General features: G+C 63.1%; 55 protein-coding genes and 1 tRNA gene (2 of these 56 only partly in view). 30 read left to right on the top strand and 26 right to left on the bottom strand.

Annotated features, from left to right (window positions below):
• Positions 1-245: the 3' portion of a hypothetical protein gene (locus ACWTU9_RS04550; RefSeq protein WP_455857278.1), read on the top strand. Its footprint begins 136 nt before the window's first position; only the last 245 of its 381 coding nucleotides appear in the window; its start codon lies off the left edge, out of view; the stop codon is at positions 243-245.
• 236 nt (positions 246-481) lie between these two features.
• Here the strand turns inward: ACWTU9_RS04550 and ACWTU9_RS04545 are convergent, their stop codons facing one another.
• On the bottom strand, positions 482-2,569 hold the full coding sequence (locus ACWTU9_RS04545) for an ATP-binding protein (RefSeq protein WP_455857277.1): 2,088 nt from the start codon (positions 2,567-2,569) through the stop codon (positions 482-484).
• A gap of 35 nt (positions 2,570-2,604) precedes the next feature.
• Positions 2,605-3,381, bottom strand: a complete 777-nt coding sequence (locus ACWTU9_RS04540) for a response regulator transcription factor (protein WP_455857276.1) — start codon at positions 3,379-3,381, stop codon at positions 2,605-2,607.
• A 45-nt stretch (positions 3,382-3,426) separates the two neighbouring features.
• On the opposite strand from ACWTU9_RS04540, the gene ACWTU9_RS04535 reads away from it, so the two are divergent.
• Positions 3,427-4,131: a winged helix-turn-helix domain-containing protein gene (locus ACWTU9_RS04535; RefSeq protein ID WP_454586263.1), complete on the top strand. Its 705-nt coding sequence runs from the start codon at positions 3,427-3,429 to the stop codon at positions 4,129-4,131.
• 71 nt (positions 4,132-4,202) lie between these two features.
• Here the strand turns inward: ACWTU9_RS04535 and ACWTU9_RS04530 are convergent, their stop codons facing one another.
• Together ACWTU9_RS04530 and ACWTU9_RS04525 are read right to left on the bottom strand one after the other, a co-directional pair.
• Positions 4,203-4,373 (bottom strand): hypothetical protein, encoded by a 171-nt coding sequence (locus ACWTU9_RS04530; protein WP_455857275.1) that lies wholly within the window; start codon positions 4,371-4,373, stop codon positions 4,203-4,205.
• A gap of 33 nt (positions 4,374-4,406) precedes the next feature.
• Complete coding sequence (locus ACWTU9_RS04525) at positions 4,407-4,739, bottom strand: hypothetical protein (RefSeq protein ID WP_455857274.1); 333 nt, start codon at positions 4,737-4,739, stop codon at positions 4,407-4,409.
• Between the two features lie 346 nt (positions 4,740-5,085).
• On the opposite strand from ACWTU9_RS04525, the gene ACWTU9_RS04520 reads away from it, so the two are divergent.
• Positions 5,086-5,547, top strand: coding sequence for a L,D-transpeptidase (locus ACWTU9_RS04520; RefSeq protein ID WP_455857273.1), 462 nt, complete (start codon positions 5,086-5,088; stop codon positions 5,545-5,547).
• A 166-nt stretch (positions 5,548-5,713) separates the two neighbouring features.
• On the opposite strand, the gene ACWTU9_RS04515 is transcribed toward ACWTU9_RS04520, so the two are convergent.
• Positions 5,714-8,797 carry an efflux RND transporter permease subunit gene (locus ACWTU9_RS04515; protein ID WP_455857272.1) on the bottom strand — a complete coding sequence of 1,028 codons (3,084 nt, stop codon included), beginning with the start codon at positions 8,795-8,797 and terminating at the stop codon, positions 5,714-5,716.
• Complete coding sequence (locus ACWTU9_RS04510; RefSeq protein WP_455857271.1) at positions 8,794-10,110, bottom strand: efflux RND transporter periplasmic adaptor subunit; 1,317 nt, start codon at positions 10,108-10,110, stop codon at positions 8,794-8,796. The genes ACWTU9_RS04515 and ACWTU9_RS04510 overlap by 4 nt, the downstream gene beginning before the upstream one ends.
• Before the next feature lie 145 nt (positions 10,111-10,255).
• Here ACWTU9_RS04510 and ACWTU9_RS04505 point away from each other — a divergent pair, with 145 nt between their 5' ends.
• Positions 10,256-10,792 (top strand): TetR family transcriptional regulator, encoded by a 537-nt coding sequence (locus tag ACWTU9_RS04505; RefSeq protein WP_455857270.1) that lies wholly within the window; start codon positions 10,256-10,258, stop codon positions 10,790-10,792.
• A 154-nt stretch (positions 10,793-10,946) separates the two neighbouring features.
• Complete coding sequence (locus ACWTU9_RS04500) at positions 10,947-12,548, top strand: inorganic phosphate transporter (RefSeq protein ID WP_455857269.1); 1,602 nt, start codon at positions 10,947-10,949, stop codon at positions 12,546-12,548.
• A 124-nt stretch (positions 12,549-12,672) separates the two neighbouring features.
• Here the strand turns inward: ACWTU9_RS04500 and ACWTU9_RS04495 are convergent, their stop codons facing one another.
• Together ACWTU9_RS04495 and ACWTU9_RS04490 are read right to left on the bottom strand one after the other, a co-directional pair.
• Positions 12,673-13,833: a patatin-like phospholipase family protein gene (locus tag ACWTU9_RS04495; RefSeq protein ID WP_455857268.1), complete on the bottom strand. Its 1,161-nt coding sequence runs from the start codon at positions 13,831-13,833 to the stop codon at positions 12,673-12,675.
• A complete protein-coding gene (locus ACWTU9_RS04490) occupies positions 13,826-14,614 on the bottom strand; it encodes an acetoacetate decarboxylase (protein WP_455857267.1) in 789 nt (262 codons plus the stop codon). Before ACWTU9_RS04490 ends, ACWTU9_RS04495 begins: the two co-directional genes overlap by 8 nt.
• 222 nt (positions 14,615-14,836) lie before the next feature.
• Between ACWTU9_RS04490 and ACWTU9_RS04485 the strand changes: the two genes are divergently transcribed.
• Genes ACWTU9_RS04485 through ACWTU9_RS04470 form a run of 4 tightly spaced genes read left to right on the top strand, consistent with a single transcriptional unit; the run spans position 14,837 to position 17,724 of the window.
• Entirely contained in the window at positions 14,837-15,625 is a 789-nt protein-coding gene (locus ACWTU9_RS04485; protein ID WP_455857266.1) for a 3-hydroxybutyrate dehydrogenase, read from the top strand.
• 42 nt (positions 15,626-15,667) lie between these two features.
• Complete coding sequence (locus tag ACWTU9_RS04480; RefSeq protein ID WP_455857265.1) at positions 15,668-15,934, top strand: metal-sensing transcriptional repressor; 267 nt, start codon at positions 15,668-15,670, stop codon at positions 15,932-15,934.
• On the top strand, positions 15,931-16,971 hold the full coding sequence (locus tag ACWTU9_RS04475) for a cation diffusion facilitator family transporter (protein WP_455857264.1): 1,041 nt from the start codon (positions 15,931-15,933) through the stop codon (positions 16,969-16,971). The genes ACWTU9_RS04480 and ACWTU9_RS04475 overlap by 4 nt, the downstream gene beginning before the upstream one ends.
• 39 nt (positions 16,972-17,010) lie before the next feature.
• A complete protein-coding gene (locus ACWTU9_RS04470) occupies positions 17,011-17,724 on the top strand; it encodes a HoxN/HupN/NixA family nickel/cobalt transporter (RefSeq protein ID WP_455857263.1) in 714 nt (237 codons plus the stop codon).
• Positions 17,725-17,826: 102 nt separating this feature from the next.
• Here the strand turns inward: ACWTU9_RS04470 and ACWTU9_RS04465 are convergent, their stop codons facing one another.
• Positions 17,827-18,003, bottom strand: a complete 177-nt coding sequence (locus ACWTU9_RS04465; protein ID WP_455857262.1) for a hypothetical protein — start codon at positions 18,001-18,003, stop codon at positions 17,827-17,829.
• Between the two features lie 320 nt (positions 18,004-18,323).
• Here ACWTU9_RS04465 and ACWTU9_RS04460 point away from each other — a divergent pair, with 320 nt between their 5' ends.
• The 3 genes from ACWTU9_RS04460 to ACWTU9_RS04450 all read left to right on the top strand — a co-directional run bounded on the left by ACWTU9_RS04460 (position 18,324) and on the right by ACWTU9_RS04450 (position 21,843).
• Positions 18,324-19,142, top strand: coding sequence for a chromate resistance protein ChrB domain-containing protein (locus tag ACWTU9_RS04460; RefSeq protein WP_455857261.1), 819 nt, complete (start codon positions 18,324-18,326; stop codon positions 19,140-19,142).
• Entirely contained in the window at positions 19,139-20,533 is a 1,395-nt protein-coding gene (gene chrA / locus ACWTU9_RS04455) for a chromate efflux transporter (protein WP_455857260.1), read from the top strand. Before ACWTU9_RS04460 ends, chrA begins: the two co-directional genes overlap by 4 nt.
• 323 nt (positions 20,534-20,856) lie before the next feature.
• Positions 20,857-21,843, top strand: coding sequence for a methyltransferase (locus ACWTU9_RS04450; protein WP_455857259.1), 987 nt, complete (start codon positions 20,857-20,859; stop codon positions 21,841-21,843).
• Between the two features lie 34 nt (positions 21,844-21,877).
• On the opposite strand, the gene ACWTU9_RS04445 is transcribed toward ACWTU9_RS04450, so the two are convergent.
• Positions 21,878-22,657 (bottom strand): class I SAM-dependent methyltransferase, encoded by a 780-nt coding sequence (locus ACWTU9_RS04445; RefSeq protein ID WP_455857258.1) that lies wholly within the window; start codon positions 22,655-22,657, stop codon positions 21,878-21,880.
• Positions 22,658-22,854: 197 nt separating this feature from the next.
• Between ACWTU9_RS04445 and ACWTU9_RS04440 the strand changes: the two genes are divergently transcribed.
• From ACWTU9_RS04440 to ACWTU9_RS04430, 3 genes are read left to right on the top strand one after another with little or no spacing between them, the layout of a single operon-like run.
• Positions 22,855-24,108 (top strand): DUF7305 domain-containing protein, encoded by a 1,254-nt coding sequence (locus tag ACWTU9_RS04440; protein ID WP_455857257.1) that lies wholly within the window; start codon positions 22,855-22,857, stop codon positions 24,106-24,108.
• 55 nt (positions 24,109-24,163) lie between these two features.
• Complete coding sequence (locus tag ACWTU9_RS04435) at positions 24,164-24,553, top strand: TadE/TadG family type IV pilus assembly protein (protein ID WP_455857256.1); 390 nt, start codon at positions 24,164-24,166, stop codon at positions 24,551-24,553.
• Positions 24,543-24,953, top strand: coding sequence for a TadE/TadG family type IV pilus assembly protein (locus ACWTU9_RS04430; RefSeq protein ID WP_455857255.1), 411 nt, complete (start codon positions 24,543-24,545; stop codon positions 24,951-24,953). The genes ACWTU9_RS04435 and ACWTU9_RS04430 overlap by 11 nt, the downstream gene beginning before the upstream one ends.
• A 284-nt stretch (positions 24,954-25,237) precedes the next feature.
• Here the strand turns inward: ACWTU9_RS04430 and ACWTU9_RS04425 are convergent.
• Positions 25,238-25,314 (bottom strand) — tRNA-Arg (locus ACWTU9_RS04425).
• Positions 25,315-25,420: 106 nt separating this feature from the next.
• Entirely contained in the window at positions 25,421-26,584 is a 1,164-nt protein-coding gene (locus ACWTU9_RS04420; protein ID WP_455857254.1) for a M20 aminoacylase family protein, read from the bottom strand.
• A 218-nt stretch (positions 26,585-26,802) separates the two neighbouring features.
• Between ACWTU9_RS04420 and ACWTU9_RS04415 the strand changes: the two genes are divergently transcribed.
• Together ACWTU9_RS04415 and ACWTU9_RS04410 are read left to right on the top strand one after the other, a co-directional pair.
• On the top strand, positions 26,803-27,984 hold the full coding sequence (locus ACWTU9_RS04415) for a D-alanyl-D-alanine carboxypeptidase family protein (RefSeq protein ID WP_455857541.1): 1,182 nt from the start codon (positions 26,803-26,805) through the stop codon (positions 27,982-27,984).
• Between the two features lie 4 nt (positions 27,985-27,988).
• Positions 27,989-29,095 carry a CobW family GTP-binding protein gene (locus tag ACWTU9_RS04410; protein WP_455857253.1) on the top strand — a complete coding sequence of 369 codons (1,107 nt, stop codon included), beginning with the start codon at positions 27,989-27,991 and terminating at the stop codon, positions 29,093-29,095.
• Positions 29,096-29,170: 75 nt separating this feature from the next.
• On the opposite strand, the gene ACWTU9_RS04405 is transcribed toward ACWTU9_RS04410, so the two are convergent.
• The 5 genes from ACWTU9_RS04405 to ACWTU9_RS04385 all read right to left on the bottom strand — a co-directional run bounded on the left by ACWTU9_RS04405 (position 29,171) and on the right by ACWTU9_RS04385 (position 33,079).
• The gene (locus tag ACWTU9_RS04405; protein ID WP_454586242.1) at positions 29,171-29,404 is read right to left on the bottom strand and encodes a sulfurtransferase TusA family protein; all 234 of its coding nucleotides are present in this window, start codon (positions 29,402-29,404) and stop codon (positions 29,171-29,173) included.
• 4 nt (positions 29,405-29,408) lie between these two features.
• Entirely contained in the window at positions 29,409-30,704 is a 1,296-nt protein-coding gene (locus tag ACWTU9_RS04400; protein ID WP_455857252.1) for a L,D-transpeptidase family protein, read from the bottom strand.
• A gap of 236 nt (positions 30,705-30,940) precedes the next feature.
• On the bottom strand, positions 30,941-31,891 hold the full coding sequence (locus ACWTU9_RS04395) for an acetyl-CoA carboxylase carboxyltransferase subunit alpha (RefSeq protein ID WP_455857251.1): 951 nt from the start codon (positions 31,889-31,891) through the stop codon (positions 30,941-30,943).
• A 99-nt stretch (positions 31,892-31,990) separates the two neighbouring features.
• Complete coding sequence (locus ACWTU9_RS04390) at positions 31,991-32,902, bottom strand: site-specific tyrosine recombinase XerD (protein WP_455857250.1); 912 nt, start codon at positions 32,900-32,902, stop codon at positions 31,991-31,993.
• Between the two features lie 24 nt (positions 32,903-32,926).
• Positions 32,927-33,079, bottom strand: a complete 153-nt coding sequence (locus ACWTU9_RS04385; RefSeq protein WP_023670666.1) for a hypothetical protein — start codon at positions 33,077-33,079, stop codon at positions 32,927-32,929.
• Between the two features lie 215 nt (positions 33,080-33,294).
• On the opposite strand from ACWTU9_RS04385, the gene ACWTU9_RS04380 reads away from it, so the two are divergent.
• Genes ACWTU9_RS04380 through ACWTU9_RS04370 form a run of 3 tightly spaced genes read left to right on the top strand, consistent with a single transcriptional unit; the run spans position 33,295 to position 35,925 of the window.
• Positions 33,295-33,906: a shikimate kinase gene (locus ACWTU9_RS04380; protein ID WP_455857249.1), complete on the top strand. Its 612-nt coding sequence runs from the start codon at positions 33,295-33,297 to the stop codon at positions 33,904-33,906.
• Entirely contained in the window at positions 33,903-35,033 is a 1,131-nt protein-coding gene (gene aroB / locus ACWTU9_RS04375; protein WP_455857248.1) for a 3-dehydroquinate synthase, read from the top strand. The genes ACWTU9_RS04380 and aroB overlap by 4 nt, the downstream gene beginning before the upstream one ends.
• Position 35,034: 1 nt before the next feature.
• Positions 35,035-35,925 carry an HlyC/CorC family transporter gene (locus tag ACWTU9_RS04370; protein WP_455857247.1) on the top strand — a complete coding sequence of 297 codons (891 nt, stop codon included), beginning with the start codon at positions 35,035-35,037 and terminating at the stop codon, positions 35,923-35,925.
• A 111-nt stretch (positions 35,926-36,036) separates the two neighbouring features.
• On the opposite strand, the gene ACWTU9_RS04365 is transcribed toward ACWTU9_RS04370, so the two are convergent.
• Genes ACWTU9_RS04365 through ACWTU9_RS04355 form a run of 3 tightly spaced genes read right to left on the bottom strand, consistent with a single transcriptional unit; the run spans position 36,037 to position 40,874 of the window.
• Positions 36,037-37,581 carry a SpoVR family protein gene (locus ACWTU9_RS04365; protein WP_455857246.1) on the bottom strand — a complete coding sequence of 515 codons (1,545 nt, stop codon included), beginning with the start codon at positions 37,579-37,581 and terminating at the stop codon, positions 36,037-36,039.
• Between the two features lie 11 nt (positions 37,582-37,592).
• Positions 37,593-38,906 (bottom strand): YeaH/YhbH family protein, encoded by a 1,314-nt coding sequence (locus ACWTU9_RS04360; protein ID WP_455857245.1) that lies wholly within the window; start codon positions 38,904-38,906, stop codon positions 37,593-37,595.
• Positions 38,907-38,924: 18 nt separating this feature from the next.
• A complete protein-coding gene (locus ACWTU9_RS04355; protein WP_455857244.1) occupies positions 38,925-40,874 on the bottom strand; it encodes a PrkA family serine protein kinase in 1,950 nt (649 codons plus the stop codon).
• Between the two features lie 292 nt (positions 40,875-41,166).
• Between ACWTU9_RS04355 and ACWTU9_RS04350 the strand changes: the two genes are divergently transcribed.
• Both ACWTU9_RS04350 and ACWTU9_RS04345 read left to right on the top strand, forming a co-directional pair.
• On the top strand, positions 41,167-41,973 hold the full coding sequence (locus tag ACWTU9_RS04350) for an alpha/beta hydrolase (RefSeq protein WP_455857243.1): 807 nt from the start codon (positions 41,167-41,169) through the stop codon (positions 41,971-41,973).
• A 121-nt stretch (positions 41,974-42,094) separates the two neighbouring features.
• Complete coding sequence (locus ACWTU9_RS04345; RefSeq protein ID WP_455857242.1) at positions 42,095-43,648, top strand: acetolactate synthase large subunit; 1,554 nt, start codon at positions 42,095-42,097, stop codon at positions 43,646-43,648.
• A 5-nt stretch (positions 43,649-43,653) separates the two neighbouring features.
• Here ACWTU9_RS04345 and ACWTU9_RS04340 read toward each other — a convergent pair whose 3' ends face one another.
• The gene (locus ACWTU9_RS04340) at positions 43,654-43,956 is read right to left on the bottom strand and encodes a BolA family protein (RefSeq protein ID WP_192258319.1); all 303 of its coding nucleotides are present in this window, start codon (positions 43,954-43,956) and stop codon (positions 43,654-43,656) included.
• A gap of 168 nt (positions 43,957-44,124) precedes the next feature.
• Here ACWTU9_RS04340 and ACWTU9_RS04335 point away from each other — a divergent pair, with 168 nt between their 5' ends.
• From ACWTU9_RS04335 to ACWTU9_RS04320, 4 genes are all read left to right on the top strand, one after another.
• Complete coding sequence (locus ACWTU9_RS04335) at positions 44,125-44,754, top strand: J domain-containing protein (RefSeq protein ID WP_142866468.1); 630 nt, start codon at positions 44,125-44,127, stop codon at positions 44,752-44,754.
• A 123-nt stretch (positions 44,755-44,877) separates the two neighbouring features.
• Positions 44,878-45,864 carry a cobaltochelatase subunit CobS gene (gene cobS / locus ACWTU9_RS04330; RefSeq protein WP_181058211.1) on the top strand — a complete coding sequence of 329 codons (987 nt, stop codon included), beginning with the start codon at positions 44,878-44,880 and terminating at the stop codon, positions 45,862-45,864.
• 11 nt (positions 45,865-45,875) lie between these two features.
• Positions 45,876-47,774: a cobaltochelatase subunit CobT gene (gene cobT / locus ACWTU9_RS04325; protein WP_455857241.1), complete on the top strand. Its 1,899-nt coding sequence runs from the start codon at positions 45,876-45,878 to the stop codon at positions 47,772-47,774.
• Complete coding sequence (locus tag ACWTU9_RS04320; protein ID WP_455857240.1) at positions 47,771-48,796, top strand: esterase-like activity of phytase family protein; 1,026 nt, start codon at positions 47,771-47,773, stop codon at positions 48,794-48,796. The genes cobT and ACWTU9_RS04320 overlap by 4 nt, the downstream gene beginning before the upstream one ends.
• Before the next feature lie 9 nt (positions 48,797-48,805).
• Here ACWTU9_RS04320 and ACWTU9_RS04315 read toward each other — a convergent pair whose 3' ends face one another.
• From ACWTU9_RS04315 to rpmB, 3 genes are all read right to left on the bottom strand, one after another.
• The gene (locus ACWTU9_RS04315; protein ID WP_455857239.1) at positions 48,806-49,480 is read right to left on the bottom strand and encodes a hypothetical protein; all 675 of its coding nucleotides are present in this window, start codon (positions 49,478-49,480) and stop codon (positions 48,806-48,808) included.
• A 3-nt stretch (positions 49,481-49,483) separates the two neighbouring features.
• A complete protein-coding gene (locus ACWTU9_RS04310; protein WP_455857238.1) occupies positions 49,484-50,164 on the bottom strand; it encodes a queuosine precursor transporter in 681 nt (226 codons plus the stop codon).
• A gap of 119 nt (positions 50,165-50,283) precedes the next feature.
• On the bottom strand, positions 50,284-50,580 hold the full coding sequence (gene rpmB, locus ACWTU9_RS04305) for a 50S ribosomal protein L28 (RefSeq protein WP_454573202.1): 297 nt from the start codon (positions 50,578-50,580) through the stop codon (positions 50,284-50,286).
• Between the two features lie 262 nt (positions 50,581-50,842).
• On the opposite strand from rpmB, the gene ACWTU9_RS04300 reads away from it, so the two are divergent.
• From ACWTU9_RS04300 to ACWTU9_RS04290, 3 genes are read left to right on the top strand one after another with little or no spacing between them, the layout of a single operon-like run.
• Positions 50,843-51,643: a DUF3108 domain-containing protein gene (locus ACWTU9_RS04300; protein WP_455857237.1), complete on the top strand. Its 801-nt coding sequence runs from the start codon at positions 50,843-50,845 to the stop codon at positions 51,641-51,643.
• A gap of 29 nt (positions 51,644-51,672) precedes the next feature.
• Complete coding sequence (gene yddG, locus ACWTU9_RS04295) at positions 51,673-52,608, top strand: aromatic amino acid exporter YddG (protein ID WP_455857236.1); 936 nt, start codon at positions 51,673-51,675, stop codon at positions 52,606-52,608.
• Positions 52,605-53,279 (top strand): lysoplasmalogenase, encoded by a 675-nt coding sequence (locus ACWTU9_RS04290; protein ID WP_455857235.1) that lies wholly within the window; start codon positions 52,605-52,607, stop codon positions 53,277-53,279. The genes yddG and ACWTU9_RS04290 overlap by 4 nt, the downstream gene beginning before the upstream one ends.
• Here ACWTU9_RS04290 and ACWTU9_RS04285 read toward each other — a convergent pair.
• Together ACWTU9_RS04285 and gloB are read right to left on the bottom strand one after the other, a co-directional pair.
• The gene (locus ACWTU9_RS04285; protein WP_455857234.1) at positions 53,254-53,694 is read right to left on the bottom strand and encodes a cupin domain-containing protein; all 441 of its coding nucleotides are present in this window, start codon (positions 53,692-53,694) and stop codon (positions 53,254-53,256) included. The genes ACWTU9_RS04290 and ACWTU9_RS04285 overlap by 26 nt on opposite strands.
• 25 nt (positions 53,695-53,719) lie before the next feature.
• Complete coding sequence (gene gloB / locus ACWTU9_RS04280) at positions 53,720-54,487, bottom strand: hydroxyacylglutathione hydrolase (protein ID WP_455857233.1); 768 nt, start codon at positions 54,485-54,487, stop codon at positions 53,720-53,722.
• A gap of 99 nt (positions 54,488-54,586) precedes the next feature.
• Here gloB and ACWTU9_RS04275 point away from each other — a divergent pair, with 99 nt between their 5' ends.
• Positions 54,587-55,063, top strand: the 5' portion of a protein-coding gene (locus tag ACWTU9_RS04275; RefSeq protein ID WP_454586224.1) for a class I SAM-dependent methyltransferase. 306 nt of this gene lie beyond the right edge of the window; the window shows 477 of its 783 coding nt (coding positions 1-477); the start codon lies at positions 54,587-54,589; the stop codon falls past the right edge of the window.

Below are 55,063 nucleotides of genomic sequence, written 5' to 3'. Positions count from 1 at the left end.
CATCCGGTCCGGCCTTTGCTTCGCTCAACCCGCCGGCCAATGTCGTCGAGGGTGCGCCGACCACCATCAAAACCGCCCGACTGCCTGAGCCGGAGATCGATTTTGCCTGCCAGGGCCAGGCTTGGGGCGCCGAGAGCGCGGACTGCCTGCGCGTCATCGCCGCCCAGTCCGGCGTGCACAGGGCGCGCGCCATCCGCATGATCGCCAACGCCGCGCCGCTGACCACGACACCCAACGTTTTCTAGAACCTCCCGAGCGCTTCCTCCCGCGCTCCTTCCTGGCTCCCGCCGTCCTGCCGGTCGGGAGCCTCTTTTTTCCGGGTTAGGCGATATTCAGGTGAGGCCGGCCTGCGGATGGCGGCCTTCTGCGCTTCCGGTGCTCACGTACTTAAGTACGCTCCGCTCCGGTTCTCGAAAGCCACCATCCTCGACTCTGCCTGACCTGAATCTCGCCTAACCCTCGGACCAGCTTCGGGAAGAGTTCAGCCGGCGGCAGCAACCTGGTCGGCGATGGCCGAGAGCACGCCGCGGACGTCGAGCGTCGAGAACGGCTTTTCCAGGATCTGCGGCCGCTGCTGCGCCGGCAAGGCTTCGATCTCGGCCTTGGCGCCGATCAGGTCGCCGGTGACCAGCACGAAGCGTTTGGCGAGCGCCAATTGCTCGGCCAACAACTCGCGGTAGATGGCTATGCCGCTGATGCCGGGCATGCGCAGGTCGGAAAAGACGATGTCGGGTGGCATGTGGCCGGTCAGGGTTGCAGCCGCGGACGTCCAGGCCGGTACGATTCGCGACTTGATGCCCATCAATTCCAGAATGTCGGAGAGCGAACCGGCGACGTCGGGTTCGTCGTCGATGATCAGCGCGTGGCGCAAGCCGCTGGAGCGGGCCGGGCTGTCGCCGACCATGGCCACGCCGCTGGTGATCGCCGGCAGCTGGACGACGAAGCGTGCGCCGCGCGGCAGCACCTCTTCGAACCAGACATTGCCATTGTGCCGTTCGATGATCGACTTCGAGATCGACAGGCCGATGCCGGTGCCGACACCAACCGGCTTGGTGGTGAAATAGGATTCGAAGATGCGGCCGCGGATCGCCTCCGGCACGCCCGGTCCATTGTCCTCGACCGAAAAGCCGGGATTGCCGTGATCGCTGCGGAACGTCCGCACCTTGATCAGGCGATCACCGCCAATGCCGGCCAGAGCGTGCTGGCTGTTAATGAGAAAATTGGCGGCCACCTGCGTCACGTGGTCGGCATCGGCCAGCGCCAGCAGCGGGCCGGGCGCGAAATCGGTGTCGATGATGATGCCGCTTGAGCGCGCGCCATAGGCGGTCACCTCGAGCGCGGCGCGGATGACCTGGTTGAGATCGGTCTCGGCTTGGGTCGCGGGGTGCAGGCGCACCATCGACAGGAAGCTCTTGACGATGCGGCCGCAGCGCTCGGCAGCGGCGCGCACTTTCTCGGCGCGCACCTTGGTCTGCGGGTCGGTGGCGAATTCATGCAGCAGCGTCGACTGCGCGACGACCACGGCGAGCGGGTTGTTGAGCTCGTGCGAAACGCCGGCCAGCAGCGAACCCATCGCCGCCATCTTCTCGTTCTGGTGCAGTTTCTCGCGCTGGCGGTTGATCTCTTCCTCGGCGCGCAGCTTGTCACGCAGATCACGGATCCAACCGAAGATGAGGCGGCGGTCGGCGACCTGCATCTCGGTCGCCGTCAGTTCGATGGGGAACACCTCGCCGGCCGCATTCTGGGTCACGGTCTCCAGCCGCTGGCCGACCATCGGCGCGCCGCGCCCCGACATGTACTCGGCGCCCGAGGCATAGCCCTTGCGATAGTAATCCGGCACCACCGTATCGAGCAGGTCCTTGCCAAGGATGTCGCTGCGCTGGAAGCCGAACATCTTTTCGGCGGCCGGATTGAATTCGATGATCGACCCGGTCTCGTCGATGACGATGATGGCGTCGAGGGAGGCTTGCAGCATGGTGCGGCGGATGACCTCGCTGGCATGGGCCTCGGATGGCGAGTGTTCGATGGCATCGCCGATGGCGAGCGCGATGATGTGCAGCGCCGCTTCTTCCTCCTCGGTCCATTCGCGCTCATTGACGCAGTCATTGACCGCAAGCGTGCCCCACAGATGGCCGTGGGCGAACACCGACACCGACAGGAACGATTTGATGTGTTGCTTTTCGAAATCGGTTCTGAGGAAGCCGTCGAGGTTGCGCGTGTGGCCGGCGAAGATCTTGCCTTGCCGTTCGTCCTCCGCAACCCGCTCCAGCAGCGGGTCGTTATCGACGATCGATTGCATGATCACCGTCGGTGAGGCCAGCTCGCCGCCGAAGCGCGGGTCGATCCAGTAGGCAGCGACCGACTGGGCAAAACCCTGGCCGGGCAATTCGCGCAGCCTGAACAGAATGCCGCGCTGGCAGCGCATGGCGACGCACAGCGTCTCCAGGATGGTGTCCATCTCGCGCTGCCAGTCGCCGGCTTCGCGCAGCCGGCGCACGACACGCACGGCCGCCATCGCGGCGCCCTGGCGAACGCCCTTCAGGTCCATGCGTGCTGGGTCAGCGGTCATGTCAGCCATCTATACAGGGCCGTGGGTGATGGTGCTCAGTGCCCATCGCCGGTCGGCAGCGAGAAGATATAGCCTTCGCCGCGCACCGTGCGCAAAAATTTCGGATTGGCCGGGTCGGCCTCGATCTTCTTGCGCAGCCGCATGATACGGATGTCGACCGCGCGCGACGATTCAGGATCCTCGACGAAGCCGATGGCCTCGGAGATCGCCGCCCGCGTCAACAGCCGGTTGGCGCGGGTCAGGAAAACCTCCAGCACGTCGAACTCGCTCTTGGCCATGTCGATGACGGCGCCATTGGCGCCGGTGACAAGCCTGCCGTCGAGATCGGCCTGGAACTGACCGAAGCTCAGCCGGCGGCCGCCATCGGCTTGCGCCTTCGCGGCCTGCGGCGCGCTCGGCTGCGGAACCCGGCGCAGCACGGAGCGGACCCTTGCCAGCACCTCACGCAACTCATAGGGCTTGACGATGTAATCGTCGGCGCCAAGCTCCAGCCCAACAATGCGGTCAAGCGCGGTGCCGGCTGCCGTGGCATAGATGATGCCGATCGGCATTTTCGAGCGCAGCCAGCGGCCGAGCGACAGGCCGTCCTCACCGGGCATGGCGATGTCGAGGATGGCCAGGTTGAATGATTCGGTCTCTAGCAAGGTGCGCGCCTCGGCGGCGCTTCCGGCCTGGGTCACATCGTAGCCATTGGCGCCGAGATACTCGGCGACCGCGTCCCTGAGATCGGGCTCGTCCTCGACGATGACAATTCGTGCCCGCACTATGGCCTCGCTCCCGCTTTCAGCAGAAAGTAGATTGGGTATAAACATGATGTCCAGCACTCATATCCGGTTGCGGGGGCAGGGGAAGAAAATATGGCTGCACGATCCGTCATCGCGCTGGTTTCCGTCGCCGATGTGGTGGCCGGCGATCTCGCCGACCATCTCGACCGGCGTGGCCATGACGTGCGCGAGGCGCGGCAGCCCTGGGAAGCTGAATCCCTGCTCTCGGCCGGAGGAATAGATGTCGTCATCGTCGGCGACAGCGTCAGCCAGGCGGACGGGCGGGATCTGCTCAGGCGTTATGGCGGCGGCCAGAGCGTGGACGGGAAGGCCGGGCCGGATTTCATCCTGATCTGCCGGCCGGCCGATCTGGTCGACAAGGTGCTGGCGCTCGAGCTTGGCGCCGCCGACGTCATCGAAAGTCCGCTCAATGTCCGGGAGCTTGCAGCGCGCATTGGCGGCCTGCTGACGCGGCGCGGCAGGTCTGCCCAGGAACTTATCGTGCTGGAAAATGCCACCGTCGATTTGCGGTCGGCCATCGTCATGCATCGCTCGGGTGCGGAAGAGCAACTGTCGCCAGGCCAGGTGGCGCTGCTCAGGCTGTTTCTGGCCAGCCCGCGCAAGGTGCTGACGCGCGACGACATCATTGCCGCGGCACCGGCCGAAAATGCCGATGCCTTCGATCGCTCGATCGATTCGCGCATCGTGCGGCTGCGCCGCAAGCTCGACACCGAAACCATTATCACCATACGCGGCGCCGGCTACCGATTCGACCCGCCGACGCAGCGCGCCGACTGAGAGCAATGAGGCTGGATTGTTTCGCGGATCGCCCAAAACCGCTGCGCAATTCTGGGCGGCATGCATAGGCTTTAGCGTACCACCAGAAGCGAGGGTCCCCGCGGCAATTCGCTGGCGACTACCATTTCGCTGGAGGCATGCGCGCGGCTCTTCAGGAGAACCGTGGCGAGACCGGCAAAGCCCAACAGGCCTTGTGCGAAGAGCAGTGCCGAAAGCACCGAGGCAGCAGATTTCGTCTTCATCGGTAATCCCTCAAAATCAGAACCGCGGGTGCTTCAGGATAAACCCGAAGTGCCCGCGCCGCCCACGGAGCCCCCCGCTGCGGCGCGGGCCTTCGGTCCTCTCGGCAGCAAGTTGCCGGAGGGGCCGCGCATCCACTTCAAACCAAGGCCGACCCGCCAGAAGGCCTTGAGACGGTTGATGCGCAGACTGGAGACAATCCAGACCAAGGCTATGAACAGCGCGGCATGCAGCGTCGAAACCTCACCCGAATTCATGACCGCCAGTTTCGTCGTCGGGGTGCCGGCTACTGTGCCGATGCCGCCGATGACAAGTGCGGCGATGCTTATCCTGAAGAGCCAGGACAGGGTGGTCGATCTGATGCTCATTTTCGTTTGGCGCCGGCTGTTCTCGTTGGGGATGACTGTGCCGTTGGCCTGTAACCAGATCATGCCGCCCGGTCCGCGCTTTGTTGCAAGTCGGTTTCGAGGGTAGCTAACCTCTTTTCATATAAGGATATTCGCACTTTCGTTTGGTGGCGGGGGTCATGATCGAGAGTGAGCCGGGCAGACAGGAACGCACCCCTCGGCTCCTCCCTTGGCCGACCTTGCTTGTTAACCAGAGGAAACAGATTCGAAACACAAACGAGCATCAATCGAAGTCAGCCTGAAACATGACGTTGGGATAAGGCGGCCATCGAATTGACGCCGGCCGGGCCGGCAAAGGGGAGCCATCATGTACAAAGCCATTTCCGCCAAACTCATCAACGTCACTGCCGCCGCTGCCGGCGCCACGCTCCTGCTTGGCGCCGCCAACAGCACGACCCACGCCGCGGCAAACCAGATCGTGGCGCGTGTCTCGCTGTCGCAACAGACCATGGAAGTGCTGGTCGACGGCCGGCCGACCTTCACCTGGAAGGTCTCGACCGGCGACAGGGCGCATGTCACGCCGACCGGCTCGTTCAAGCCTACCCGCATGCACGAGATGTGGTACTCGAAGAAATACGACAACGCGCCGATGCCGCATTCGGTGTTCTTCAGCGGTGGCTACGCGGTGCATGCGACCAACGCCATCAAGCGGCTGGGACAGCCGGCCTCGCATGGCTGCGTGCGGCTGCATCCCGACAATGCCGCCGACTTCTACCAGCTGGTCGAAACCTTCGGGCCGACCAACACCAGCATCGTCATCGTCAAGTAGCAGACTGCGGTTGGAGCGGTCGTGCAGCTCGGCCAGGCAGGTCGTCCCGCACCGCAAGCTCCCGCCTGAGGCTCCATCAGGGCCTCGCGGTAAATCAATCCAGTCAAAAAAGAGGCCGGAAGTTTCCGGCCTCTTTTTCTTTGCACTTTGCAGTTCTGCGGAGCGCTCAGTCGGCGTGCACCGGCATCAGCTTCGGGTCGGGCTTTTCGGCGTGGTGCGGCAGGTCCTTGCTGGCGATGAAAGTGTAGAACATCGGCACCACGAACAGGGTGAACATGGTTCCGACCAGGATGCCGGTGAAGATCACCAGGCCCATCGAATAGCGCGCCGCCGCACCCGCGCCGCTGGACACGATCAGCGGTACGACGCCGAGCGCCATCGCCGCGGTGGTCATCAGGATCGGCCGCAACCGCACCTTGGCCGAGGCGACGATCGCATCGCGTCGCCGCATGTCGTGCACCTCGCGCTGCTGGTTGGCGAACTCGACCAAAAGAATACCGTGCTTGGTGATCAGGCCGATCAGTGTGATCAGCCCGACCTGCGTGTAGATGTTGAGCGTTCCAAGCCCCAGATTGAGCGGCACTATGGCGCCGAAGATCGATAGCGGCACAGCCATCATGATGATCAGCGGGTCGCGGAAGCTCTCGAACTGCGCCGCCAGCACCAGGTAGATGACGATGACGGCGGCCGCAAAAGCGATCAGGATCGTGTTGCCCTGTTCCTTCTCCTGCCGGGACTGGCCGGAATAGTCGATGAAGAAGGTGTCGGGCAGGCTCTCCTTGGCAAGGTTCTCCAGGGTCTGCAGCCCGTCGCCCGTGGTGACGCCGGGAAGCGGCAGTGCTGATATCGTCGCCGAGTTCAGCTGGTTGAACTGCTCGATCGCTGCCGGCGAGGCGTTGGTCGAGATCTTCACCACCGCCGAAAGCGGCACCATCTCACCGGTCACGCTGCGCACGAAATACTCGCCGAGCTTCTCGGGGTTGTCGCGGAATTCCTGCGGCACCTGCGGGATGATGTCGTAGCTGTTGGAGTCGCGGTCGAACTGCGCCACTTCGGCGCCGCCGACCAGCAGCGTCAGCGTCTGACCGATGTCGGCGATCGGCAGGTTTAGGGCCGCGGCGCGGTCGCGATCGATGGTCACCGTCACCTGCGGCGCGTCGTAGGACATCGAATTCTGCACGACGATGAAGCGGCCCGAAGCCTGCGCCTTGTTCTTGATCTGCTCGGCCGCCTCGTAGACCTCGGCAGAACCGCCGGTCGAGCGCACCACCATGGAGATCGGCAGGCCCCCGCCGGAGCCGGGCAGCGTCGGCGGCGCGAAGACGAAGGCCTCGACGCCGGCGACCTTGCCGAGGCGTCCCTGGATGTCGGCCTGAAGCTCCTTCGAACCGCGCTGGCGCTCGGCCCAATCCTTGAAGGCGAAGCCGACAAAAGCGCCGTTGGTCGCGCCGCCAAAGGCAACGGCGGAGAATTGCGCCCTGGTTTCGGGAATGTCCTTCACCAGGCCGAGGATCTGGTTGACGTAGGTCTCGGTGTAGTCCGAGGTCGCATAGCGCGGTGCGGTTACGATCGACAGCAGGAAGCCCTGATCCTCTTCCGGCGCCAGTTCGCTCGAGGTCTTGGTGAACATGAAGCCGGTGAGGGCAACCAGCGCCACGACCATCAGCAGTGTCACCGGCCGATTTCTCAAGGAGGCGGTGACCGCACGCTCATAGACATGCTCGACACGGCTGAAGGTGCCGTCGACGATGCGCTGGAAGCGGCTGTGCGTTCCCGCTTTGAGGAGACGCGCCGCCATCATCGGCGTGATGGTGACGGCTATGAGGCCGGACAACACCACCGAGCCGGCGAGTGTCACCGCGAACTCGCGGAAGAGCGCGCCGGTCAGGCCGCCGGTGAAGGCCAGCGGCGCGAACACGGCGGCGAGCGTGATGGTCATGGCCACGATGGCGGAGAAAATCTCGCGCATGCCGTTGAAGGCCGCCTGCATCGGCGACATGTGGTCTTCCTCCATGTGGCGATGGATATTCTCCACCACCACGATGGCGTCGTCGACGACAAGGCCGATCGCCAGCACCATGGCCAGCAACGACAGAAGGTTGATCGAATATCCCACAGCAAACAAAAGGAAGCAGACGCCGATCAGCGACAGCGGGATGGTCACGATCGGCATCATCACCGAGCGAAACGAGCCGAGGAACAACAGGATGACCACGATGACGATGGCGACCGCCTCGCCGATGGTCTTGAACACTTCATAGATCGAGGCGCTGATCTGTTCGGTGGAATCGTAGACGATCTCGATCGTCATGCCTTTCGGCAGCGTGTCCTGGATCAGCGGCACGATCTTGTGGATCGCCGCCGCGGTGGTCAGCGGGTTTGCCGCCGGCGTCGGGAAGATGGCGAGAAAGGTGCCGGGTTTGCCGTTGAAGCTCACCCTGGTGTCGGTGCTCGCAGCGCCGAGCTCAACGCGCGCCACGTCGCGCAACCGCACCACCTGGCCGTCGGTCGATCGCAGTGGAAGCTCGGCGAAGGCCTCCGGCGTCTGCAGCGTCGAACGAACGGTGATCGAGGAAACGACATATTCGTTCTCGGTGTTGCCGGGCGCCGACAGGAAGTTGGAGTTGTTGATCGCGGTCAGCACTTCGGCCGCAGTCACGCCGCGCGCGGCAAGCTTGACCGGGTCGATCCAGACGCGCATCGAATACTCTTCGGCGCCGAAGATCTGTACGTCGGCGACGCCTTCCACCGTCGACATGCGCGGCCGTACGACCCGCTCGATATATTCGGTGAGCTGCTCCTTCGTCATGTTCGGATTCTGCATTGAGATGTACATCATCGCGAACTCTTGACCGGTGCCCTTGACGATGACCGGGTCCTTCGAGGCGTCAGGCAAGGTGCCGCGCACGCCCTGCACCTTCGACAGCACCTCGGTCAGCGCGACATCGGGGTTCGATCCGAGCTTCATCTGGACGACCACGGTGCTCGAAGACGGCCGGCTGGACGAGGTGACGTAGTCGATGTTCTCGGTCGATGCGACGGCACGCGCGATCGGGGCGGAGATGAAGCCCTGGATGAGGTCGGCGCTGGCGCCGGGGTAGGCGGTCGTGATGGTGATCGCCGTCTCGTCGACCTTAGGATATTGCCGGATCGACAGGTTGAAGATGCCCTGGAAACCCAGGAGCAAGATCATGCACGCGAGGACGGTGGAGAGAACCGGCCGGCGAATGAAGATGTCGGAAAAGTTCATTGCTGAGCCTGCTGGTTCGCCGACTTGCTGGGGTCAATGGTGTTGTCGACAGCAACGGACATGCCGTTGAAGAGACGGTTCTGACCGGCCGTGACGACCTCGTCACCAGCCTTGATGCCTTCCACGATCTCGACCATGCCATCGTTGCGGCGGCCGGGCTTCACGAACACCTGCGACAGGACAAGCGCCGGCTTCTCCTCTTCAGAGGCGGGTTTGCCGGCGTCGGAAGTGTTCTTGTCGGCTGCCTTGTCCGTGGGCTTCGCCGCGTCGGCGGCGGGCTTGGCGGCATCGGCCTGCGGCTTTGCGGTATCGTCGGCCGGCTTCTCGGCGGCCGGCTTCTGGTCCTCGACCTTGGCCGGCGCAGCAGCGCCGGCATCTTCGGGCTTTGCCGGAACGACCACGAAGACGAAGTCGCCATAGAGGCTCGACGTCAGTGCGGTCTGCGGCAAGGACAGGACATTTTTCTCCTGTGGCAGCTCGACGCGAACCTGGACGAACTGGCCGGGTGTCAGCTTGCCGTCAGGGTTGGCAACCTCACCCCGGACCGACACCAGCCGGCTTGAAGCATCGATCTTGGGGTCGATGCCGCGAATGGTACCGGCAAACGGCATGTCGGCGCCGCCGCTGCTGCCGCCGAGGCCGAGCCGCACCGTCTGGCCGATCTTGAGCAGCGGCAGTTGCTGTTCGGGCACCGAGAAATCGACCCGCATGGTGTCGAGATCCTGCAAGGTCACCACCGCGTTGCCGGGCGAGAGATATTGGCCGAGGTCGATCTTGGGGATGCCGACGGTGCCGGCGAACGGCGCCGTCAACTGCTTCTGGTCGAGCACGGCCTGCAGCTTGTTGACCTGCGCGGCGGAGGCCGATGCAGCGGCCTGCGCGGTGTCGAGCGTGGCATCCGTGCCGACGCCGCGCCGCTGCAGTTCCAGCGCGCGCTCAAGCGCCGTCTTGTCGGACACCGACTGCGCCTTGGCCGCCACGAGATCGGCACGTTCGACGGCGTCGTCGAGCTGCAGCAGGACAGAATCGAGGGGCACCTTCTGGTTGGCATGGAAAAGGATGTCCTTGACGATGCCGCTGGTCTCGACGGTAAGGTCGACGCCGCGCACGGCGCGCACCGTGCCGATCGCCTCGACGCCCGGTGTCCAGTCGGAAGGCTTGACCACAACCGTCGACACCGTCGCCGCCGGCGGCTTCATGGTGGCGAAATACTGTTTGATAGCGCTGTCGCGGAACAGGTTGAAGCCGACAATGCCGACACACACCAGAGCGAGCAGCAGCAGAATTACGATGATGGAGATGATGCGCTTCACGAACTGACCCTCGGCCGGTGTCCGGCAAAATAGCCGAATAGCGGGACGCTTATCGACGGCAGTCCCGATTACAAATGACGGCGAACTTACTGTACCGTCTGGACGGTCTTGTCAATTCCGCCTAGGCTAATGTAGGGGTGGAGTGATGGCAGTTCGCAGGGCAAATTCGCGCGACAAGATTCTTGCCGCCGCCGCAGATGTAGCACGAGAAGCCGGCCCGGGCAGCCTGTCGCTGGAGGCTGTCGCCAGCCGCGCCGGTGTGTCGAAAGGCGGGCTGCTCTACAATTTTCCGACCAAGGCCAAATTGATGCAGGGTCTGGTGGAGAATTATCTGCGAGCCTTCGAGCTGGCGCTGGAATCCGGCCGTGTCGCTGGCGCCAATAGCGAGAGCCTGCTTGCCACCTATATCAAGCTTTCGGCCGACGATTGTGAAGAGCCGAAGCCGTCGGCCCAGTGGATGTTTTCGGCGATTGCCGAGGATCCGAATTTCCTGACGCCGATAAAGGCCTTCAAGTCGCAGCTTCTGCAGCGGCTGAAGAGCGAGACGCCGGACCTCAAGGCGCTTCTGGTCTGCTTTCTGGCCATCGAAGGGCTGCGCAGCATGAACCTCTTCGATTCCGACGTGCTTTCCGCCGACGAACGCCGCTTGCTTGTATCGGCACTGCTCGAGATTGCGGGATAAATCAGGGCGCCGTGGCCGCTGGCGGCGTCGAAAGAGAGCCGGCACTGCTGGCCTGCTTGCGCAATCAAAAAGACCATAGCCGTCACACCAGCTTCATCGACCAGCCATAGCGTCATGGCCAGTTCTTTGCTGCAGTGCAAAACGGAGTGGGACGATGGTGGACGTTGTTTCTGGCGAGGCAGGTATTCCGAGACCGGACCATCCGCTCAATCAAACGGGCGGTGCGAAGTGGTTCCTGCCGGCCTTTGGCGTGCTGGTGCTCGTAGGTGTCATCTATGTCGGCTACGCGCTCAGCCAGGATCTGGCGGTGGCCAAGACTGTGCCGTGGATCCTGCTTGGAATTGCCTTGCTGATTGCGTTGGGCTTCGAGTTCGTCAATGGCTTCCACGACACCGCCAATGCAGTGGCAACCGTCATCTACACGCGTTCCATGCCGGCCGAATTTGCCGTCATGTGGTCGGGTGTCTTCAACTTCCTTGGCGTTTTGACCTCGAGCGGCGCGGTTGCCTTCGGCATCCTGTCGCTGCTGCCGGTCGAGCTCATCCTTCAGGTTGGTTCTTCCTCGGGTTTCGCCATGGTGTTCGCGCTGCTCGTCGCGGCGATCCTGTGGAACCTCGGCACCTGGTTCCTCGGCCTGCCGGCCTCGAGCTCGCACACCATGGTCGGCTCGATCATCGGCGTCGGGCTCGCCAACCAGTTCATGGCCCCGGCCGGCAGTGCCACCAGCGGCGTCGACTGGGGGCAGGCGACCAATGTCGGCATCACCTTGCTGGTCTCGCCGATCATCGGCTTCTTCGCCGCCGCCATCCTGCTCTATGTGATGAAGCTCCTGGTGCGCAATCCGGCTCTCTATGAGGCGCCGAAGGGCAACACGCCGCCGCCATGGTGGATCCGCGGACTGCTGATCTTCACCTGCACCGGCGTCAGCTTCGCGCACGGTTCCAATGACGGCCAGAAGGGCATGGGCCTTATCATGCTGATCCTCATCGGCGTCGTGCCGACGGCCTACGCGCTCAACCGCACGCCCGACATCAACTATCTCGAGGCCTACAAGTCGGCCTCGGTCGGCGTCGAGACGGCCTTGGGCAATTACATCAAGCCAGGGGTCACTGTCCCCGACGCCAAGGCGGCGGTGCAGGATGCGGTGCGCACCAAGACGTGGAGCGACCAGACGACGGCAGCGCTGCAGAAGTATATCCATGACACGACGGCCTCGCTGCAGCCCTATGCGTCTGTCGACAATGTTCCGACCGATCTGGTCAGCAACGCGCGCAACGACATCTATCTGATCGGCGAGGCACTGAAACTGATCGACAAGAAGAAGCTTTTGCCGATGCAGGACGCCGACCTGAAGGCGGTGACCGACTATCACAAGGCCGTCGACAACGCGACGAAGTTCATCCCGCTGTGGGTGAAGATCGCGGTAGCACTTGCGCTTGGCCTCGGCACCATGGTCGGCTGGAAACGCATCGTCGTCACGGTCGGCGAGAAGATCGGCAAAAGCCACCTGACCTATGGCCAGGGTGCGGCCGCCGAACTGGTGGCGATGGTCACCATCGGCATGGCCGACCGTTTTGGCCTGCCGGTATCGACTACCCATGTGCTGTCATCTGGCGTCGCCGGAACGATGGCCGCCAACGGGTCTGGCCTGCAATGGTCCACGGTGCGCAACCTCCTGCTTGCCTGGGTGCTCACACTGCCGTGCTCGATCACGCTCGCCTTCGTGCTGTTCATCATCTTCCGCCAGGTGTTCTGAGCCGCAGCGCAAGCTCCAACGAGGCAGCGCCGGGTGACCGGCGCTGCCTTTTTCGTTATGGCCGCGGGACAGAGGGGGGTGTGAAGGAACTCGACAGATTAGTCCACGGGTCCGCGTGTCGCTGTCAGGTCGGATCCTCGCGGTGCAGGTCGTGGATGGTGACGCCGTCGGCATTGGCCGGTAGCATCAGCCACTTCTTGTGGCGCAACGTGCGTTCCGTATCCTCCAGGCCCATCTCCCAGTGCTCGCGCATCGACGTGCCGGAGAACTCGTAATCCTTGGCGTGCCCCTCATAGCCTTTGTGCTGGTAGATGAGGTGGACGATGTTGACCACGCCGGCGTCCGAATAGTCCTCGATCAGTTCCCTTTCGCCGTCCTTCAGTCGCTCCGGCGGCACGCGCTTCAGCGCATCGAGCAACTTCATCTTCAGCGCATGGATGCGCTGGAAATTGTCGGTGTTCTGGCGTGTACGGCTGGAATACATGATGTCCTTGTGGCGCGACAGCACGTCGGCCAAGCCGCGCGGCAGCACGCCGCGGGCGCTGAACAGGTCGACCTGGAACACCAGCGAGGAACGGTCCTCTTCCTGGTCGAGCAGATATTGCAGCGGTGTGTTGGAGACGATGCCGCCGTCCCAATAATATTCGCCCTCGATGCGGATCGACGGGAAGGCCGGCGGCAGCGCGCCGCTGGCCATGATGTGCTCAGGCTCGATGCGCACCTTCTCGGTGTCGAAATAGACGAAATTGCCGGTCCTGACGTTGACGGCGCCGACGCTCAGCCGCTTCTTGCCGTCATTCAGCACATCGAAATCGATCAGGCTCTCCAGCGTGTCCTTGAGCTCGGCAGTGTCATAGAAGCTGGTAGCGCCTTCCGCGCCCGACAGTTGGAGCCAGGGGTTGGGCGAGCGCGGCTTGAAGAAGCCGGGCTGGCCCATCGCCATCGTCATGAATGACGATGCCTGGTTGCGGATATCGCGGTAGATGTCGCCTTCGGGCGTATAGGGCCAGATCTTGCGGCCCGAGACCGTCTGCCAGAACTGTTCCAGCCGCTGCAGCCGGCGGCTCGGCTCGTTGCCGGCAATGATCGCGGCATTGATGGCGCCGATCGAGACGCCGGACAGCCAGGTCGGCTCGCAACCGGCATCGGCCAGCGCCTGATAGACGCCGGCCTGATAGGCGCCGAGCGCGCCGCCGCCCTGGAACACCAGAGCGATGCGATCGTATTGCGCGGTGATTTCCGCGATCGTGGCGGCAGCCGCCTTGCTGCGGTTACGCTCAAGCACTGACGTTCTCCAGTCTGGTCGCGCCGGCAGCACCCTGGCTGTGGTCGGCGAGGTAATCATGAACGACTTCGCCGAGGCCAAGCGTCAGATCGGCTTTGAAATGCACGGCCGAGACGATGTCGAGCACCGGCAATTTCGCCACATCGGCCATGACGTGCGGGCGAAGATCGAGCGCGGCCGGCGCCGTCCAGGCTTCCTTCAGCGTAATGTCGGTGAGGTAATAGCGCACCAGCTCGCAGATGCGCGGGGTTCCGTCGACATGCGGGATGATCTTGATCAGGAAGTTGGGCGCGGCAAGCGCGGCAAGCACCTGGTCGTGATCGGCTTCCCTGTGCTTGTAGCCCATCGTGCCGGTGGCGCAAAGAACGCTGCCATAGTGCAAGGTGCCGACGACGACTTCGCCCTCATGCACGATCTTGGGGTTGGCGAGCTTCTTGGGAAAACCCCACAGCTCGCGGCCGCCGGCGATCGGCGCATCGTCGTCGAGATACATGGAATGGACGTACCCGCCATGCTGGCCCTTGTACTTCACCGGGATGACCTGGCCGGTCTCGGTGTAGTCGCCGAAGCCGGTGGAGTCAGGCATGCGGATGAATTCGTATTTGACCAGCGGATCGTCGATCTCCAGCGGCGCCGGCACCACGGCCTCGAGCGCCTCGCGCGTCGTGCGGTAGGTGATGATGACGTATTCGCGATCGAAGAAACGGTACGGGCCGGGCGGGAAAGAAGGGTTGGTCAGCGGCATGGCATAGGCGCGCTTCACAACGTCGGCGATTTCCATGGTGTTGCCCCGGTTGGTTCAGAAAGACCCGCGCGAACGCGCAACCGACTATGTTGCACGGCACCATGACACTGCCGTGTCGGCCCCGCGACGGCGCTCCGCTGAGTGGGCGAAGCCCGTCGAGGTGCTGTAACAGGGCCGACATATGGCTATGGCATTGTCATGTTGCGGCGCACAAACTATGTGCCTTTGTAGTCCCTCCCAACAGTCGCGAGATCTCCCATGGGTTCCCTGTCTTCGAAGAATGCGCTCGTCACCGGCTCGACCAGCGGCATCGGCCTGGCCATCGCCCGCGCCTTTGCCGCCGAAGGCGCCAACGTCACCATCAACGGCCTCGGCGACGCCGCTGATATCGAACAGGAGCGCGCCGGCATCGAGAAGGATTTCGGCGTCAAGTGCCGCTATTCCGCTGCCAACATGATGGACGGCGCGGCGGTGACCGCCATGGTCCACGAGGCTGAAGCTGCCTTCGGCAGCCTCGACATTCTGGTCAACAATGCCGGGATACAGCATGTCGCGCCGATCGAGGAGTTTCCCGACGACAAATGGGAAGCCATCATCCGCATCAATCTGTTGGCCGCCTTCTATGCGATCAAGGCGGTGGTGCCGGGCATGAAAGCGCGCAAATGGGGGCGCATCATCAACACCGCGTCGGCGCATGCGCTGGTCGCCTCGCCGTTCAAATCGGCTTATGTCTCGGCCAAACACGGCATTGCCGGCCTCACCAAGACGGTGGCGCTCGAAGTCGCGCAGGACGGCATCACCGTCAATGCCATCGCGCCTGGCTATGTCTGGACGCCGCTGGTCGAAAAACAGATCCCCGACACGATGAAGGCGCGCGGCATGACCGAGGAGCAGGTCAAGCACGACGTGCTCCTGGCAGCGCAGCCGACCAAGGAATTTGTCACCGTCGAGGAGCTTGCCGCGTTGACGCTGTTCCTGTGTTCGGATTCGGCCAGGCAGATCACCGGCACGACCTTGCCGATGGACGGCGGCTGGACGGCGCAGTAGGCAACTTGACAGTATCCCCCAGGGGAGGATACCGGATTGGGCATGTCCAGCACGATCCATGCCTCTCACCCCGCCATCGTAAAGCGTCTGAAGCGCGCGCAAGGCCACCTTGCCGCAGTGCTTTCCATGTTCGAGGCTCATCGTTCCTGCGTTGACCTCGCACAGCAACTCCATGCCGTGGAAAGCGCCATAAGCAGCGCCAAGCGGGAACTGATCCACGATCATATCGGACATTGCCTGGCCGACACCGCCGAGGGCGGAGCGCACGACTCGCTGGCGGAACTCAAGCAGTTGGCCAAGTATCTATGAGCGATCTCGGCAGGCGTACCCTCGACTGGTTCGGCTTCGGTTCGCACGGCCATGCTGGCCACGATCACGACCACCACGGCCCGCATGGCCATACACACGGCGTCATCGATGCGACCATCGCGACGACCGATCGGGGCATCCGGGCCATAAAATGGTCCTTTGTCATCCTGGCGGTCACGGCGGCAATGCAGATGGCCGTAGTGGTTCTCTCGGGCAGCGTAGCCCTTCTTGCCGACACCATTCACAATATTGGAGACGCAACCACTGCTATCCCCTTGTGGGTCGCCTTCATGCTGGCGAGGCGCAAGCCGTCGTCAACCTTCACCTACGGGCTCGGTCGGGTTGAAGACCTCGCCGGTATCGTCATCGTCCTGGTCATTCTGTTCAGCGCCATCGTCGCCGGGTACCAGGCTATCGAGCGCCTTATCCATCCGCAGGCAGTGACGCATCTCGGTTGGCTGGCGGCGGCGGGCATCGTCGGCTTCCTCGGCAATGAGGCCGTCGCGGTGTTTCGCATCCGCGTCGGCAGGGAAATCAACAGTGCGGCGCTCGTCGCTGACGGCTATCATGCCCGGACCGACGGGCTCACCAGCCTTGCCGTGGTCATTGGCGCTATCGGCGTCTGGCTAGGATTTCCGCTTGCCGACCCGGTCATCGGACTCCTCATCACCGCCGCCATTTTTGGTATCGTCTGGCAATCGGCGCGCTCGGTGCTCACCCGTATGCTCGACGGCGTCGAGCCGGGTGTGGTGGCTGAAATCCATCATGCCGGCCAGCATGTGCCGGGTGCCCACATCGTCGATGCCAAGGCTCGCTGGATTGGCCACAAGTTGCATGCCGACATCGCCATCGCTGCAGACGACACGTTGCCGCTCGCAGAAGCAAACAAGATCGCGGCAGCACTGGAGAATGAACTGTTCGAACACATGCCCGCGCTCGCGACTGTCAACATCCGGTTTTCGAGCGAACATGGCGTGCACGAGCATCCACACCCTCACGACCACAATCATGGCGAACACCACGACCACCAACACTGACGTAGGCAGAAAACCACCCGCTTCTGCTAGTCTAGGCTGATGCTCCAGACGCTCGTTGAATTCCAGCGCACCATCTACCTGGCGCTCGCCGATCAGATAAAGCTGCTCTCAGCCGGCGGTGGCTGGCTTGCGTTCCTTGCCTTCCTGCCGATGGGCGTGCTTTTTGGTGCGGCGCATGCCCTGACGCCGGGACATAGCAAAGCCGTCCTGGCCACGTATCTGGCCGGTTCGGACGCCAAGGTTTCGCGCGGCCTTCTAGTGTCGCTGACGCTCTCCTTCACGCATGTGACGATCGCGGTGCTGATTGCGGCGTTCTCGTTACCGCTGGTATCCATTGCCTTGGGAAGCGTTGGCCGAGCGCCTTTGCTGGAAGACGTCAGCCGTGGTTTGCTTGGCCTGATTGGCGTCTGGATGCTGTGGCGCGCATTGAGCCACGGCCACCATCACAAGCATGAGGGCGAAGCCGTTGGCATCATGGCCGGTTTGATTCCATGCCCGCTGACCCTTTTCGTGATGACCTTCGCGATATCCAGAGGCGTTCCACTTGCCGGCATTCTGTTTGCGGTCACCATGATGGCCGGTGTGGCGCTGACCTTGTCCTGCGTGGCGGTGTTGTCGATCCTGTTTCGAGAACGGCTGGTGCATTTTTTCGACAGCCGGCCACGCTTGTTCGACATAATATCCAGAAGCATCGAAGGTATCGCCGGCCTCATTCTTGCTGGCGCCGCTGTTTGGCAAATTTCTGCGCGCTGAGGACGGTGAAACGAACAGCCGGGGGTAGTGCATCAGTTTGAAATTGGCGGGTCTTGAACACGAACGATGGGGTGTAGCGGAATTTACGCTAGCGCAGCACGGTTACTGTTTCTTGAGGTTGCGCGCTTCGCGGAGAAGCGAGTTTGTATTGTTGCCGATCAAGTCGATCAGTTCGCGGGCTTGCGCCTCCGTTATGCCAGTTTCCCGAACCAGGAACCGGACCCGGAATTCCTTTTCCGTCTGCGCTCGCCCAGCGCCTTCTTTCTCACTTTCGGCCACAGGAATCACTCCCTGAGGCCACAACTTGGCCGGGTGGGCTTTGTTCCAAACGAAAAGCCCGGCGCAGCTAATAAGCTTAAGCGACGGGCTTTCTGTTGTCTGGCTACACCCCCCAAGGGATCTTGCGCGCCGACGTTAGGTTGCAAACAATCTTACATGTCGTAGACCGGAATTTCAAACTGATGCATTACCCAGCCGGGCTATGGATTGACAAGCACGAAGGATCAATCCAGCATAGTGACAAGGGGTTCCTTCGCGACGACCCCGTGAGGCGACAGCCCAACGATCGCGTCCAAACTCTCACTCTGGAGGTGGACGCCATGCCGTCAACAACCGCAATCACCGTAGCGCAGCTTTCCCGTCTCGTTGGCCTGCCCGATGCGCCCGAACTCATCGATGTTCGCGTCGACGACGATTACGATGCCGACCCGCGCCTACTGCCGGCCTCGCGCCGGCGCGATTTCAAGACTGTTTCGACCTGGGCGGGCGAATTCACCGGGGCCCGGGTCGTGGTCATCTGTCAAAGGGGGCAGAAACTCTCGCAAGGCGTTGTCGCCTGGCTGCGCCATGAGGGCATCGCAGCGGAATCGCTGGAAGGCGGCTTCGAGGCCTGGGTCGCGGCCGGCGGCCCGTTGGTCAAGGCAAGCGCCATACCGGCCCGCGATGGCGAGGGCCGCACGGTCTGGATCACGCGTTCGCGCCCCAAGGTCGACCGCATCGCTTGCCCCTGGCTGATCCGCCGCTTCGTCGATCCCACGGCGGTGTTCCTGTTCGTCGAGCCAGCCGAGGTGCTGGCGGCCGCCGATCGGTTCGCGGCGGTTGCCTTCGACATTGACGATGTGTTCTGGAGCCATCGCGGCGATCGATGCACCTTCGACACGATGATCGAGGAGTTCGGGCTGGGCTCCGAAGCGTTGGATCGCCTGGCCTTGATCGTGCGCGCTGCCGACACCGCGCGCCTTGACCTTGTGCCGCAGGCGGCGGGGTTCCTCGCGGCGTCGCTCGGCCTGTCACGCATGTTCCGCGACGATCTCGAACAGCTTGAGGCCGGCATGCTGCTCTACGATGCGTTTTTCAGGTGGTGCCGCGACGCCACGGACGAAACCCACAACTGGCCAAGCGGGGGCAAAACGACATGAATGCTCTTGCCGCCGGCGACAAGGCTCCCGCCGTCGAGGTGCCCGCCGCTCCAACCTTCAGGGAGGCGACAAAACTCTGGGCGAAGATCGGCCTGCTTTCCTTCGGTGGGCCCGCCGGGCAGATCGCGCTGATGCACAAGGAGTTGGTCGAGGAACGGCGCTGGATCGGCGAGCAGCGTTTTCTGCATGCGCTGAACTATTGCATGCTGCTGCCAGGCCCCGAGGCCCAGCAGTTGGCGATCTATATAGGCTGGCTGCTGCACCGGACCGCCGGCGGCCTCGTCGCCGGGATCCTGTTCGTGCTGCCTGGCGCCCTGGTCATGTTGGGCCTCAGCACCTTCTACGTGCTCTACAACGACGCGCCGGTCGTCGAGGCGCTGTTCTTCGGCGTCAAGGCGGCGGTGCTGGCCGTTGTCGTCGAGGCGGTGATCCGCATCGGCAAACGGGCGCTCAAGAACCAAGCGATGGTGGCGATCGCGGTGGCGGCGTTCCTCGCCATCTATGTCGTCAAGCTGCCGTTTCCACTGATCGTGCTTGCGGCAGGGGTCATCGGCTGGATCGGCAGCCGCTTTGCGCCGGGCCTGTTTTCTGGCTCGGCGCATGGCAAGGGCAGCGCCGACGCCGACCGCCGCGGCGTGGTCGACCTGATGTTCGAACGCGGTGAACTCGGCCACACCTTGCCGACAAGATGGCATGCGGTTCGCACCCTCGCCATCTGGCTTCCGATCTGGCTCGGCCCGGTGGCAGTGATCGCGCTGCTTGCCGGCCCGACCAGCGTGTGGGCGCAGCTGGGCGGCTTCTTCAGCCTGATGGCCGTCGTCACCTTCGGCGGCGCCTATGCGGTCCTCGCCTATGTCGCGCAGGCGGCGGTCACCTCGTTCGGCTGGCTTTCGCCGGGAGAAATGGTCGACGGGCTCGGGCTAGCCGAGACGACGCCCGGGCCGCTGATCCTGGTGCTGCAATTCGTAGGTTTCACGGCTGCCTATCGCCATGCGGGCTTTGCCAGCCCGCTATTGGCCGGAGCGCTGGCGTCGCTGCTGACGCTCTGGGTCACCTTCGCGCCCTGCTTCTTCTGGATATTCCTCGGCGCGCCCTACATCGAGCAGTTGCGGCAGAACAGGGCGCTGTCGGCCGCGCTGAGCGCGATCACGGCGGCAGTCGTCGGCGTGGTGATGAACCTTGCGCTGTGGTTCGCGCTGCATGTCGTTTTCAGCGCGGTGCACCGTGTTGGCCTCGGGATGGAGGTGCCGGTGCTGTCGTCGCTGGACTGGCGCGCCGCGCTGCTGGCGGCCGCCGCCATGGTCGCCATGCTAAGACTGAAGATCGGCATGCTGCCGACATTAGCCGGCTCGGCGCTGGCCGGCTTGGCGCTGCTGGCCTTGCCTGCGTAGCGCTTGAGGTCGCGGGCGCCGGTGTGCGGATAGCGCAATGACGCGGCGATGAGACAAGGCATGAGCGCAATCAGGGTCGAAGGCCTCAGCTTCGGCGCAGCCGAGGGAAAGCAGGTGCGCTATGGCTTTTCGACATCTCAGCATCTGCCTCCGGCAAGGGCATTGCCGCATCGGCCGACGTGGTCGAGCCGACGGGCTCCGAAACGGAGGTCCATCTGACGATCGCCGGCGGCGCGGAGAGCGGGCGTGCGCTGGTGAACTGATTTGACGAGGTTGGCCGAGCTGTTTCAAAGTCGGTCCCGGATCGCGGAACGGGATGTGGTATGGTGGATTCTGAGCGGATCGACAGGCTGATCGCAGGGGTGCCCCCCGCCCTGGCGCTTCGTGCCGGGCTGGACCTTGGCATCTTCACCCGGCTCGGCGCCAGCGCGATGACTGCCGAGAGCCTTGGGGCGGCGCTCAAAGTCGAGCCCGATCGTCTGTCGCGGCTCCTCTACGCGCTTGCCAGCATCGCTCTCCTCGAAGTCGAGGATGGTCAATTTCGCAACGGAGCCGAAGCGTCGGAGTTCCTCGACGCGTCCAAGCCGACCTATCGCGGCGGCGATCATGCGCTGCTGCGCGAGCTGTGGGGAGCCGATCTTTTGACCGCAGACTCGTTGCGGCAGAACCGGCCGGCTGCGCTGCACGACTTCTCCGAAGCCGGTCCTGAGTCCGCGGCGGCCTTCAGCCGCATGCTCGCACCGGGCGGGGTGACTTTTGGCCGAAATCTGGCCCTCGAGCTGGACCTCTCGACGGTCGGTTCGGTGATCGACATCGGCGGTGGCGCCGGGACCATTCTGGTCGGACTTCGTGAGCGGTGGCCGCACATTGCGGCGACGCTGATGGAACTCCCGACGGTCGCAGCGGTCGCGCCAGCCATCTTGTCGGAATACGGTGCCGACGATGTGGTTGTCGAAGAAGGCGACATAACCGTCGCGCCGTCGATCGGCCGGCACGACCTGGCGATCCTGAAGGCTGTCGTCCAGGTTCTTCCGCCGGACCAGGCGCGCAATTCGATCCTGAACGCCGCGCGTTGCCTGACGCCGGGGGGCGAGATCGCGATTGCGGGGTGGGGTGTCGTCGATGACGACCGCCTCGGCCCGGCCGAGGGTGTCTTTCTCAATCTCACCTTCCTGAATCTCTACCGCGCAGGCGAATCCTACACTGAAGGTCAGTATCGGGCGTGGATGACCGAGGCTGGATTGCGGGATATCTCCAGGTCGCGCTTGGCGGACGGCTGTTCGCTGTTTCGTGCGCGCCTCACCGACTGATCGTGGCTAAAGGTTGGTTTCGGACGCAAGGCTCTCAGAGCCAGCCCTGGATGGATTGCACAAAGTTCTTGAGGCGGCGTGAGCCGATCTTTCCCCTTACGGGGCAGCGCGGGGTATCGGCAGTCTTCTTTACTACCAGCTGTTTGGTGCGCGAAATCTCTTCAAACTCTTGCGCGTAGGCGACCAGGAAGCCATCGACGGCGGAAGTGGGACGCTCCCAATTTGCCTTGTCGTCCTTGTAGTCGGTGTAGTCGTCCCAGATGAGCATGCCGCCAAGCTTGAGCATGCCCCATGCCAGGACGCTATCCATCATGACGCTTTCACGCTCGTGACAGCCATCGATATAGACCAGGTCAAATTCCGCCCCTGCCTGGCGCAGCCTGATCAGCGCGGGCAGCGAGAAGTTTCGAATCTTCGTAACCCGATCGGCGTGGCGCCGCAGATTGTTGTCGAACCTTTTCTCCCGTTTGTGGAAGGGATCGACACAGGTGATGACGACCTTTCGCAAATAGCTGGCAAAGAAGAGGGCGGAACGGCCTTCCATGGAGCCAATTTCCAAAATCGAAAGCGGCGTGCTCCGTAGCGGTTCAAGAATGGGCATCCACGGTGGGAGCTTGTTCGTCACGTAGTCACGCTCGGCGAACGAACCTGAAGCGTTGATGCTCTGCCAATCGAAATCCATTCCTGTCGGACACCCCTTGAGTGCAGCTGTGATTGTCGTTCCGGCCTCGCCGCACATCTGAACAGTTTGCGCCTTGAAACCATCCCCTGTCTTCTCGATAGCTTCTTCGCAGAGGGGGCAGTTAAATGTCATTTGGTCGACAACAAGGTTCGCGATGGCGGCCTATGACCTCTCCATGAAAACGATGTTTCGCATTCATCGATTCTGGGGGCAATACCTCCGACAGCATGAGGCGCGGTCGCAGCAATTGCGCCTAGCCCGTCGGACTACGTCGAATCGGAATGGAGTTTTTAGACATTCGTTTATCTATTCGTGGTTTCTAATAACATATGGCATTCAATGCTTTCATCCGGATCTGGTTTTTTTGGGGCCGCCTGAGGCGCGCCACGAACGGTAACGTTGCCGTCATCTTCGCCTTCACTTTGCCGGTCGTGGTCGGCGGCGCCGGCCTCGGTATCGAGACGTCCTTCTGGTACTACAACAGCCTCAAGCTTCAGGCCGTCGCCGATGCCGCGGCCTATGCCGGTGCGCTCGAGAAAGTCGCGGGTTCCGACAAGCCGACCATCATCGCCGCCGCCACGCAGTCGGCGACCTCGAACAATTTTGCCGCGCCGGGCACGATCCAGGTCAACACGCCGCCATTGTCCGGCCCGAACACCGCGAAGAAGGCGGTGGAGGTCATCGTCAAGCAGAACCTCGATCGCTACTTCACGGCGATTTTCAACCAGGCGCCCGTTGCCGAACAGGCAAGGGCGGTGGCGCTGATCAACGATGCCTCGAAGGCCTGCGTGCTGGCGCTCAGCAAGACCGCCGCCCAGGCTGCGCTCTTTTCCGGCAACACCAGCGTCAACCTCACCGGCTGCTCGGTCATGTCGGACTCGACTGCCTCGGACGCCATCAAGACGCAGGGATCGGCCACGCTCAAGGCCGACTGCCTGATCACGGTCGGCGGCATGGTGCTGAGCAATCCGGTGACCACGGTCTGCAAGTCCAACATCACCCAGGCCTTGCCGGCATCCGATCCTTACTCCAGCCTGCCGACGCCCGCCGCCACCAACCCGTGCAAGAATGTCAACGGCAACAAAACCACGCAAACACTCCAGGCCGGCACCTACTGCAGCGGCATGGACCTGAAGGGCAATGTTGCGCTTTCGTCCGGCACCTATGTCGTGCAGGGCAATTTGAAGATCAACGCCGGCGCGGTCGTCACCTGCGCCGCACCTTGCACCGGCGTGACCATCTTCATGGCAGGCAGCAACACCGTCAGCATGAACGGCAACGCCAAGGTGACGCTGAGCGCGCCGACATCCGGAACCTATTCCGGAGTGCTGTTCTACGGCGACAGGACCGGGACTGCGGCGCAGAGCACCTTCAATGGCACCGCGGACTCGCTTTTGACCGGCGCCATCTATTTTCCCAAGCAGCAGGTCAACTACCTTGGCAATTTCTCGGGGAACGGCGGCTGCACTCAGGTCGTCGCCGACACCATCCAGTGGTCAGGCAGTACGACCATCAAGCAGGACTGCACCAGCCTCGGGGTGAAGGACATTCCGGCGACGCAGTCCGTTCAGCTCGTCGAGTAGCGGGATGGGTGGGCGAACCTTGCGCATTGTCCGGGACAAATCCGGGATAGCTGCCGTGGAATTCGCCATGTTGCTGCCCGTCCTGTGCCTGGTGTGCTTCGGCATCGCCGACGGCTGGTCCTACGTGACGAGTTACCTGCAGATGCGCGCTGGCGTCAAAACCGCGGCCAATCTCGTGATGGCCGGCGCGTCCAATGACACGGGAACGCAGGCGGTCGCGCTTTCGAGCTGGAACGACAAGCCCGGGGACGCCGCGGTCGTGCTGGTCCGCTCCTATTTGTGCGGCACCACGGTCGTGAATGCGACCACCATATGCGCCGGAGCGAAGCTGCCGACCGTCTTCGTCCAGATAACGGCGACTGGCACCTGGGTGCCCCCGTTCAACTTCGGTGTCTTCCCGGACCCGCGTGCGCTCAGTCATCAGGAGGTGATCCGTGTGCGCTGAAAGGATCGGGTCCAGATGGCGCCGTGACTGCTCCGGCGCAGCAGGGCTGGAATTCGCCTTGGTCGCGCCTGTCCTGGTGATGCTCCTGTTCGGTATCTTCGCCTTCGGCTGGGCCATGAATGCCGTGTCGACCGTCCGCTATACGCTGGAGACCTCTTCTCGGGCACTGCAGCTGAACAACACGCTGTCGCAGAGCGACATACAGGCCATCGCCACGCAGAAATTGGTGAAGCTGGGTCTGAAGAACGTCGTTGTGACGATCGCGACCGACCCTGCCAGCGGCGGCTTCAAGATGGCGCATCTGACCGCGAGCTATGCCTTCGTCATCGCGTTCCCGTATTTCGACCAATTCCCCATCAATTACTCGACAACCGTCACCGTGCCGCTGGTTGCCAGCTAAGGGTATGGCCGGCTTTCGTTGAGTTGGCGGCTCCGAACTCAGACCGCAGCGGATCCACCAGGACCATAGCCGCCCATCTGGCGTTGTTCCGCGAGGCGGTCGATTCCCTTTATGGATGTAGTCGCTTATAAGCCCGCTGCTGAGACCTCAGTGGTGGGCTTTATTCTATCGGACTAAAATCTTGCTGCTTGCCTAGCCGCATGTCAGTGAAAATCACCGAAAACCAGCGCAACATGATGCAACATGCCGACCGGCTGTTTCAGTCACCAAGCATTTGATTTCGTTGGTGATCCCGACAGGAATCGAACCTGTGACCTACAGATTAGGAATCTGCCGCTCTATCCTACTGAGCTACGGGACCACGCGGCCAGACACATAGCCGCTTCGGATCGTTTCGCCAAGAGGGTCGCCGAAGGCAATCAACAGGCCGGCCGAAGGCAATTCGGCCGGCCTTTCGGCCGCCTATGTCAGGCCGCCAGCGCCGTTTCGGCCAGTTTCACCCAATAGCTCATGCCGTGCGGGATGACTTCGTCGTTGAAGTCGTAGGCCGGGTGGTGGAGGCCGGCGGTCTCGCCATTGCCGATGAAGATGAAGGCGCCGGGGCGGGCTTCCAGCATGTAGGAGAAATCCTCGCCGCCCATCACGGGCTGAATGGCGCGGTGGACCTGGGTGTCGCCGGCGACGCTTGCCGCGACATCGCTGGCAAAGACCGTTTCTTCCGGATTGTTGAAGGTTACGGGGTAATTGGCGTCGTAGTCGACAGTGATGGTCGCGCCGAAAGCGGTGGCAATACCGTCGCAGATGGCGCGGATGCGCTCCTCCGACTTCTTGGCGATCTCCTTTTTCAGCGTGCGCACCGTGCCGGCGATCTCGGCGGTCTCGGGAATGACGTTGTAGGCGTCGCCGGCGTGGAATTTGGTCACTGACACCACCACGGCCTCGACCGGATCGGTGCTGCGCGAGGCAACCGTCTGCAGGGCGCCGACGAGCTGGCTGGCGATGACGATCGGGTCGATCGTACCGTGCGGCATCGCCGCATGGCCGCCGCGGCCCTTGACTGTGATGGTGAACTCGGCGGTCGCCGCCATGATCGGACCCGGCCGGATGGCAAACTGGCCGACGGGCAGGCCAGGCATGTTGTGCATGCCGAACACCCTGGAAATGTCGAACCGCTCCATCATCCCATCCTTGACCATCTCGTTGCCGCCGCCGCCGCCTTCTTCGGCCGGCTGGAAGATCACCGCCACCGAGCCGGCGAAATTGCGCGTTTCGGTCAGGTATTTGGCGGCGCCCAGCAGCATGGCCGTGTGCCCGTCATGGCCGCAGGCGTGCATCTTGCCGGAAACGGTCGAGGCGTAGGGCTTGCCGGTGATCTCGTTGATCGGCAGCGCGTCCATGTCGGCGCGCAAGCCAATGGTCGCGCCTTCGCCCTTGCGGCCATGGATGATGCCGACGACGCCGGTCTTGCCCAGGCCCGTCACCACGTCGTCGCAGCCGAACTCCTTCAGCTTCTCGGTGACGAAGGCGGCGGTCTTGAAGACGTCGAAATTCAATTCTGGCGTCTGGTGCAAATGGCGGCGCCAGCCGGCAACTTCATCCTGCATCTCGGCAGCGCGGTTGAGAATCGGCATTATGGTTCCATCTCGCTGTTGGAGCAGACGGTCTTGGCCTGCTGCATTGCAATTGTGATTGCCAGGCACTTTGCCATCTTGGCGTCACATAGGGTAAATAGCACCGCAAACAACGTGATCCGGAAATTGAGGGCCGGATCTCATCATGCTGGCCATCTCGTAACGAAATCTTACGGAGCCAGGGGCGACTACGGCAAGAGGCGATTTCGGATTCCATGATGCGGCACAGCCATATCCTCAAATTACTGCTAACGGGCGCCTTGGCGCTGCCGATGCTGGCCGGGCCGGCTTCGGCCAATCCGATTGTGCTGTTCGACCTGAACAGCGGCAAGGTCCTGCAGCATCAGGACGCCTTCAGCCGCTGGTATCCGGCTTCGCTGAGCAAGCTGATGACCGCCTATGTCACCTTCCGGGCGATTGCCGCCGGCGAGGTCCAGCTCGATTCGCCGATCAAGGTGACCAAGCATTCCGCCGGCGAACCGCCGAGCAAGATGGGCTTCAAGCCGGGTTCGGTGATGCGGCTCGACAATGCGCTGAAGATGATGCTGGTCAGATCGGCCAACGACATCGCCATGGCCATCGGCGAGAACATCGGCGGCTCGCAGGCCGGCTTCGCCATCCGCATGAACGCCGAAGCCGCGCGGCTCGGTATGACCGGGACGCATTTCGTCAACCCGAACGGGCTGTTTTCGCCGGAGCAGTATACGACGGCGCGTGACCTTGCCTTGCTGGTGATTGCGATCCGCAAGGAATTCCCGCAATACGCGCCCTGGTTCTCGATCGAAGGCCTTGCCGTCGGCAAGAAGGCGATCTCCAACTACAATCTCCTGATCGGCCGCTATCCCGGCGCCGACGGCATGAAAACCGGGTTCGTCTGTCCCTCGGGCTTCAACATGATCGGCTCGGCGACGCGCAACGGCCGTACGTTGGTCGCCGTCGTGCTTGGCGAAAAATCGGCGATCAGCCGCGCCGAGACCGCTGCCAGGCTGCTCGACCAGGGCTTTGCCATGTCGGATCCGAACTGGCTCACCGTCGCGGCCATGCCCTCCTACGGCGATACCATGTCGCCCAACGACATGCATGACGAGATCTGCAAGAAGAAGGCACCTGAAGAGCAGTCCGAGGCAGCGCCGCCGGTCGCCGCGAAGGATGCCGCGGCCGCACCAAAATCGCCCTATCGGGAGAAGCTTGACCATGTGCCGACGCTGGTTGCCGTCGGCCTTGGCGGCGCCACCGGGCCGGCGCCGAAGGCGATGCTAGACCAGGGCGGCCAGGACTATGCTGATGTACCGTTGCCGAACTGGCGGCCCGACATCCCGGCGCCAAAGGGTTCGGAACCGGTCGTGGTAGGCTCGGCAACCGCGCTGCAAGGCGACCAGCCGGTCAAGGCCGCGAACTAGGGAGATGGCGGGCTTTCCGATACCCGTCACGGTGCTTACCGGCTTCCTCGGCGCCGGCAAGACGACTTTGCTCAACCGGCTGCTCAAAGACCCGGCTCTTGTCGATACCGCCGTCATCATCAACGAGTTCGGCGAGGTGGCGATTGACCATCTCCTGGTCGAACAGGCCTCCGATGGCATCATCCAGCTGTCCGATGGCTGCCTCTGCTGCACGGTGCGTGGCGAGCTGGTCGATACGCTGGCCGACCTGGTCGACCGGCTGCAGACCGGCCGCATCGCAAAGCTGGCCCGTGTCGTCGTCGAGACCACGGGGCTCGCCGATCCGGCGCCGGTGCTGCAGTCCATCATGGCGCATCCCGCCCTTGTCCAGGCGTTCAGGCTCGACGGCGTCATCACACTGGTCGACGCCGTCAACGGCAATGCAACGCTCGATGGCCATGTCGAAGCGGTCAAGCAGGTGGCGGTCGCCGACCGCATCGTGCTGACCAAGGCCGATCTGGCCGGCGATCCCGCCGATCTCAAGGCTTTGCGGGCGCGGCTCCATCAGCTCAACCCAGGCGCCAAGGTGCTGGAAGTCGGCGACAGCCGAACCGGCGTCGCGGCGCTGTTCGATTGCGGCCTTTACAATCCGGCGACCAAATCCGCCGACGTCCAGCGCTGGCTCGGCGAAGAAGCCGCGCATGATCACCACCATCACCATGGCGATCACGATCACGGCGACCACGAGCACGAGCACCGCCACGATTCCCGTGTCCGCTCCTATTCGCTGGTCCACAACGGGCCGGTGCCGTTTTCGGCGATCGAGATGTTCCTCGACCTGTTGCGCTCCGCGCATGGCGACAAGCTGTTGCGCATGAAGGGCGTCATCGAGCTTGCGGAAGATCCGTCGCGGCCGCTGGTCGTCCACGGCGTGCAGAGGATCCTGCATCCACCGGTGCGGCTGCCGTCGTGGCCGGACGGCCAGCGCGGCACCAGGCTGGTCCTGATCACGCTCGACATGCCGGAAGACTATGTGCGGCGGCTGTTTGCCGCCTTCACCAACCGTCCGTCGATCGACACGCCGGATCGCGCGGCGCTGGAGAGCAATCCGCTGGCGATTGCCGGGGGTTAAGCAGTTCCAGGAAAAGTGTGAGCGGTTTTCCGTCCGGAATTGCGTCAAGACAACGGGAAGAGCGTTTCCAAGGCGCTACGCGCCGCGCTCGACCAGAAAGCGATGGCCGCCGGAAACGGCCGCCGTTTCAACCAGCTGGTGGCCGGCGTCGGCGCAAAAGGCGGGAATGTCGATGACCGCCAACGGGTCGGTGGTCTCCAGCCACAGCCGGCTGCCCGGCTGCATCGTCGCCAGGCGTTTTTTCGCTTTAAGAACGGGCAGGGGGCAGTTCAGCCCCTTGAGATCATAGACGGAAGCGCGTTTGGCCAAGCGCTCAGCCGCCGAACATGCCGAGCAGCTTGTTCTTGATCTTTGACAGCCGGCTTTCGTCGGTTGGCGGCTCGGCGGGTGCTGCCTCGACGCTCGCGGTGGCGACCGGCTGCTGGGCAGCCTGCTTGGCTGCTTCCTTTTCGGCTATCGCCTGGGCCTTGGCCGCTTCCTTTTCAGCCAGTGCCTGGGCCTTGGCGGCTTTCGCAGCCTCGATGGCCGCAACCCGCTGTTCCTCGGCCTTGCGCTTGGCTTCCTTCTCGGCGTCGAGCGCGGCCATCTTGCGGCCGGCCGGCGAATCGATGCGGCCCATGCGCGCCGTCTCGGTCACCGTGCCGTCGGAATTGAGCGACGGCGGATCGATCGGCACGCGCTCGCCGCGGGCGCGGCGCTTCGACCAGTCGGAAACGATGCTGGCTTCCTTGATGCCGGCAATGGTCGGCTTGGGCGCCGGCACGCTGGCCTTGACCGCGCCGGTGAAGGCCGCGTCATAGCTGCTCTGATAGGCGTTGTAGGCGCTCTTCAGCGAATCCGGCTGCGTGGTCGCAGGGCAGGCGCCGGTCGGATCGAAGGTCGTGCCCTCAGGCGCCACCTGGTTGAAGACATAGCGCTTCTCGCAGACATCGACCTTCGGCGGAACCTTGGTGATCTCGAAATTGTCGTAGCCGACCTTCAGCATCTTCCAGAACTCGTAGTTCGGGTCGTTGCGATAGCGCGCCATGTTGGCGGCGGTCATGCGGAACGGAAAGGCCTGGATCTGGAACTCGGTCTGGCCGCCCTGGAAGGCATCGCGGCCGAAAGCGTAGATCTGCTCGATCTGCGGGTCGGTCATCGAATAGCAGCCCGACGACGAGCAGGCGCCGTGCACCATCAGATTGGCGCCGGTGCGGCCATTGGCACGGTCATAGGCGTTCGGGTAGCCGATGTTGAAGGACAGGTGATAGTTCGAGCGCGGGTTCATCTGCGACGGGCGAACCGTGTAGAACCCTTCCGGCGCCTGGCGGTCGCCCTCGGTGTATTTCGGGCCGAGCTTGCCCGACCATTTGCAAATGTCGTAGCTGGCGACCATCTCGTAGCGGCCGGTGGTCTTGGCCTTCCAGATCTCGAGCTTGCCTTCCTCCTTGAAGATGCGGGCCATCACCGACGAGGTGCGGACCATGCCCTTGGCCTTCATGTCGGCGAGGATCTTGTCCGGCAGCGGCTTGTTGGCCTCCGGCGCGAAATCCTTCATCGAGGAATCGTTGCAGCCGGCGACGCCAAGGGCGGCGATCAGGATTCCGGTGCGGGCGAGCTTGGCAAACATGGTTACGGCTATGTCTTTTTCCCGAGGCGTGGGGCTTCGCAGCCGCAGGCCAACACACTAAACCTTCACGGACCCTAAGCCCGTTAACCTTGAAAATTCCTTACCGCAAGCTCCGGACGGCTGCCCCCACCGCAATTCGCTCGATGTCACGGACTTTTCATTGAACCGAATGCGGCGGCATTTTTGTGGCGAAATTGCTCGCTAACGCCACATTGCGGCGCGCGGACGCCCTAAAATCAGAGGCTGCGGCCCATCGCCAGGTATTTTTCCCGGCGCTGCTCGCGGAAATCGGTGTTGGCGCCGGCAAAATCCTTCATCGTCTTGGCGATGAGGTCGCCGGTGGCGGCGATCACCGTTTCAGGCGCGCGCTGGGCGCCGCCGAGCGGCTCGGGAATGATGGCGTCGATGATCTTCATTTCCAGAAGATCCTGGGCGGTGATTTTCATATTGGTCGCCGCATCCTTCGAACGCGTGGTGTCGCGCCACAGGATCGAGGCGGCGCCCTCCGGCGAGATCACCGAATAGATGGCGTGTTCCAGCATGTAGACGCGGTTGGCGGTGGCGATCGCAATGGCGCCGCCCGAGCCGCCTTCGCCGATGACCACCGAGATCGACGGCACTTTGAGGCCGAGGCAGGCCGAGGTCGAACGGGCGATGGCTTCGGCCTGGCCGCGTTCCTCGGCACCGACGCCGGGATAGGCGCCGGCGGTGTCGACCAGCGTCAGAAGCGGGATATTGAAGCGGTCGGCAAGCTCCATCAGCCGCACTGCCTTGCGGTAGCCTTCAGGGCGCACCGAACCGAAATTGTGCCTGAGCCGGCTCGACGTATCCGAGCCCTTTTCCTGGCCGATGACGGCCACGGGTTCACCGCGGAAGCGGGCGAAGCCGCCGATGATCGCCTGGTCCTCGCCGAAATTGCGGTCGCCGGCGAGCGGCGTGAAATCGTTGAACAGGCCCTTGATGTAGTCGAGGCAATGCGGCCTGTCGGTGTGGCGCGCCACCTGCACCTTCTGCCACGGCGTCAATGCCTTGTAGATGTCGCGCAGCGCGTCGCGCACGCGCTTCTCGAGCCGGCTGATTTCGTCGCCGACATCGACCGCCTCGCCGTTCTCGGCAAGCTTCTTCAGCTCGAGGATCTTGAGTTCAAGGTCCTGCACCGGCTTTTCGAAATCGAGGTAATTGTACATTCTTGAGCGGACCGATGCGTCGGAAGGCAAAGACTTGGCGGGACCCGGGAAATGGCGGCTCCGCGCGGTGGAACGTGCCTTCACATAGCGATATGAGGCCTAGTCGGCAAGCGGGTGATGATCGTTGACCAGCCGCACCAGCCGCTCTTCCAGCACATGCGTGTAAATCTGCGTGGTCGAGATATCGGCGTGGCCGAGCAGCTGCTGCACCGCCCTGAGATCGGCGCCGTTCTGCAGGAGATGGCTGGCAAAAGCGTGGCGCAACACGTGCGGCGATATTTTCGCAGCCGATATGCCTGCCCGGGCGGCAAGACCCTTGAGGTCGCGGGCAAAGACCTGCCGGGAGAGAAAGCCGCTGTCGCCGGCCGCCGGAAACAGGAACGGGCTGTCGGCGAAAGCCGGCACCGTGGCGCGGGCCGTCAGCCACGCCCGCATCGCCGTCCGCGCCTTGGCCGACAGCGGCACCATGCGCTCCTTGTCGCCCTTGCCGCGCACCATGAAAAAGCGGTCGTCGCGCTGGGCGACGGTCACCGGCAGGCCGACCAGTTCGGAGACGCGCAGGCCGGTGGCATAGAGCACTTCGACCAGCGCGTGCAGGCGCAATGCCGTCAGCCGGTCGCCATTGACGCCATCGCCTGCTTCCAGGGCCGCGCGGTCGAGCAGCCGGCCGGTATCGGCCTCGCTCATCGTCTTGGGCAGCGGCCGGCCCTTCTTCGGGCTGTCCAGCGTGCCGGTCGGGTCGTCGCTGCGCAGGCCCTCGGCGTAGAGGAACTTGAAGAACTGGCGGATCGCCGACAGTTTGCGCGCCTGCGAGGTCGGCGCAAAGCCACGCGCGGCGACGTCGTCGAGATAGGCGCGGATGTCGGCCGCGGCAGCACCGGCAAGCCCGCCGCCAATCTGCTGCGAGGCATCTTCGAGATCGCGGCGATAGGAAGAGAGCGTGTTTTCGGCGGCACCGCGTTCGGCGCTCATCATTTCGAGGAAGGCTTCGATACGAGCCGCGCTGTTCATTTTCTGAAGTCAGCCTGCTTTGGATCAGTTTTTCTTGGGGTTCAGCTTTTCCGGCGGAATGCGCACGGTGATTTCCGCCTTTTTCGGCTCGACGAACATCGCCAGCGCCACCATCGTACCATAGGCAATGCCGGCAAGAATCATCATCGTCACGACAAAGCGGAACAGTGTCGGCATCAATTTTCGCCCGTCTTCTTGTTCTGCGATTCCAAACCCTGTGTCCTTATGGGACGCCAATCCGGGCAATTCAAGGACGAAGGGTTTTGTCCTACGCAGGTCCATGCGGGAAAACCACTGCACTTTCCGAGACCTGCTCAGGGCGCGATGCTTGACGCAAACGGGCTTTTGATGTCGATACGCCGGCAAAGACGGCTTAGAAACAGCATGGTCTCATGAACGTGTTACCACTAACTCCTCCTGGCGAGAGCCATGCCGCGCTGCTCGACAGGCTGGGCAGTCGTTCGATTGTCTTTGTCGGCCTGATGGGCGCCGGCAAGACAGCGATCGGCCGCAAGGTGGCGGCCATGCTGTCGCTGCCGTTCATCGACAGCGACCAGGAGATCGAAAGCGTGTCGCGCATGACCGTGCCGGAGTTGTTCGAACGCTATGGCGAGACCGAATTCCGGGCGCTCGAGCAGCGCGTCATCCTGCGCCTCCTGGAACACGGCCCGCAGGTGCTGTCGACCGGCGGCGGCGCCTTCATGAATGCGCAGACGCGCGACGCGATCGCGTCGCATGGCGTCTCGGTGTGGCTGAAGGCCGAGCTCGATCTGTTGATGGAGCGCGTCTCCAAGAAGCAGAACCGGCCCTTGCTCAAAAACCCCGATCCGCGCGCCGTGCTGGAGCGGTTGATGGGCGAGCGCTATCCGGTCTATGCCACGTCAAACGTCACCGTGCCGACCCGCGACGACCGCAAGGAAGTCATTGCGACCGAGGTCGTCGACGCATTGTGCGGGCATTTCGGCATTCCGGCCACCACGGCGCCGGGCGAGGTGCGACCATGAGCGAGCCTGTCATTGTCGAGGTCGGCCTTGGCGAGCGCGCCTATGACATTCTGATCGGCCCCGGCCTTTTGAGGCGTGCCGGCGCCGAGATATCGCGCCGCCTGCCCGGCACGAGGGCGGCGGTGGTCACCGATGACAATGTCGCGGCGGCACATCTCGAAGCGCTTAAGGCCGGTCTGGAAACAGGCGGCATCCAGCCTGCCGTCATCACCTTGCCGGCCGGCGAAAAGACCAAGAGCTTTTCCCATCTCGAAGAGGTGGTCGACGGCGTCCTGGCCGCGAAACTGGAGCGCGGCGACGTCGTCATCGCGCTCGGTGGCGGGGTCATCGGCGACCTCACCGGCTTTGCCTCCGGCATCGTTCGGCGCGGCATGAATTTCGTGCAGATCCCCACGTCGCTGCTGGCGCAGGTCGATTCCTCGGTCGGCGGCAAGACCGGCATCAACAGCCCGCGCGGCAAGAATCTGGTCGGCGTCTTCCACCAGCCGAAACTGGTGCTGGCCGACACCGAAGTGCTCGACACGCTGCCGATCCGCGAATTCCGCGCCGGCTATGCCGAACTCGCCAAATACGGGCTGATCGACCGGCCGGCGTTTTTCTCCTGGCTGGAAGAGAACTGGACAAAAGTATTCGCCGGCGGTGCGGAGCGGGCGGAGGCGATTGCCGAGGCCTGCCGCGCCAAGGCCGATGTCGTCGCCCGCGACGAGTTTGAAACCGGCGACCGCGCGCTGCTCAATCTCGGCCATACATTCGGCCATGCGCTGGAGGGGGCCACACAGTATGACGGCGCTCGTCTTGTCCATGGCGAAGGCGTCGCCATCGGCATGGTGCTGGCGCACCGTTTTTCCGCACGGCTCAATCTGGCGAGCCCCGATGACGCAGCGCGGGTCGAAGCGCACCTGCGCGCCGTCGGCCTGCCCTGGCGGATGTCCGACATCCCTGGCGAATTACCCGACGCGGAGGCGCTGCTTGGCTTCATCACCCAGGACAAGAAAGTGTCGCGCGGTGCGCTGACCTTCATCCTGACGCGCGGTATCGGCCAGGCCTTCATCGCCAAGGATGTGCCGGCGTCGGAAGTGCTGTCATTCCTCAGGGAAAATCATCCGGACAACAGGAAAGCCGGCTGAGATGGACATTGGCTGGATCGTGGTCGCTGTCCTCGCCATCCTCATCCTGTTTTTCATTGCCGTGCGCACGCGCCTGCTCGCGATGTTCGGCTACGAACTGTCGCGTATCGAGCCGCAGCGTTCGACCCAGGACGAGTTGCGCGGCGCGGTCGACGATTTCCGCCGCGACGGCCAGATGGTGCGCGAGGAACGCGATCGCGTCGGCGGCCTGTTCGATCTCGCCGAGCTCGAAGTCTCCGACATCATGGTCCACCGCACCAATATGCGCTCGGTCAATGCCGACAATGCGCCGGAAGCGGTGGTGCGCGAGATCCTGCAGAGCCCGCATACCCGCATGCCGCTGTGGAAGGGCTCGCTCGACAACATTGTCGGCGTGCTGCACGCCAAGGACCTGCTGCGGGCGCTGAACGAGGTCGGCAACGACTTTACCAAAATCGACGTGATGAAGATCGCGTCGAAGCCCTGGTTCGTGCCCGACACCACGACCTTGCAGGAACAGCTCAACGCCTTCCTGCGCGCCAAGGCGCATTTTGCCATCGTCGTCGACGAATATGGCGAGGTCGAAGGGCTGGTGACGCTGGAGGATATCATCGAGGAGATTGTCGGCGAGATCGCCGACGAGCACGATGTCGACATCCAGGGCGTCAAGCAGGAAGCCGACGGCTCCGTCGTCGTCGATGGCACCGTGCCGATCCGCGATCTCAACCGGGCGCTCGACTGGAACCTGCCGGACGAGGAAGCCACCACCATTGCCGGCCTGGTCATCCACGAGACGCAGTCTATCCCCGAGGAAAAGCAGGCCTTTACCTTCCACGGCAAGCGCTTCGTGGTGATGAAGCGCGACAAGAACCGGATTGCGCGGTTGAGGATCAGGCCGGCCGGCGATGGCTAGAGCGTCTCACCGTTTCACGGAAAGGCCAACCGCTCTATCTCTTTGTTTTTGCGCAATTCCGGACGGAAAACCGCTCCGCACTTTCCTGGAATTGCTCTAAGATCAGCCACCTCAAAGCTCTTTTGTCGAGCGCTCGCTGAGCATCGCGCCGGTCTCGGCATCGACTGCCGCCAGACTGACGTCGTAGCCCCAGAGGCGCCTGATGTGACGGAGCGTCGCGTCGCGGCTTTCGCCATCGAGCAGGATGCCATTCTTGACATTGTGCTGCAGTCGCAGGTGCCGATCGCCCAAGAGGTCGACGTCCACCACTTCAATGTCGGGCCTTTTCGCGCCAATCTCGTAACTGTGGGCCAGCGCGGATCGTATCTTGCGATAGCCACGCTCATTGTGGATCGAGGCGACTTGGTAATGCGGCTCGTCGGCACCATCGGCCAGCAAGAAGAGCCGCCATTTTCGGATCAGCGCCGGGCTGAGATACTGGTGGATGAAGGATTCGTCGCGATGATTGGCCCAGGCATCGAGCAGGGTGTCGCGCCAGTCGCCGCGACCGGCGATGTCAGGGAACCAGTCGCGGTCTTCGGCCGTCGGTTCGGTTGAGATGCGCTGGATATCCTGCATCATGTCGAGACCCAGCGCATAGGGATTGATGCCGGAGAAACGTGGATCGTCATAGGCCGGCTGGAAGATGACATTGGAGTGGTTGCGCAGGATTTCCAGCATGGCGCCTTCGCTGATGCGGCCCCGATCGAAGAGCGTGTTCATCAAAGTGTAGTGCACGAAAGTGGCGCAGCCTTCGTTCATCACCTGGGTCTGCCGCTGCGGGTAGAAATATTGCGCGACGACGCGCACGATCCTGACGATCTCACGCTGCCAGGGCTCGAGCACCAGACTGTTCTTCTCGAGAAAATAGAGCAGGTTCTCCTCGGGCAGGTTGAGCGACTTCTTGCGCTCCGCCAGGACCTCGTCCCTCGCTTCAGGCTTGTTCTTTCCCTGCGACGGCGGCAGCGTGCGCCAGAGATCGTTGAACGATCGCTCCTCATATTCGAGGCGCTCGCGCAGTCCTTCGCGCTGCCGCTCGGAGGACAGTTTCGGCGGCCGATGGTAGCGGAACACGCCTTGCTCCATCAGAGCGTGGGCGGCATCGAGGATCGACTCCACCGCGGCCAGCCCATGCCGCTCCTCGCACCGGGCGATGTAGCCCTTGGCGAAATTCAGGTAGCTCAGGATGCCGCCGGCATCCGTCCATTGGCGGAAGAGATGATTGTTCTTGAAGAAGTGGTTGTGGCCAAATGCTGCATGGGCAGTTACCAGCGCCTGCAGCGCCATGGTGTTTTCTTCCATGAGATAGACGATGCAGGGATTGGAGTTGATGACGATCTCGTAGGCCAGGCCGCGCGCCCCCTTGCGGTATAGAAGCTCGTCATAGATGAAATGCTTGCCGAACGACCAATGGCGATACATCAGTGGCATGCCGACGGACGAATAGGCGTCGAGCATCTGTTCGGACGAAATGACCTCCATCTGCACGGGATAGATATCGAGGTGGAGCTCTTCGACGGCAATCGCCTCGATTTCGTCATATACTCGCGACAGTTTCGCGAAATCCCAGTCCGATCCGGAAAACAGCAGTGCTGATTTGCGCGCCTGGCTGGCCATCGGCGATGTCCTCAAGCGCTCTTGCGCAGATAGGGTTGCCTGGCGAAGAGTTCGCGGAACACCGGATAGATATCGGCCGGAGCGGCGATGCGCCGCATCTGGAAGCTCGGCCATTTCTGATCGACGGCGTTGTAGGCGCGCCAGAGCGACGTTCCGTTCTCGGTCGAACCGAAAATGTGGCTTTCCCGTTCGTCGATGATCTCGACATAGGCGAAATACTGGCAAAGCCGCATGAGCCTGCGGTCGAGCAGCTCAATGCAGCGCTCGGAGTCGGTGGCAAAGTTGTCGCCGTCGGAGGCCTGGGCGGCGTAAATATTCCACTCAGAGGCCGGATAGCGCTCTTCGATAATGCGGTGCATCTCCTCGAGCGCCGTGGAAACGACGGTGCCGCCGCTCTGCGTATGATAGAAAAATGTGTGCTCGTCCACCTCCTTGGCCTCGTGCGTGTGGCGGATGAAAACGATCTCCGTGCGCTCATAGCGCCGCGTCAGGAACAGATGCAGCAAGACGAAGAAGCGCTTGGCCAAATCCTTTTCCCGCTCGCCCATCGATCCGGACACGTCCATCAGGCAGAACATGACGGCGCTGGCATTCGGTCTCGGCTGGGGGTCGAAGCGGTTGAAGCGAATGTCGACCGGATCGACATAGGCGATCCGCCGGCGCCGGCGCTCCAGCCGATCGAGCTCCGCGCGTAGGGCGACGATGCGCTCATCCGTCTTGGGATTTGTCGGCTTTGCTTCCAGTTCGGCGATCTGCCGGGCCAGGGCTTCCACCTCCGCCCGTTTCGGACGCCTCAGCGCGATGCGTCGCCCGTGGCTGTTTCGCATCGTGCGTCCGACATTGATGTTGGTCGGCGCGCCGCTGGCCGCGAAACCCGCCCGCTTCGGCTTGAAGCTGAGGATTTGCTTGAGGCTGAGCTTGACCAGATCGGGCAATTCGAGGTCTTCGAAGAATAGATCCAGCACCTCCTCGCGCGACAGCACGAAGCGGAAATCGTCTTCGGATTCCGTGGTTCCGGGAGCCGAAGCGCCTGCGCCTCCTCCGCCGCTTGGCTTTGGGACCAGGTCACCGGTATTGAACGACTTGTTGCCCGGCAGGATGTGCTGGCGCCGGCCGCTATCCTTGGCGTCGCTGAAGGTCGGCTCGCCAGTGCCTTTGCGTGGGATCGGCACGGCATGGTCGCGATCCAGATCGGCGATGCCACCGGCGCGGACGCGGTCGCGGATGCTGCGCTTGAGTTCTTCGCGCGCACGCTTCAGGAAGCGTTGGCGATTGCCAAGGCTCTTGTCCTTCGGGTTCAGACGGCGGTCGATGAAGATCGGCATGGAACCGTCCAGGCTTGCTCAACCCGCCTTGTTCACGCGCATGTACCAGTCGACCAGCCGGCGCACCTGCCGTTCGGTGTAGCCGCGCTCCACCATGCGTTGCACGAACTCATTGTGCCGCTTTTCGGTGACGTTGTCCTGCTTGGAGCCGAAGCTGATCACCGGCAGCAGGTCTTCGACCTGGCCGAACATGCGCTTCTCGATGACCTCGCGCAGCTTTTCATAACTCGTCCAGGAGGGATTGCGACCGTCGTTGCGAGCCCGGGCTCGCAAGGTGAATTTGACGACTTCGTTGCGGAAGTCCTTGGGATTGGCGATGCCAGCCGGCTTTTCGACCTGGGACAATTCCTTCTCCAGGACCTCGCGGTTGAGGATCTGCCCCGTATCGGGGTCCTTGTAGTCCTGATCCTCGATCCAGGCATCGGCGTAAGCGATGTAGCGGTCGAAGAGGTTCTGGCCGTACTCGCTATAGGATTCCAGATAGGCCTTCTGGATCTCGTGACCAATGAACTCGGCATAGCGGGCTGCGAGTTCCGACTTGATGAATTCGAGATAGGCGGCTTCCGTTGCCTTCGGGAACTGCTCGCGTTTGATCGCCTCCTCGAGGATGTACATCAGATGCACCGGATCAGCCGCCACCTCCTTGGTGTCGTAGTTGAACGTCTGCGACAGGATCTTGAAGGCGAAACGTGTGCTAACTCCGGTCATGCCCTCGTCGACGCCGGCGGCGTCGCGATATTCCTGGACCGATTTGGCCTTGGGGTCGACTTCCTTGAGATTCTCGCCGTCATAGGCGCGCATCTTGGTGTAGAGCGGTGAGTTCTCGTGCTCGGCCAGGCGGGTCGAAACGGTGAAGCGGCTGAGAATGTCCAGCACCTCGGGCGCGCAGGGACTGCTCGCCAGCTCGCTCTCGCGCAGCAGCTTCTCGTAGATCTGCCTTTCCTCGGTGATGCGCAGGCAATAGGGAACCTTGACCACCAGGATGCGGTCGAGGAAGGCCTCATTGTTTTTGTTGTTCTTGAACTGCTGCCATTCCGATTCATTGGAATGGGCGACGACGATGCCCTGGTAAGGGAAGGCACCGAAATTCTCGGTGCCGTTGTAACTGCCTTCCTGGGTTGCCGTCAGCAACGGATGCAGGACCTTGATGGGCGCCTTGAACATCTCGACGAACTCAAGCAGCCCCTGCGTGGTCCGGTTCAAGCCGCCGCTGTAGGAATAGGCATCCGGGTCGGACTGGCTGAAGTTCTCCAATTGCCTGATGTCGACCTTGCCGACCAGTGCCGAGACGTCCTGATTGTTCTCGTCGCCGGGCTCGGTCTTGGCGATGGAGATCTGGCGCAGCCGCGACGGCAACAGCTTGACGACACTGAATTTGGAGATGTCGCCGGCCAATTCGTCGAGGCGCTTGGCCGCCCAGGGCGAAATAAGTCCGTTCAGGCGGCGTCGGGCTATGCCGTATTTGTCTTCCAGCAGATCGCCCATGCGGTCGGGGTTGAAAAGGCCGAGCGGAGATTCGAAGACCGGGCTGATCTGGTTGCCGACCTTCAGCGTGTAGATTGGCCGCTGCTCCATCAGCTTCTTCAGCCGCTCCGCGAGCGAGGATTTGCCGCCGCCGACAGGGCCAAGCAGATAGAGGATCTGTTTGCGTTCCTCCAACCCCTGCGAGGCATAGCGGAAATATCCGGCGATGCGTTCGATCGTATCCTCCATTCCGTAGAAGTCGGAGAAGGAGGGGTAGATCTTGATCGTGCGGTTGGAGAAAATGCGGCCCAGCCGCTCATCCTTGCTGGTATCGACCAGGTTCGGCTCGCCTATCGCCTCGACCATTCGCTCGGGGGCCGAGGCATACATGGATTTGTCCTCACGGCAGGCTAGCAGATATTGCTGAAGGCTTATCTCTTCCTGAGCCGCGTTCCCATAGATTTCCGAAAACAGATCGAAGACGTCTGATTGGTTCTCGCGCATGATGCCTTGCCTCGGAGCCGATAGGCTGCCAATCGGCTCATCGCTCCTTCAACTGCCGGCAAGCGTTGTTTGTTCCCGGCAAACTCAATTAACCGGCTGGGATCACATAGCTTTGAGAGCGCCACTCTTCGTGGCCGCAAAGAAGCGGCGCGTCGCGCATCTCGTTGTGAACCAGTGTGCCCACCCGAATCAACAGCCAAGATCAGTGTGCGCGCGGTCGGCTTGTTTGCCAATCGATAACTGGACGTGCCCGCTACTGCGATGCACTGTAGCGGCAGACCAGGAGAGGGCGATGATGGACCGGCGAAGTCTGATATTCGCGTCGCTGGCAGCGATGCTGCCGGTCGGCGCGTCGGCTGCCTTGCGGCTACGCCAGCCAGAACCGCAAACGTTCGACTATGGACCGGCCAAGCTCGACATCTACGCTCCCGCCGGTGCGAACAACCTGCCGGTGGTGCTTTTCGTTCATGGCGGTACCTGGCGGTTCGGCAAACGCAGCCAGGTCGGCGCCAAGCCGGCCTTCCTGCTCGCCAACGGGTTCGTGTTCGTCTCGATCGACTACCGCATGCTGCCGGAAGCCGATGTCGCCACCCAGGCCAGCGATGTCGAAAAGGCCTATGCCTATGTGCGCGCCAACATCGCCCGATATGGCGGCGATCCGAACCGCATTGTCGGCATGGGCCATTCGGCCGGCTGCCATCTGATCGCGCTGACCGGCATGCGCGGCGGGCTGCCCGGCGTTGCCGGGTTGATCCTCGACGATACCAGGGCCTATGATCTTGTGGCACTCGAAAAAAGCGGCGGCATGGTCCGCGCTTATGCCCGCGTCTTTTCCGATCCTTCGCAATGGGCGGCTCTGTCGCCGGCGAGCTATGTCGACGGGCGCAAGCATCCACCGACCTTCATCGCCTATTCACGCGCCGATGGCCGCGACGAGCAATCGACGGCCTTTGCCGAGCGCCTGCGCGCCACCGGCACTGCGGTGACACTGTTCGACGGCAGCGCCTACACGCATATGTCGATCAACCATGACTTTGGCGAGGACGGCGATGCGTTGACGGCCGCCACGCTGGCGTTCCTCAAATCCGCGGTCAGCTGATTGCGCTGCGAGACAGCTGGATCAGACCAAAAGCGCTGGCGGGATATTGCCGTGCCGGCGCTTGCAGGTGCTATTGCACTTTTCGACCGTCTGCTTTGTGACGCCAACCGGAGAGAATTTCATGAATGGCGCCGACCTGCTGTGTGACGTGCTCCTGGCCAATGACGTCACGGTCTGTTTCGCCAATCCAGGCACGTCCGAAATGCATTTCGTTGCCGCACTGGATCGCAAGCCTGAGATGCGGTGCGTGCTCGGCCTGTTCGAGGGCGTGGTGACGGGTGCCGCCGACGGCTATGCGCGCATGACCGACCGTCCCGCGGCGACTCTGCTGCATACCGGGCCGGGCTTGGCCAATGGCCTTGCCAACATGCACAATGCAAGGCGTGCGCGCAGCCCGATGATCAACATTGTCGGCGACCACGCCTCCTACCATCTGCCGCTCGACGCGCCGCTGACCAGCGACATAGAGGGCCTGGCAGCGCCAATGTCGAACTGGGTTGGCCGCGTCAAAGGTCCGGCCGATATCGCCCCGGCAGCGGAGGCCGCCTATCGCGCCTCGCTGACGCCGCCTGGTGTCACGACCCTGATCCTGCCAGCAGATGCTGCCTGGGGCGAGGTTGACGCGGTTTCCCCTGGCAAGGTGAAACTGGCGCCGCCCCCAGCCGTCGACATGGAAGCCGTGCGCGCAGTCGCCGAAGCGATCCGCGCCCGTCCGGGCCGCATTGGCATGGTGGTGCGCGGGCGGGCGGCGCGGGCCGATGCGCTTGAGATCGCAGGCCGAATCTCGGCGGCCGGCGATGTCCGCCTGTTCAGCGAGGTTCTGATCGCCCGGATGCAGCGCGGGCGCGGACGGTTCGCGCCGACGCGCATCCCCTATCCGGTCGATGCGGCGACAGCCACGCTCCGGGATATCGACGTGCTGGTGCTGGTCGGCGCGAAGGAGCCGGTGGCCTTCTTCGCCTATCCGGGCAAGCCGGGACGGCTGGTCCGAGACGATTGCCAGGTGCTCTCGCTGGCGGCCCATGGCGACGATTTGAAAGCGGGGCTGGAGGCGTTGGCCGACGAGCTCGGCATCAAGTCGACGAAGCAATTCACCGTCGCAACCGCCTTTCCCGACGAGCCGATGCCAAGCGGCAGATTGACGGACGACGCGATCGCTCTTTCGGTGGCGCGCAAGCTGCCCGCGAATGCGATCGTCTGCGACGAAGCGGTCACCTCGGCACGGCGGTTCTTCGCGCTGTCGGCCTTTGCTGCCCCGCACGATTATATGATGGGCACGGGCGGATCGATCGGCGGCGGCATTCCGATGGCAACAGGCGCGGCGATCGCCTGCCCGGATCGCAAGGTGATCAATCTCGAAGCCGATGGCAGCGGCATGTACACGGTGCAGGGCCTGTGGACGCAGGCCCGGGAAAAGCTCGACGTGGTCACGATCGTCTTTTCCAACCGGACCTACGCCATCCTGCATGGCGAGATGAAGAATCTCGGCGTGAATTCGATCGGCGAGAACGCCAGGCGCATGCTCGATCTCGACCACCCGGTGCTGGACTGGGTTGCCCTGGCCAAGGGGATGGGCGTGGAAGCGGCCCGCGCCGATACGTGCGAGCGCTTCGACGCGCTGCTCGACAGCGCATTGTCGCGCCCTGGGCCGTTTCTAATCGAAGCGGTGATCTGAGTGGCTTACCAGCGGGTCTTTTCGCCGGGTGCGGCCGGTTCGATGGCGAGCGCATGGACGCCGGCCTTCAACTCCGCCGCCAGCAATTCGTTGACGGCGCGGTGGCGGTCGATACGGCTCATGCCGGCAAAGACCGGCGAGACGATGCGGACGCGAAAATGCGTCTCGCCGGTGCCGTCATAAGCGCCGTGATGGTCTGAGCCGTGGTGGTGGTGACCGGCGTGGAGGTGGCTTTCATTGACGATCACCAGCCGCTCCGGCGAAAACGCCTTGTTCAGCTTGTCTTCCATGGTCGCCTGTATGGACATCGCCACTTCCCTTCACCATATCTGCAAGGCGTGATCGGGAAATCGGGATCGATCTCGCCGGGCCGCCTCAAAAATCGCCATTCGCCCTGCTTTATGCCGCGATTCAGCGGTTAGGGCGATCATCGCGAAAATGTCAATTCTTGTTTCGCGAGTGCGAACAGCCCATAAATGGGTGAGATGAAACCGTACCCCAAATATTTCGAGAAGATTCGGATCCGTCCCGAAAAGGATGCGGAGCTGAAGTCACGCTCGCCGATCTGCCAGTGGGACGGCTGCAAGGAGGCCGGCACCCATCGTGCGCCGGTCGGTCGCATGAAGGAAGGCGAGTATTTCCAGTTCTGCTTCGACCATGTGCGTGAATACAACAAGGGTTTCAATTACTTCTCCGGCGTCCCGGACACCGAGATCGCCCGCTTCCAGAAGGAGGCGATGACGGGCCACCGGCCGACATGGAAGATGGGCCTCGCCGGCGCCTCGACCCGCTCTTCGCCAGATATGGCGCAGATGCGCTCCGGCCGCGCCGGTTATTACAACCGCATGCGCGACCCTTTCGATCTGTTCAAAGGGCCGAAAGACCCGCGCGAGGCGCGCGAACGAAAGGCCAAGCCGCTTGAGGCCAAGGCGCTGGAAACGCTTGGCCTTGATACAAAGGCGACTGGCAAGGACATCAAGGCGCGCTATAAGGAACTTGTGAAGCGCCACCATCCGGATGCGAATGGCGGCGACAGAGGTTCGGAAGACCGGTTCCGCGATGTGCTGCAGGCCTATCGCGTGCTCAAGCAGGCGGGTTTGTGCTGAGCGACCCAACGGTTCGTGTCGTTTTCCAACTTTCATAAGGGTGGAAAAGGCTCTAAGACCGCCCCCGGACAAAATCGATTGCCGGCGAAATCAGGCATTTCGCCCGTGGAGACGTGGATAGAGATGAACAAGGTCGATCGCGACATCGCCAATTTGCCCGACACGACGGTCTCTGTGAAGGACAAATTCGGCTTCGACTCCAAGATGGTGGTGCCGGCATATTCGGTGACCAGCGAACATGTGCCGGACATCGATCCGGACTATCTTTTCGACAAGGCGACGACGCTGGCGATCCTCGCCGGCTTCGCCTACAACCGCCGCGTCATGGTGTCGGGCTATCACGGCACCGGCAAGTCGACGCATATCGAGCAGGTCGCCGCCCGCCTCAACTGGCCCTGCGTGCGCGTCAACCTCGACAGCCATGTCAGCCGTATCGACCTCGTCGGCAAGGACGCCATCGTCGTCAAGGACGGGCTGCAGATCACCGAATTCCGCGACGGCATCCTGCCCTGGGCCTACCAGCACAATGTCGCGCTGTGCTTCGACGAATATGACGCCGGCCGTCCGGACGTGATGTTCGTCATCCAGCGCGTGCTGGAATCGTCTGGCCGCCTGACGCTGCTCGACCAGAGCCGGGTCATCCGCCCGCACCCGGCGTTCCGGCTGTTTTCGACCGCCAACACGGTCGGCCTCGGCGACACGACCGGCCTCTATCACGGCACCCAGCAGATCAACCAGGCGCAGATGGACCGCTGGTCGATCGTCACCACGCTGAACTACCTGCCGCACGACAATGAGGTCAACATCGTGCTGGCCAAGGCCAAGCACTATCGCGACGGCAAGGGCAAAGAGATCGTCAACAAGATGGTGCGCGTCGCCGACATGACGCGCTCGGCCTTCATCAATGGCGATCTGTCGACCGTGATGAGCCCGCGTACCGTCATCACCTGGGCCGAGAACGCCGAGATCTTCGGCAATATCGGCATGGCGTTCCGTCTGACCTTCCTCAACAAGTGCGACGAGCTCGAGCGCTCGGTGGTGGCCGAGTTCTACCAGCGCGCCTTCGGTGAGGATCTGCCCGAGAGCGCCGCCAACGTGGTGCTGGGCTAAGCAGAGCCTCGATGGCGGGTCCGGGCGACAACACGCGCAACAAGTCGAAGACGGGGTCTGAAGCCGACAGCTTCAAGCGCGCCGTCACCGTCTGCATGCGCGCCCTTGCCGGCGACAAGGAGCTTGAGGTCGGTTTCGCCAAGGACAGGCCCGCCCTTGCCGGCAGTCGTGCGCGCCTGCCGGAACTGCCGAAGAAAGCGTCGAAAGAGGATATCGCGATTACCCGCGGGCTCGGCGATTCCATGGCGCTGAAGCGCGCCTGCCACGATCAGCGCATCCACACCAAACTGGCGCCGGAAGGCAAGCTGGCGCGCTCGATCTACGACGCCGTCGAGCAGGCGCGTGTCGAGGCGATCGGCAGCCGCGCTATGCAGGGCGTCGCCGACAATATCGGCTCGATGCTGGAGGACAAATACGCCAAGGCCAACCTCGTCGACGTCAAGGACAAGGCCGACGCGCCGATCGAGGAAGCGCTGGCGCTGATGGTGCGCGAGAAGCTGACCGGCCGCCCGATCCCGAGGAGCGGCGAGCGGCTGGTCGACCTCTGGCGACCCTGGGTCGAGGAGAAGGCCAAGGCCGATCTCGACGGGCTGTCGGCCAAGCTCGGCGACCAGCAGGCCTTCGCCCGCGTCGTGCGCGACATGCTGGCGTCCATGGAGATGGCCGAGGAACTCGGCGACGACCAGGAGACCGAAGACTCCGAGGACAATGACGACAACCAGCCGCAAGGCGAGGAACAGAGCGAGGAGGGCGGCGAAGACGATTCCGGCTCCGAACAGTCGCAGTCCGAGGATGCCGAGGCGTCGGCCGACGACGAACAGTCGTCCGAGACGGAAGCCTCCGACGCCACCGCCGACGATTTGTCCGACGACGACGATGCGGATGCCGAGACGCCCGGTGAGGCGCGCCGCAACGACAATCCCTTCACCAATCTGCCCAAGGAGATCGACTACAAGGTCTTCACCACCGCCTTCGACGAGACCGTTGGCGCCGAGGAACTGTGCGAGGAAGAAGAGCTCGACAGGCTGCGCGCCTTCCTCGACAAGCAGTTGGCCAATCTCTCCGGCGTCGTCGGGCGTCTCGCCAATCGGCTGCAGCGCCGCCTGATGGCGCAGCAGAACCGCTCCTGGGATTTCGACCTCGAAGAGGGCTATCTCGATCCGGCCCGGCTGGTGCGCGTCGTCATCGACCCGATGCAGCCGCTGTCGTTCAAGCAGGAGCGCGACACCAAGTTCCGCGACACGGTGGTGACGCTGGTGCTCGACAATTCGGGCTCGATGCGCGGCCGGCCGATCACGGTCGCAGCCACCTGCGCCGATATATTGGCGCGCACGCTGGAGCGCTGCGGCGTCTCGGTCGAGATCCTCGGCTTCACCACGCGGGCGTGGAAGGGCGGCCAGGCGCGCGAGAAATGGCTGAAGGATGGCAAGCCGCCGAACCCGGGCCGGCTGAACGACCTGCGCCACATCATCTACAAATCCGCCGACCATCCGTGGCGCCGCGCCCGCCGCAATCTCGGCCTGATGATGCGCGAAGGCCTGCTCAAGGAAAACATCGACGGCGAGGCGCTGCTGTGGGCACACAACCGGCTGATCGCCCGGCCTGAACAGCGCAAGATCCTGATGATGATCTCGGACGGCGCGCCGGTCGACGATTCGACGCTGTCGGTCAATCCGGGCAACTATCTCGAGCGTCATCTGCGCGCCGTCATAGAACTGATCGAGACGCGCTCGCCGGTCGAGTTGCTGGCCATCGGCATCGGCCACGATGTCACCCGCTACTACCGACGCGCCGTCACCATCGTCGACGCCGAGGAACTGGCCGGTGCCATGACCGAGCAACTGGCCTCGCTGTTTGCCGAGGAAAACGCGCGCGACACACGCCGTGGCGGCTATCGGCGCGCAGGATGATCTCTTTGCGCGGTGGCTTCAGGCAGACGCTCTTCGCCGCCACTGCCTTGTCCGGCATGGCTCTGGCCCCGGCCATCGCCGCCGGGCCAAGCTCGGTCGAGCCGGTTGAAGTCTCGGCAAGGCCGATCACCACCTTCCATATAGGCAGCGCCGACAAACAGTTCGGTCCGCTGGAGTTCGTCGGCGGGCTGGAGATGACCTCGCCGACGCGCGATTTCGGAGCGCTGTCGGCGTTTCGCTTCCTCAAGCCCGGCGGCGATTTCATCGGCGTCGCCGATACCGGCTTCTGGTTTTTCGGCTCGATCACCCACGATGCCGACAAGCGGCCGTCCGGCATCCAGAATTTCCGCATGCAGCAGATGGTCGATGTATCGGGCCGGCCGATCGACAAGAAATGGCAGGTCGACGCCGAAGGCCTGGCGGTCAAGGACGGCATCGCCACCGTCGGCTTCGAGCGCGATCAACGCGTCGCCCAGTTCAAGATCGACGCCAGCAACATGAAGGCGCCATTCAAGCAGCTGAATTTCCTGGTTCCAGCCCAGGAATTGCGGCAGAACCGCGGCTTCGAGACGGTCACCCACGCCAATCCCTACGGCCAGCACGAGGGCGGCTTGGTCGTGGTCTCGGAGAAGAGCCTCGATAAGGCCGGCAACATCTTTGCCGCCATCATCGAAGGGCCGCACAAGGGCGTCTTCACGGTCAAGCGAAATGGCGATTTCGACATCACCGACGGCGCCTTCCTGCCGGATGGCGACCTGCTGCTGCTCGAGCGCAGTTTCTCCATGGCTGGCGGCGTCAGGATGCGGCTCAGGCGCATCTATGGCGAAAGCGTCGAGAAAGGCGCTGTCGCCGACGGGCCGGTGCTGATGGAAGCCGACATGGGCTATCAGATTGACAATATGGAAGGGCTCGACGTCTGGACCCGTGACGACGGCGCGCTGATGGTGTCGCTGATCTCGGACGACAACCATTCGATCCTGCAGCGCAACCTCTACCTGGAATTTATTCTCCATCAGGATTGAGCCGGCGGCCTATGCCGGCTTCGTTGCGATCCAGATGACGTGGCGGGCGCCGCGCTTGCCATTGGCGCGCGTCTTCACTTCGTCCACGACAAAGCCCGCTTGCTTGAGCCTGCGCGTAAAGCCACTGTCCGGCCCTTGCGACCATACCGCCAGCACACCGCCGGGCTTCAGTGCGGCACGCGCAGCGCCGAGGCCAGCGGCGCCATAGAGAGAATCGTTGCCCTTGTGGACGATCGCCTCTGGGCCGTTGTCGACATCGAGCAGGATGGCATCCCAGGCGGCCTTGTCGGACCTTATGGTGTGCCCGACATCGGCTTCGCGGACGCTCACGCGGGGATCCTCAAGGCAGCCGGCAAACAGCTCTGCCATCGGGCCGCGTGCCCAGGCGATAACCGCCGGAACAAGCTCGGCGACGGTGACGCCTGCGTCGGCGCCCAACTCGGCGATGGCGGCGCGCAGGGTAAAACCCATACCGAGGCCGCCGATCAGGATTTTCGGTCGGCTCTGTCCGGCAATCCTGTCGCAGGAGAGTTTTGCCAGCGCTTGCTCGGAACCGCTTAGGCGGCTGTTCATCAGCTCGTTGGTGCCGAGCATGATCGAGAATTCAGCCCCGCGCTGCTTTAAGCGCAGTTCCTGGGCGCCGTCGGGCGTCTTTGCAGCGTCGAGCTGGACCCAGGGGATCACGGCCTAGACCGCGACCGCCGGCTGGCTCCAGCGGGCGGCGAGCAGCCGGTAGGGGATCAGCGCCACAACGGCGATGATCAGCTTCACCGAGAGATCGCCGAGCGCCCAGGAGACCCAGCGCATGGTCTCCACCGGCAGCACGCCCATCAGCGGCGCCGTTTCCAGCGCAAAGCTGTCATTCGGGCCGGCAAAGGCGAAGAGGGCGGAAAAGGCGATGCTGAAGAACACGACGGTGTCGAACACCGAGCCGACCAGCGTGCCGACGATCGGCGCGCGCCACCAGCTCTGGCGGCGCAGCCGGTTGAACACGGTGACGTCGAGCAACTGCGCGCAGAGGAACGCAGCACCCGAAGCCGCCGCAATGCGCACCAGCCGGTCGGCGGCGGTCTCGAATTCGATCAGCCCGTGGCGAAACAGGAAGGGCGGGATGAGGATCGAGCAGATCACCGCCGTCATGAAGCCGACAAAGACGATGCGGCGCGCCACGGTCGGGCCGTAGCGACGGTTGGCAAGGTCGGTGACCAGGAAGGAGAACGGGTAGGTGAAGGCGCCCCAGGTCAGGATGTCGGCCAGCGACAGGCTGCCGACCTGGCCCTGCATCGGAAACTGCACAAGGATGTTCGATGCCACGACGACAAGCGCCATGGCGGCCACAAAGGGCAGATATCGCGAGAAGGAAGTCATTTTTTTATCCTGGGTAATGGAACCAGCCAGGCGCTATCCGAAGTTCGGATGGCGCTGCCTTATGATTTTGAGCATCGGATCCTCCGATGCTCAAGGCGGTCGTCCCCCGCCTTAAAGTCTTAAGCGGCGGGCTGATCGGCCTGTTTCTTGGCGATCTGCTTCTTCAAGAGGCGCGCACGCTGCGACAGTTCCTTGGCGTCGGCCTTGGCCAGGAAGGCGTCTAGGCCACCGCGATGCTCGACCGAACGCAGCGCGTTGGCCGAAATGCGCAGGCGCACATTCTGGTTCAGCGCTTCCGAAATCAGCGTCACATTGACGAGGTTCGGCAGGAAGCGACGCTTGGTCTTGTTGTTGGCGTGGCTCACATTGTTGCCGGTCTGGACTGCCTTGGCAGTGAGTTCGCAGGTGCGGGACATGGTTCTAACCTTCAGTTCTGTCTAAGCCTGCCAAACCATTTTCGCCCGCGCCGGGCGGCGCGCGGTTTCAGTCAGGCGGCCTTATGGAAAAAGTTGGCGTTCCATAGTTGCATTTCGCCGGGGCGTCAAGCTCCGGCGTACCCAAGGCTGTGACGGGCATTTCACATAAAGGCCGGAATTCAGCCTATAAGCGGTCGCATAGGGACATTGCAAGCCGGAGTCGCCCACCTCCGGCTTTGAGAATCGAGGACCGATCCCCGCCATGCTTCGTCCGTCACATGCCCTTGTCGCCATGCTTGTCGCTGCCTTGCCCACCTCAACCCTTGCCGCCACCCCAGCGGCCGCTCCGCAGTCCTTCAAGGGCGAATACACGGTATCCTTCCTCGGCCTTTCGGTGGCCAAGGCGACATTTTCCAGCCGCTACCAGGGCGACAGCTATGCCATAGACGGCACCGTCGCGGCAGCCGGTCTCGCCACCTTGTTCGACGACACGAGCGGCACGATCTCGTCAAAGGGCAAGATCCTGGGCAAGCAGATGCAGCCGCAGGCGTTTCGCGCCGATTACAAGTCCGGCAAGAAGGCTTCCGTGGTCGACATCCGCTTTGCCAATGGCGCTGTCACCGCCACCCGGGTCATTCCCGAGCCGAAAAAGCGCAACCCCAAGACCTGGATACCGCTGGGCAGCAACGATCTGGCAGCGGTGCTCGACCCGATGGCCGCCACCGTCATCCATGCCGACAGCCTCGACAAGGTCTGCGGGCGCAAGGTGAAGTTCTATGATGGCGAGATGCGCGCCGACCTGACGCTGACCTATGCCTCGAAGGGCTCGATCTCGGTCAAGGGCTACAAGGGCGACACCGTCACCTGCAAGATGGGATTCGAACCGGTGGCGGGCTACCGAAAGGGCCGCAAGGCGCTGAATTACCTGAAGAACAAGAGCCAGATGATGGTGACGTTTGCACCGCTCGGCCAAACCGGCGTATATGCGCCGATCCACGCCACGGTCGGGACCCAGATCGGCACCTTGACCGTCAGTGCGCGGCGATTTGAAGCTGTTGAATAGACGCGTTTTGCGCGTCGCCGGAGACGGGCATGGCGCGCGCAACACTGATCGGCTTTTCGGCGGTTGCCATGTGGGCGCTGCTGGCATTGCTCACCGACGCGTCGGGCACTGTCCCGCCCTTCCTGCTGTCGGCCATCACCTTCACCATCGGCACCGCGGTAGGGCTGGTCGCCAGGCTGTTCATGCCGCCGAGCGGCAAAAGCCAGAAGATTCCACGTCAGGTATGGCTGATAGGCATTGCCGGCCTGTTCGGCTACCACTTTTTCTACTTCACCGCGCTGCGTAACGCGCCGGCGGTGGAGGCAAGTCTGATCGCCTATCTGTGGCCGCTGCTGATCGTGCTCGGTTCGGCGCTGATGCCGGGTGAGAAGCTGGCCTGGAACCATGTCGTGGGAGCGCTGCTCGGGCTCGCCGGCACCGTCCTCATCGTGACCAAGGGGGGTGGTCTGGCCTTCGATGCGCGCTACACCTTCGGCTATGCCATGGCGGCCGTTTGCGCGCTGCTGTGGTCGTCCTATTCGCTGCTGTCGCGGCGTTTTCCGGCGGTGCCGACCTCGATCGTCACCTGGTTCTGCGCCGCCACGGCAGCGCTTTCGCTCGTCTGCCATCTCCTTTTGGAACAGACGGTGCTGCCCAACGGCGCCGGCCAATGGCTGGCTGTGCTCGGTCTTGGGCTGATGCCGGTGGGTGCGGCCTTCTACGCCTGGGATATCGGCGTCAAGCGCGGCAACATCCAGGTGCTGGGCGCGGCGAGCTACGCCGCGCCGCTTCTGTCGACTCTGGTGCTGATCGCGGCCGGCGTCGCCGAGCCGTCGCTGCGCATCCTCGCCGCCTGCGTGCTGATCACCGGCGGCGCGGCATTGGCGGCCAAATCGCTGTTTCTGCGCAAACCTGCGGTGGCTGAGCGTGGAGCCGGGGCATCCGAAAGTGAAGCCGGGGCATCCGAAGGCGGAGCCAGGGCATGACGATGCCGTTTGCCGGCGGCATCGACGCCAACGCCAATGCGACATTGATTTTTTCGCTGGTGGCGGGGGTGATCTACGCCTTCACCCTGGACATGCGGCCCACACTTGCCCGCTCGGCGGCAAAGACGCTGGCCGTGGCCATGCTTGCCGTGCTCGCCTTCATGCAAGGAGGGCCGCTGCTGCTCGTCGCGGCGCTGGCGCTCAGCGCCGTCGGCGACGCCTTCCTGTCGCGTGACGGCGACAAGGCCTTCCTCGGTGGACTGGCCAGTTTCCTGGCGGCGCATATCCTCTATGTGCCGCTCTTCCTGCGCAGCGGCGGCGGGCTGGACGTGCTGGGCACCGAGACCTGGCGCGGCGCCATCGCGCTCGCCATGGCGGCTTTCGTGGTCGTCATGCTGGCGGCGCTCTGGCGCCGTGTTGGTCCCGGCCTGCGGGTGCCGATCGCCGTCTATATCGCGGCCATCCTGGCGATGGGTGTTTCGGCGTTGACGCTCGACAATCCGTGGGTCATCGGCGGCGCCGTGCTGTTCATGGCATCGGACGGGCTGCTCGCCGCCGAGAAATTCCTCGTGCCGGCAATAGCGCCCTATCGTGCCGGCATGCGCTATGCCGTCTGGGTGCTCTATTACGCAGCCCAGCTGGCAATTACGCTCGGCTTTTTGCCCAGCTAGGCTCCCAGCCGGGTTCGGCCATCTCGAAGGCGGCGAAGTCGAATCCCGGCGCCACGGTGCAGCCGACCAATGTCCATTCGCCGAGGCTGCGCGCCGATTGCCACCAGCCGGCCGGCACGACGATCTGCGGCCGCTCGCCCGCCGCAAGTTCAATGCCGAGCACCTGCTCGATCATTGCACTGCCTTCCTCGCACATCGACAGCGCCAGCGGCGCCCCGGCATAAAAATGCCAGACCTCGGCCGCGTCCTTGACCCGGTGCCATGCGGAAATCCGGTCCTGTTCAAGGAGGAAATAGATCGCCGTCGAATGGCCACGCGCGCCGCTGGCGCCGTCGCGAAAGGTCTCCGCATACCAGCCGCCTTCCGGATGCGGCTTAAGGCCGAGCGTGGCGATGATTTCAGCGGCGCTGGTCATGGCTTTCCCGCAGACGTCACGATGCTCAGAAATTATCTTTGCGCTTGCGGATTTCGGCGAACACGTCGGCATCGCTGGCCTTTTCCATGCCGAGATGCTTGCGGATCGCCGGATCATGCCAGCGCAGGAACGGATTGGTCGACAGTTCCTCGCCGATCGTGGTCGGCAGCGTCGCCTTGTTGTCGGCGCGCAGCGTCTCGATCTTCGCCGCCCGCTCCTTCAGCGCAGAATTGGTCGGGTCGACGGTCAACGCGAAGCGAGCATTGGAGAGCGTGTATTCATGGCCGCAATAGATGACCGTGTCGGCCGGCAGCGCCGCCAGCTTCTTCAGTGAGTCGTACATCACCGGCGGCTTGCATTCGAACAGCCGGCCGCAGCCGAGCGCGAACAGGGTGTCAGCGGTGAACGCCACTTTCGAGGCCGGCAGATGATAGGAGACGTGGCCCGCCGTGTGGCCGGGCGTGGCGATGACATCGATCCGCTCGCCGCCGAGATGGACGACCGAGCCTTGGCCGACGGTCTCGTCGATGCCGGGGATCTTGTCCTTTTCCGCCTCCGGTCCGACGATGCGCAGCTTGAAGCGCTCCTTCAGCGCCAGATTGGCCTCGACATGGTCGACATGGTGGTGGGTGGTCAGGATCATCGTCGGCTTCCAGCCGGTACGCTCGATCGCGGCCAGGATCGGCGCCTCCTCGGGCGCGTCGATGATGGCGGTCTCACCGCTTTTGGGGTCATGCACAAGGACGCCGAAATTGTCGCTGCGGCACATGAACTGTTCGATTTCGACCGGCATTTTCATCTCTCCATCTGTCGCCGCAGACATAGGGCGCTTGGCCCTCGATGTCATCCGGCTTTGTTGAACTTCAGCGGCATCACAGCTACCGTCGCGCGCATGCATTCCGACATCGTCGATCTCCGTTCCTTCTATTCGACCACGCTTGGCCGCCTGGCCGAACGCTCGATCACCATGGCGCTTTCCTCGATCTGGGCTGCCGTGCCCAATGAGCGGCTGGTTGGGCTCGGCTATACCTTGCCGTGGCTGGAGCGGTTCGGCGCCGATGCCGAGCGGGTCTTTGCCTTCATGCCGGCCACCCAAGGTGCGGTCGTCTGGCCGGCGAATGGACCGACCTCGACGGCGCTGGTCTTCGACGAGGAGTTGCCGCTGGTCGATTCCTGCATCGACCGCATGCTGCTGGTGCATTCGCTCGAACATGTCGAAAACCCGCGCGAGACGCTGAACGAAATCTGGCGGGTGTTGTCGCCGGCGGGCCGCGTCGTCATCGTCGTTCCTAACAGGCGCGGCGTCTGGGCCAGGTTCGAGCACACACCGTTCGGCAATGGCCGGCCATTCTCGCGCGGCCAGCTCACC

The sequence above is a fragment of the Mesorhizobium sp. 128a genome, from assembly GCF_053848025.1.
This window is presented reverse-complemented; position numbering and strand designations above follow the sequence as displayed.

What these genes read in the sequence shown, in the direction of transcription:
- ACWTU9_RS04545 (WP_455857277.1), bottom strand. Translation starts at nt 2,569, where the DNA reads ATGACCGCTGACCCAGCACGCATGGACCTGAAGGGCGTTCGCCAGGGC.
- ACWTU9_RS04540 (WP_455857276.1), bottom strand. Translation starts at nt 3,381, where the DNA reads ATGTTTATACCCAATCTACTTTCTGCTGAAAGCGGGAGCGAGGCCATA.
- ACWTU9_RS04535 (WP_454586263.1), top strand. Translation starts at nt 3,427, where the DNA reads ATGGCTGCACGATCCGTCATCGCGCTGGTTTCCGTCGCCGATGTGGTG.
- ACWTU9_RS04530 (WP_455857275.1), bottom strand. Translation starts at nt 4,373, where the DNA reads ATGAAGACGAAATCTGCTGCCTCGGTGCTTTCGGCACTGCTCTTCGCA.
- ACWTU9_RS04525 (WP_455857274.1), bottom strand. Translation starts at nt 4,739, where the DNA reads ATGAGCATCAGATCGACCACCCTGTCCTGGCTCTTCAGGATAAGCATC.
- ACWTU9_RS04520 (WP_455857273.1), top strand. Translation starts at nt 5,086, where the DNA reads ATGTACAAAGCCATTTCCGCCAAACTCATCAACGTCACTGCCGCCGCT.
- ACWTU9_RS04515 (WP_455857272.1), bottom strand. Translation starts at nt 8,797, where the DNA reads ATGAACTTTTCCGACATCTTCATTCGCCGGCCGGTTCTCTCCACCGTC.
- ACWTU9_RS04505 (WP_455857270.1), top strand. Translation starts at nt 10,256, where the DNA reads ATGGCAGTTCGCAGGGCAAATTCGCGCGACAAGATTCTTGCCGCCGCC.
- ACWTU9_RS04500 (WP_455857269.1), top strand. Translation starts at nt 10,947, where the DNA reads ATGGTGGACGTTGTTTCTGGCGAGGCAGGTATTCCGAGACCGGACCAT.
- ACWTU9_RS04490 (WP_455857267.1), bottom strand. Translation starts at nt 14,614, where the DNA reads ATGGAAATCGCCGACGTTGTGAAGCGCGCCTATGCCATGCCGCTGACC.
- ACWTU9_RS04485 (WP_455857266.1), top strand. Translation starts at nt 14,837, where the DNA reads ATGGGTTCCCTGTCTTCGAAGAATGCGCTCGTCACCGGCTCGACCAGC.
- ACWTU9_RS04480 (WP_455857265.1), top strand. Translation starts at nt 15,668, where the DNA reads ATGTCCAGCACGATCCATGCCTCTCACCCCGCCATCGTAAAGCGTCTG.
- ACWTU9_RS04475 (WP_455857264.1), top strand. Translation starts at nt 15,931, where the DNA reads ATGAGCGATCTCGGCAGGCGTACCCTCGACTGGTTCGGCTTCGGTTCG.
- ACWTU9_RS04470 (WP_455857263.1), top strand. Translation starts at nt 17,011, where the DNA reads ATGCTCCAGACGCTCGTTGAATTCCAGCGCACCATCTACCTGGCGCTC.
- ACWTU9_RS04460 (WP_455857261.1), top strand. Translation starts at nt 18,324, where the DNA reads ATGCCGTCAACAACCGCAATCACCGTAGCGCAGCTTTCCCGTCTCGTT.
- chrA (WP_455857260.1), top strand. Translation starts at nt 19,139, where the DNA reads ATGAATGCTCTTGCCGCCGGCGACAAGGCTCCCGCCGTCGAGGTGCCC.
- ACWTU9_RS04450 (WP_455857259.1), top strand. Translation starts at nt 20,857, where the DNA reads ATGGTGGATTCTGAGCGGATCGACAGGCTGATCGCAGGGGTGCCCCCC.
- ACWTU9_RS04445 (WP_455857258.1), bottom strand. Translation starts at nt 22,657, where the DNA reads ATGACATTTAACTGCCCCCTCTGCGAAGAAGCTATCGAGAAGACAGGG.
- ACWTU9_RS04440 (WP_455857257.1), top strand. Translation starts at nt 22,855, where the DNA reads ATGGCATTCAATGCTTTCATCCGGATCTGGTTTTTTTGGGGCCGCCTG.
- ACWTU9_RS04420 (WP_455857254.1), bottom strand. Translation starts at nt 26,584, where the DNA reads ATGCCGATTCTCAACCGCGCTGCCGAGATGCAGGATGAAGTTGCCGGC.
- ACWTU9_RS04415 (WP_455857541.1), top strand. Translation starts at nt 26,803, where the DNA reads ATGCGGCACAGCCATATCCTCAAATTACTGCTAACGGGCGCCTTGGCG.
- ACWTU9_RS04410 (WP_455857253.1), top strand. Translation starts at nt 27,989, where the DNA reads ATGGCGGGCTTTCCGATACCCGTCACGGTGCTTACCGGCTTCCTCGGC.
- ACWTU9_RS04400 (WP_455857252.1), bottom strand. Translation starts at nt 30,704, where the DNA reads ATGTTTGCCAAGCTCGCCCGCACCGGAATCCTGATCGCCGCCCTTGGC.
- ACWTU9_RS04395 (WP_455857251.1), bottom strand. Translation starts at nt 31,891, where the DNA reads ATGTACAATTACCTCGATTTCGAAAAGCCGGTGCAGGACCTTGAACTC.
- ACWTU9_RS04390 (WP_455857250.1), bottom strand. Translation starts at nt 32,902, where the DNA reads ATGAACAGCGCGGCTCGTATCGAAGCCTTCCTCGAAATGATGAGCGCC.
- ACWTU9_RS04385 (WP_023670666.1), bottom strand. Translation starts at nt 33,079, where the DNA reads ATGCCGACACTGTTCCGCTTTGTCGTGACGATGATGATTCTTGCCGGC.
- ACWTU9_RS04380 (WP_455857249.1), top strand. Translation starts at nt 33,295, where the DNA reads ATGAACGTGTTACCACTAACTCCTCCTGGCGAGAGCCATGCCGCGCTG.
- aroB (WP_455857248.1), top strand. Translation starts at nt 33,903, where the DNA reads ATGAGCGAGCCTGTCATTGTCGAGGTCGGCCTTGGCGAGCGCGCCTAT.
- ACWTU9_RS04370 (WP_455857247.1), top strand. Translation starts at nt 35,035, where the DNA reads ATGGACATTGGCTGGATCGTGGTCGCTGTCCTCGCCATCCTCATCCTG.
- ACWTU9_RS04365 (WP_455857246.1), bottom strand. Translation starts at nt 37,581, where the DNA reads ATGGCCAGCCAGGCGCGCAAATCAGCACTGCTGTTTTCCGGATCGGAC.
- ACWTU9_RS04360 (WP_455857245.1), bottom strand. Translation starts at nt 38,906, where the DNA reads ATGCCGATCTTCATCGACCGCCGTCTGAACCCGAAGGACAAGAGCCTT.
- ACWTU9_RS04355 (WP_455857244.1), bottom strand. Translation starts at nt 40,874, where the DNA reads ATGCGCGAGAACCAATCAGACGTCTTCGATCTGTTTTCGGAAATCTAT.
- ACWTU9_RS04350 (WP_455857243.1), top strand. Translation starts at nt 41,167, where the DNA reads ATGATGGACCGGCGAAGTCTGATATTCGCGTCGCTGGCAGCGATGCTG.
- ACWTU9_RS04345 (WP_455857242.1), top strand. Translation starts at nt 42,095, where the DNA reads ATGAATGGCGCCGACCTGCTGTGTGACGTGCTCCTGGCCAATGACGTC.
- ACWTU9_RS04340 (WP_192258319.1), bottom strand. Translation starts at nt 43,956, where the DNA reads ATGTCCATACAGGCGACCATGGAAGACAAGCTGAACAAGGCGTTTTCG.
- ACWTU9_RS04335 (WP_142866468.1), top strand. Translation starts at nt 44,125, where the DNA reads ATGGGTGAGATGAAACCGTACCCCAAATATTTCGAGAAGATTCGGATC.
- cobS (WP_181058211.1), top strand. Translation starts at nt 44,878, where the DNA reads ATGAACAAGGTCGATCGCGACATCGCCAATTTGCCCGACACGACGGTC.
- cobT (WP_455857241.1), top strand. Translation starts at nt 45,876, where the DNA reads ATGGCGGGTCCGGGCGACAACACGCGCAACAAGTCGAAGACGGGGTCT.
- ACWTU9_RS04320 (WP_455857240.1), top strand. Translation starts at nt 47,771, where the DNA reads ATGATCTCTTTGCGCGGTGGCTTCAGGCAGACGCTCTTCGCCGCCACT.
- ACWTU9_RS04310 (WP_455857238.1), bottom strand. Translation starts at nt 50,164, where the DNA reads ATGACTTCCTTCTCGCGATATCTGCCCTTTGTGGCCGCCATGGCGCTT.
- rpmB (WP_454573202.1), bottom strand. Translation starts at nt 50,580, where the DNA reads ATGTCCCGCACCTGCGAACTCACTGCCAAGGCAGTCCAGACCGGCAAC.
- ACWTU9_RS04300 (WP_455857237.1), top strand. Translation starts at nt 50,843, where the DNA reads ATGCTTCGTCCGTCACATGCCCTTGTCGCCATGCTTGTCGCTGCCTTG.
- yddG (WP_455857236.1), top strand. Translation starts at nt 51,673, where the DNA reads ATGGCGCGCGCAACACTGATCGGCTTTTCGGCGGTTGCCATGTGGGCG.
- ACWTU9_RS04290 (WP_455857235.1), top strand. Translation starts at nt 52,605, where the DNA reads ATGACGATGCCGTTTGCCGGCGGCATCGACGCCAACGCCAATGCGACA.
- ACWTU9_RS04285 (WP_455857234.1), bottom strand. Translation starts at nt 53,694, where the DNA reads ATGACCAGCGCCGCTGAAATCATCGCCACGCTCGGCCTTAAGCCGCAT.
- gloB (WP_455857233.1), bottom strand. Translation starts at nt 54,487, where the DNA reads ATGCCGGTCGAAATCGAACAGTTCATGTGCCGCAGCGACAATTTCGGC.